Annotated in this window: 53 protein-coding genes, 1 pseudogene and 1 other annotated feature (2 of these 55 cut by a window edge); of the genes and pseudogenes, 45 read left to right on the forward strand and 9 right to left on the reverse strand. The window is 44.4% G+C overall.

Going from position 1 to position 57,671, the window contains the following annotated elements; all coding sequences use genetic code 11:
- From hisF to BM003_RS08140, 6 genes are all read left to right on the forward strand, one after another.
- Positions 1-245, forward strand: partial view of an imidazole glycerol phosphate synthase subunit HisF gene (gene hisF, locus BM003_RS08115; protein WP_093671943.1) — the 3' end only. It extends 514 nt beyond the left edge of the window; only the last 245 of its 759 coding nucleotides appear in the window; its start codon lies off the left edge, out of view; its stop codon occupies positions 243-245.
- A complete protein-coding gene (hisIE, locus tag BM003_RS08120) occupies positions 242-913 on the forward strand; it encodes a bifunctional phosphoribosyl-AMP cyclohydrolase/phosphoribosyl-ATP diphosphatase HisIE (RefSeq protein WP_093671945.1) in 672 nt (223 codons plus the stop codon). Before hisF ends, hisIE begins: the two co-directional genes overlap by 4 nt.
- 240 nt (positions 914-1,153) lie before the next feature.
- Positions 1,154-1,741 (forward strand): DUF2953 domain-containing protein, encoded by a 588-nt coding sequence (locus BM003_RS08125; protein WP_093671947.1) that lies wholly within the window; start codon positions 1,154-1,156, stop codon positions 1,739-1,741.
- A 4-nt stretch (positions 1,742-1,745) separates the two neighbouring features.
- On the forward strand, positions 1,746-2,210 hold the full coding sequence (gene ytfJ / locus BM003_RS08130; RefSeq protein ID WP_093671949.1) for a GerW family sporulation protein: 465 nt from the start codon (positions 1,746-1,748) through the stop codon (positions 2,208-2,210).
- A 574-nt stretch (positions 2,211-2,784) separates the two neighbouring features.
- On the forward strand, positions 2,785-3,759 hold the full coding sequence (locus BM003_RS08135) for a class I SAM-dependent methyltransferase (protein WP_093671951.1): 975 nt from the start codon (positions 2,785-2,787) through the stop codon (positions 3,757-3,759).
- A 22-nt stretch (positions 3,760-3,781) separates the two neighbouring features.
- Positions 3,782-4,987, forward strand: a complete 1,206-nt coding sequence (locus BM003_RS08140; protein WP_093671953.1) for an acetate kinase — start codon at positions 3,782-3,784, stop codon at positions 4,985-4,987.
- A gap of 88 nt (positions 4,988-5,075) precedes the next feature.
- On the opposite strand, the gene BM003_RS08145 is transcribed toward BM003_RS08140, so the two are convergent.
- Positions 5,076-6,173, reverse strand: a complete 1,098-nt coding sequence (locus BM003_RS08145) for a M24 family metallopeptidase (RefSeq protein WP_093671955.1) — start codon at positions 6,171-6,173, stop codon at positions 5,076-5,078.
- Positions 6,174-6,442: 269 nt separating this feature from the next.
- On the opposite strand from BM003_RS08145, the gene BM003_RS08150 reads away from it, so the two are divergent.
- From BM003_RS08150 to BM003_RS08195, 10 genes and pseudogenes are all read left to right on the forward strand, one after another.
- On the forward strand, positions 6,443-7,126 hold the full coding sequence (locus tag BM003_RS08150; RefSeq protein ID WP_093671957.1) for a metal-dependent hydrolase: 684 nt from the start codon (positions 6,443-6,445) through the stop codon (positions 7,124-7,126).
- A gap of 21 nt (positions 7,127-7,147) precedes the next feature.
- On the forward strand, positions 7,148-8,461 hold the full coding sequence (locus BM003_RS08155) for a DRTGG domain-containing protein (RefSeq protein ID WP_177184708.1): 1,314 nt from the start codon (positions 7,148-7,150) through the stop codon (positions 8,459-8,461).
- 66 nt (positions 8,462-8,527) lie between these two features.
- On the forward strand, positions 8,528-9,454 hold the full coding sequence (locus BM003_RS08160) for a DHH family phosphoesterase (RefSeq protein ID WP_093671961.1): 927 nt from the start codon (positions 8,528-8,530) through the stop codon (positions 9,452-9,454).
- Positions 9,455-9,517: 63 nt separating this feature from the next.
- Positions 9,518-12,904 carry a DNA polymerase III subunit alpha gene (dnaE, locus tag BM003_RS08165; RefSeq protein WP_093671963.1) on the forward strand — a complete coding sequence of 1,129 codons (3,387 nt, stop codon included), beginning with the start codon at positions 9,518-9,520 and terminating at the stop codon, positions 12,902-12,904.
- Positions 12,905-13,211: 307 nt separating this feature from the next.
- A complete protein-coding gene (accD, locus tag BM003_RS08170) occupies positions 13,212-14,084 on the forward strand; it encodes an acetyl-CoA carboxylase, carboxyltransferase subunit beta (protein WP_093671965.1) in 873 nt (290 codons plus the stop codon).
- Complete coding sequence (locus BM003_RS08175) at positions 14,069-15,076, forward strand: acetyl-CoA carboxylase carboxyltransferase subunit alpha (protein ID WP_093671967.1); 1,008 nt, start codon at positions 14,069-14,071, stop codon at positions 15,074-15,076. The genes accD and BM003_RS08175 overlap by 16 nt, the downstream gene beginning before the upstream one ends.
- A gap of 30 nt (positions 15,077-15,106) precedes the next feature.
- Positions 15,107-16,066, forward strand: a complete 960-nt coding sequence (gene pfkA / locus BM003_RS08180; protein WP_093671969.1) for a 6-phosphofructokinase — start codon at positions 15,107-15,109, stop codon at positions 16,064-16,066.
- Positions 16,067-16,088: 22 nt separating this feature from the next.
- Positions 16,089-17,525 (forward strand): annotated as a pseudogene (pyk, locus tag BM003_RS08185) (pyruvate kinase); the annotation flags it as partial.
- Positions 17,526-17,651: 126 nt separating this feature from the next.
- Complete coding sequence (locus BM003_RS08190; RefSeq protein WP_093671973.1) at positions 17,652-18,074, forward strand: acyl-CoA thioesterase; 423 nt, start codon at positions 17,652-17,654, stop codon at positions 18,072-18,074.
- 19 nt (positions 18,075-18,093) lie between these two features.
- Positions 18,094-18,495: an FxsA family protein gene (locus BM003_RS08195; RefSeq protein WP_177184709.1), complete on the forward strand. Its 402-nt coding sequence runs from the start codon at positions 18,094-18,096 to the stop codon at positions 18,493-18,495.
- Between the two features lie 6 nt (positions 18,496-18,501).
- Here BM003_RS08195 and ytvI read toward each other — a convergent pair whose 3' ends face one another.
- Positions 18,502-19,641, reverse strand: a complete 1,140-nt coding sequence (gene ytvI / locus BM003_RS08200; protein WP_093671977.1) for a sporulation integral membrane protein YtvI — start codon at positions 19,639-19,641, stop codon at positions 18,502-18,504.
- A 365-nt stretch (positions 19,642-20,006) separates the two neighbouring features.
- Here ytvI and citZ point away from each other — a divergent pair, with 365 nt between their 5' ends.
- The 20 genes from citZ (at position 20,007) to rplT (ending at position 40,097) form a co-directional block, all read left to right on the forward strand.
- Complete coding sequence (citZ, locus tag BM003_RS08205; protein ID WP_093671979.1) at positions 20,007-21,122, forward strand: citrate synthase; 1,116 nt, start codon at positions 20,007-20,009, stop codon at positions 21,120-21,122.
- Between the two features lie 70 nt (positions 21,123-21,192).
- Positions 21,193-22,479: an NADP-dependent isocitrate dehydrogenase gene (gene icd, locus BM003_RS08210; protein ID WP_177184710.1), complete on the forward strand. Its 1,287-nt coding sequence runs from the start codon at positions 21,193-21,195 to the stop codon at positions 22,477-22,479.
- A 273-nt stretch (positions 22,480-22,752) separates the two neighbouring features.
- On the forward strand, positions 22,753-23,682 hold the full coding sequence (locus BM003_RS08215; protein WP_093671983.1) for a phosphate ABC transporter substrate-binding protein: 930 nt from the start codon (positions 22,753-22,755) through the stop codon (positions 23,680-23,682).
- A 147-nt stretch (positions 23,683-23,829) separates the two neighbouring features.
- Entirely contained in the window at positions 23,830-24,780 is a 951-nt protein-coding gene (pstC, locus tag BM003_RS08220) for a phosphate ABC transporter permease subunit PstC (RefSeq protein WP_177184718.1), read from the forward strand.
- Positions 24,777-25,661: a phosphate ABC transporter permease PstA gene (gene pstA, locus BM003_RS08225; protein WP_093671987.1), complete on the forward strand. Its 885-nt coding sequence runs from the start codon at positions 24,777-24,779 to the stop codon at positions 25,659-25,661. Before pstC ends, pstA begins: the two co-directional genes overlap by 4 nt.
- Before the next feature lie 24 nt (positions 25,662-25,685).
- Complete coding sequence (gene pstB, locus BM003_RS08230; protein ID WP_245734167.1) at positions 25,686-26,489, forward strand: phosphate ABC transporter ATP-binding protein PstB; 804 nt, start codon at positions 25,686-25,688, stop codon at positions 26,487-26,489.
- Between the two features lie 70 nt (positions 26,490-26,559).
- Positions 26,560-27,255 (forward strand): response regulator transcription factor, encoded by a 696-nt coding sequence (locus BM003_RS08235; RefSeq protein WP_093671991.1) that lies wholly within the window; start codon positions 26,560-26,562, stop codon positions 27,253-27,255.
- Positions 27,239-28,939, forward strand: a complete 1,701-nt coding sequence (gene pnpS / locus BM003_RS08240) for a two-component system histidine kinase PnpS (protein WP_245734155.1) — start codon at positions 27,239-27,241, stop codon at positions 28,937-28,939. The genes BM003_RS08235 and pnpS overlap by 17 nt, the downstream gene beginning before the upstream one ends.
- Positions 28,940-29,016: 77 nt before the next feature.
- Positions 29,017-31,647: a DNA polymerase I gene (polA, locus tag BM003_RS08245; protein WP_093671995.1), complete on the forward strand. Its 2,631-nt coding sequence runs from the start codon at positions 29,017-29,019 to the stop codon at positions 31,645-31,647.
- 69 nt (positions 31,648-31,716) lie between these two features.
- Positions 31,717-32,592 carry a DNA-formamidopyrimidine glycosylase gene (gene mutM, locus BM003_RS08250; RefSeq protein WP_093671997.1) on the forward strand — a complete coding sequence of 292 codons (876 nt, stop codon included), beginning with the start codon at positions 31,717-31,719 and terminating at the stop codon, positions 32,590-32,592.
- The gene (gene coaE, locus BM003_RS08255; protein ID WP_093671999.1) at positions 32,552-33,151 is read left to right on the forward strand and encodes a dephospho-CoA kinase; all 600 of its coding nucleotides are present in this window, start codon (positions 32,552-32,554) and stop codon (positions 33,149-33,151) included. Before mutM ends, coaE begins: the two co-directional genes overlap by 41 nt.
- A gap of 85 nt (positions 33,152-33,236) precedes the next feature.
- Positions 33,237-33,716, forward strand: coding sequence for a transcriptional regulator NrdR (gene nrdR / locus BM003_RS08260; RefSeq protein ID WP_093672001.1), 480 nt, complete (start codon positions 33,237-33,239; stop codon positions 33,714-33,716).
- A 72-nt stretch (positions 33,717-33,788) separates the two neighbouring features.
- Positions 33,789-35,171: a replication initiation and membrane attachment family protein gene (locus BM003_RS08265; protein ID WP_093672119.1), complete on the forward strand. Its 1,383-nt coding sequence runs from the start codon at positions 33,789-33,791 to the stop codon at positions 35,169-35,171.
- A 26-nt stretch (positions 35,172-35,197) separates the two neighbouring features.
- The gene (dnaI, locus tag BM003_RS08270) at positions 35,198-36,130 is read left to right on the forward strand and encodes a primosomal protein DnaI (protein ID WP_093672003.1); all 933 of its coding nucleotides are present in this window, start codon (positions 35,198-35,200) and stop codon (positions 36,128-36,130) included.
- A gap of 94 nt (positions 36,131-36,224) precedes the next feature.
- Positions 36,225-37,052 (forward strand): putative sporulation protein YtxC, encoded by an 828-nt coding sequence (locus tag BM003_RS08275; RefSeq protein WP_093672004.1) that lies wholly within the window; start codon positions 36,225-36,227, stop codon positions 37,050-37,052.
- A gap of 597 nt (positions 37,053-37,649) precedes the next feature.
- On the forward strand, positions 37,650-37,892 hold the full coding sequence (locus tag BM003_RS08285; protein WP_093672008.1) for a YrzI family small protein: 243 nt from the start codon (positions 37,650-37,652) through the stop codon (positions 37,890-37,892).
- A gap of 166 nt (positions 37,893-38,058) precedes the next feature.
- Positions 38,059-38,643, forward strand: coding sequence for a DJ-1 family glyoxalase III (locus BM003_RS08290; RefSeq protein WP_245734157.1), 585 nt, complete (start codon positions 38,059-38,061; stop codon positions 38,641-38,643).
- 232 nt (positions 38,644-38,875) lie between these two features.
- Positions 38,876-39,382, forward strand: a complete 507-nt coding sequence (gene infC / locus BM003_RS08295; RefSeq protein ID WP_143128443.1) for a translation initiation factor IF-3 — start codon at positions 38,876-38,878, stop codon at positions 39,380-39,382.
- 74 nt (positions 39,383-39,456) lie between these two features.
- Positions 39,457-39,651, forward strand: a complete 195-nt coding sequence (gene rpmI, locus BM003_RS08300; protein WP_093672012.1) for a 50S ribosomal protein L35 — start codon at positions 39,457-39,459, stop codon at positions 39,649-39,651.
- A gap of 89 nt (positions 39,652-39,740) precedes the next feature.
- Complete coding sequence (gene rplT / locus BM003_RS08305) at positions 39,741-40,097, forward strand: 50S ribosomal protein L20 (RefSeq protein ID WP_093672014.1); 357 nt, start codon at positions 39,741-39,743, stop codon at positions 40,095-40,097.
- Between the two features lie 789 nt (positions 40,098-40,886).
- On the opposite strand, the gene BM003_RS08310 is transcribed toward rplT, so the two are convergent.
- From BM003_RS08310 to BM003_RS08330, 5 genes are all read right to left on the reverse strand, one after another.
- Complete coding sequence (locus BM003_RS08310; protein ID WP_177184711.1) at positions 40,887-41,603, reverse strand: ATP-binding cassette domain-containing protein; 717 nt, start codon at positions 41,601-41,603, stop codon at positions 40,887-40,889.
- Positions 41,604-41,828: 225 nt separating this feature from the next.
- Positions 41,829-42,770 carry an ABC transporter ATP-binding protein gene (locus BM003_RS08315; protein ID WP_093672018.1) on the reverse strand — a complete coding sequence of 314 codons (942 nt, stop codon included), beginning with the start codon at positions 42,768-42,770 and terminating at the stop codon, positions 41,829-41,831.
- Positions 42,767-44,611, reverse strand: coding sequence for an ABC transporter ATP-binding protein (locus tag BM003_RS08320; protein ID WP_093672020.1), 1,845 nt, complete (start codon positions 44,609-44,611; stop codon positions 42,767-42,769). The genes BM003_RS08315 and BM003_RS08320 overlap by 4 nt, the downstream gene beginning before the upstream one ends.
- A gap of 204 nt (positions 44,612-44,815) precedes the next feature.
- Positions 44,816-45,544, reverse strand: a complete 729-nt coding sequence (locus tag BM003_RS08325; protein ID WP_218143232.1) for a sensor histidine kinase — start codon at positions 45,542-45,544, stop codon at positions 44,816-44,818.
- Complete coding sequence (locus BM003_RS08330; RefSeq protein WP_177184712.1) at positions 45,541-46,257, reverse strand: LytR/AlgR family response regulator transcription factor; 717 nt, start codon at positions 46,255-46,257, stop codon at positions 45,541-45,543. Before BM003_RS08330 ends, BM003_RS08325 begins: the two co-directional genes overlap by 4 nt.
- A gap of 309 nt (positions 46,258-46,566) precedes the next feature.
- Between BM003_RS08330 and BM003_RS08335 the strand changes: the two genes are divergently transcribed.
- The 6 genes from BM003_RS08335 (at position 46,567) to BM003_RS08360 (ending at position 51,779) form a co-directional block, all read left to right on the forward strand.
- A complete protein-coding gene (locus BM003_RS08335) occupies positions 46,567-47,043 on the forward strand; it encodes a PTS sugar transporter subunit IIB (RefSeq protein ID WP_093672024.1) in 477 nt (158 codons plus the stop codon).
- A 59-nt stretch (positions 47,044-47,102) separates the two neighbouring features.
- Positions 47,103-47,900, forward strand: coding sequence for a PTS mannose/fructose/sorbose/N-acetylgalactosamine transporter subunit IIC (locus tag BM003_RS08340; RefSeq protein WP_093672026.1), 798 nt, complete (start codon positions 47,103-47,105; stop codon positions 47,898-47,900).
- Positions 47,893-48,711, forward strand: coding sequence for a PTS system mannose/fructose/sorbose family transporter subunit IID (locus BM003_RS08345; RefSeq protein ID WP_093672028.1), 819 nt, complete (start codon positions 47,893-47,895; stop codon positions 48,709-48,711). Before BM003_RS08340 ends, BM003_RS08345 begins: the two co-directional genes overlap by 8 nt.
- A gap of 55 nt (positions 48,712-48,766) precedes the next feature.
- A complete protein-coding gene (locus BM003_RS08350; RefSeq protein ID WP_093672030.1) occupies positions 48,767-49,180 on the forward strand; it encodes a PTS sugar transporter subunit IIA in 414 nt (137 codons plus the stop codon).
- Between the two features lie 10 nt (positions 49,181-49,190).
- Positions 49,191-50,870, forward strand: coding sequence for a glycoside hydrolase family 13 protein (locus BM003_RS08355; RefSeq protein ID WP_093672032.1), 1,680 nt, complete (start codon positions 49,191-49,193; stop codon positions 50,868-50,870).
- Positions 50,871-51,020: 150 nt separating this feature from the next.
- Entirely contained in the window at positions 51,021-51,779 is a 759-nt protein-coding gene (locus tag BM003_RS08360; protein WP_093672034.1) for a MurR/RpiR family transcriptional regulator, read from the forward strand.
- Between the two features lie 277 nt (positions 51,780-52,056).
- Here BM003_RS08360 and sspI read toward each other — a convergent pair whose 3' ends face one another.
- The gene (sspI, locus tag BM003_RS08365) at positions 52,057-52,260 is read right to left on the reverse strand and encodes a small acid-soluble spore protein SspI (RefSeq protein WP_093672036.1); all 204 of its coding nucleotides are present in this window, start codon (positions 52,258-52,260) and stop codon (positions 52,057-52,059) included.
- A gap of 112 nt (positions 52,261-52,372) precedes the next feature.
- Here sspI and BM003_RS08370 point away from each other — a divergent pair, with 112 nt between their 5' ends.
- From BM003_RS08370 to pheT, 3 genes are all read left to right on the forward strand, one after another.
- Complete coding sequence (locus BM003_RS08370; protein ID WP_093672125.1) at positions 52,373-53,131, forward strand: TrmH family RNA methyltransferase; 759 nt, start codon at positions 52,373-52,375, stop codon at positions 53,129-53,131.
- Positions 53,132-53,211: 80 nt separating this feature from the next.
- Positions 53,212-53,445 (forward strand) — a binding site (T-box leader).
- 73 nt (positions 53,446-53,518) lie between these two features.
- A complete protein-coding gene (gene pheS / locus BM003_RS08375; RefSeq protein WP_093672038.1) occupies positions 53,519-54,556 on the forward strand; it encodes a phenylalanine--tRNA ligase subunit alpha in 1,038 nt (345 codons plus the stop codon).
- Between the two features lie 15 nt (positions 54,557-54,571).
- Entirely contained in the window at positions 54,572-56,989 is a 2,418-nt protein-coding gene (pheT, locus tag BM003_RS08380) for a phenylalanine--tRNA ligase subunit beta (RefSeq protein WP_093672040.1), read from the forward strand.
- Between the two features lie 519 nt (positions 56,990-57,508).
- Here pheT and BM003_RS08385 read toward each other — a convergent pair.
- Positions 57,509-57,671: the final stretch of a M23 family metallopeptidase gene (locus BM003_RS08385; RefSeq protein WP_342742015.1), read on the reverse strand. The gene runs 245 nt beyond the window's last position; the window shows 163 of its 408 coding nt (coding positions 246-408); its start codon lies beyond the right edge, outside the window; it ends in the stop codon at positions 57,509-57,511.

The raw sequence follows: 57,671 nt of genomic DNA on the forward strand, positions 1-57,671 counted from the left end.
TCACAAGTATGGATCAAGATGGTGAGAAGAACGGATTTGAACTGAATGTAACGCGTAAGATCAGTGAGGCGGTTGATGTTCCGGTCATCGCTTCAGGAGGTGCCGGAAAAGCATCTGACTTTCTTGACGCCTTTGAAGAAGGCAGAGCGGATGCTGCGCTTGCTGCCTCAATTTTTCATTATAGAGAAACCTCTGTATCAGCTGTTAAATCTTTCCTAAAACAAAAGGGAGTGGCAATACGATGAACGTTGAAACGTTAAAATTTGATCAAAACGGACTTATACCTGCGATCGTTCAAGATGCGCAGAGCAAAGAAATCTTGATGATGGCTTACATGAACAAGGAATCAATTGAAAAGTCGTTGGAAAGCGGAGAGACCTGGTTCTTCAGCCGTTCACGTCAAGAATTGTGGCACAAAGGCGCTACCTCGGGCAACACGCAAAAAATTGTTGATTGGGCAGTTGACTGCGATTCCGATACATTGCTTGTAAAGGTTGACCCTGCAGGTCCTGCTTGCCACACAGGTGAATACAGCTGTTTCGTTTCGGAGAAGAGCGATAAGCAGGAAGCAGTGGCCGCAGGAGCGGATCGCTATGAAATTCTTGCTGAACTGGAGCATGTCATCGCGAAACGCGAAGCAGAGCGTCCGGAAGGCACGTACACCACATACTTATTCAATGAGGGCATCGACAAGATCCTCAAGAAGATTGGTGAAGAAACATCGGAAGTCATCATTGCTGCGAAGAATCATTCGGTTGCAGAACTTGAATGGGAAGTTTCTGACGTTATTTATCACACACTCGTCATGCTTCGCGAACAAAAGGTTGGATTTGACCGCGTACTTCGCGTGCTCGAACAGCGGCACCGTGATAAAAGTGAATTTCAGCGAGAAAAGGCGAAAGACATAGAGTGAGCGAACGCAAAAAGCCCGGGAGGATACATCCTCTCGGGCTTTTTGCATGTTTTTGGCGGATTTACCGGATACTAGTTATGAACTACATCGGAACATTGCACCTGCCCAAAAATGGGTAGAGAACATATGGTCACTTTTTCCGATGAGGTCGCCCGAGACATTGATGCAACTCGGTAGTCGGTTACTGAGTTGCATCCATTGGCGGTCTGTATAAAAAGGAACGAAAAAGGAGCGTTTACGGTGCGCCTGTTCATTATTTTGTCGGGAGTAAGTGTGGGTCTCATGGCGTTTATTATTTTTTTTATTTTGAGAAGCACGCTCACTTTATGCGTCAAATTTTTGATCGGACCGCACCGTTTTGAATGGTATGCAGACGTCTATTTGTGGCGAAGGAAAGTCTGGACATACCAATTGAGGCATGGCAAAGGAAAAACAAAGAACAAGTCGACTATGAAGAAGTTGGATAAACATCAGATTGAGGATGAGGTAGACGATGAAGCGTTGTATGGCAGATTAAAGCAGATAATCTGCATACTGCGAACCGTTCCGAGTGGTAAGAAGATTAAAATCAGCCATCTGGTTTGGATTACGACATGCGGTACGGGCGACGCTTCAGAAACAGCACTTCTTTGTGGCGCTATCTGGTCGATCAAAGCGTCAACGATGCCCTGGATTGCCCCGCTTAGTTCAGACCGTCCGAGAATCAATGTAGTGCCGATGTTTCAGAGAAAATGCTTGAACTCAGACATATCATGCATGTTTCAAGTGAGGATCGGAGACGCTATAGCTATGATCAAGAAAATCAGACGCCAATTGAAAGAAGGTTAAGCATATGGCAGATCATCCAATACAGGGATTGATGAAGACCGCGCTTGAAAGCCTCCAATCTATGGTGGATGTGCGCACGATTGTCGGAGATCCCATCGAAACAGAAGACGGGCACACAATTATCACTTTGTCAAAGGTTGGATTCGGTTTTGTTGCCGGCGGTAGTGAATTTAACACAAAAAATGAAAATCCAGATGAAGAACCAAGCGAAGAAACCGAGGCCTACCTGCCATTCGGCGGAGGAACCGGCGGAGGGGTGTCCATTACGCCAATCGCCTTTTTGATTATCGGAGATGAAGGCGTTAAGACCATTCATTTAGATAACAACACTCATTTATATGAGCGTCTGATTGATCTCGCACCGCAAACCATTGATAAAATAAAAGAAATTATTGAGAAAAACGGTGTGGGCGGCGGTGCTCAAAAGCGGAAGAAACGCCGCAACGAATGGCAGGATGAAGAATTTTAACAGATACAATTTGGTAAATCAGAATGAGCGCTATGCGTCATTCTGATTTTTTTTAGGGATAAAGAGGAGATTTAATAAGCCCTATGGTTTTAAAACTGGATGAATGAGCTTGAATGAACACATGATTTCATCGTAATGGGGACAGGCATATCGAATCAAATTTCTTTGACAAGTCGAAAACATAAAAAATAATTTATTTTCAAGGTAAAAATGAAACAAATCATTCCGTAATCACGTAGTTATAAAGACAGATTTTATCAGTTTGTCACGCGTTTGTGTGACAATTGCTCTGTTCGGAGATTTAGTCTATAGTTAACTATAGAAGCTATGGAAAGTATGAACGCTGGTGGAAAACGAATGAAAAATGGGCAGGCAGTCATAATCCGGGTATCCGAGTTGATGAGTTTGGGTATCCTGTTTCTGTTATGTATACATATTTTTAATCAGTTAATAAGTCAACATATTATCTTTTGGACAAATATGTGTAATAAATCCTTTAATGAGAAAGGAAATTTTTTCAGCTTAGCTGTATAATATACAATGTAAGCGCTTCATACGCTTGGGGGAAATCGTTTTGCAGACAACAACAGTTAGTGAACTCTTTTCAGTTTTTGATCAAACAACATTATTCATAAAAAAAATAAGGGAAACGGATTATCTGACCACCTTGTGTGAGGCAGTCGAAGGATTGGCTCAAGACGAGATCAAGGACGAAGAATTATTGGGCAAGTTAAAGCCGCTTTATGATCGTTATTATAGTCAGAAAGCGACAGCGGAGGATGTGAGACGGGCGCTGCAGCTTGCAATGTTGAAAGGCATGAAAGCTTCCCCGCAACCCAATCATGAAATGACACCGGACACCTTAGTGATTCTGATCGGTCATATGATTGCGATGCTTGCCGGAAAGAAACCATTCTCGATCCTTGATCCGGCGGTTGGATCGGCAAATCTGTTAACCGGCATCATGAATCAGTCTGAAACCGATGACATTTTAGCTTATGGAATCGATGCGGATCCTTTGTTAATCAGGCTTGCAGCTTCGAACGCCAATCTGCAGCAGAAAGAAATCCAGCTGTTTCATCAAGATGGTTTGAAACCAATACTGATCGATCCGGTTGATTTTGTTGTTTGCGATGTTCCTATTGGTATTTATCCTGATCAAGAATCTGCGAAGACATATGCACTGAAGGATGTGGCTGAAAAACCGCTGACACATTTCTTATTTGTGGAACAATGTTTGCGCAAGTTGAAAACCGACGGCTATTTTCTTTCGCTGGTGCCTAACCATCTATTCTCTGATGATCAGGGTCATGTCTTTCATGATTTTATTCAAGAAAATGCTACAATTCTTGCATTGATCCAGCTTCCGGTTTCTCTGTTCACTAAGGGGGAGCAAGCAAAGAGCATTCTGTTGATGCAGAAGAAATCTGGAACTCAAACACATGCCAAACAAGCGCTCCTCGCGGAAATGCCTGACTTCTCTAATGAAGTGAAGATGCGCAAATTCATGCAGCAACTAGATCATTGGTTTCTGCACCGTTCGGTTTAAGAAGACGAGAGGGTGATCGACTATGGCTTTAATTCTCGCGATCAACGCCGGCAGCTCATCGCTGAAGTTTCAGCTTCTGGATATGCCTGCCGAGCATCTGGTAACCAAGGGCTCGGTTGAGCGTATTGGTTTGTCGGATTCGATTTTTACAATTAGTGTTAATGGTGAAAAGCAGCAGGAAATCGCCTCAATCTCAGATCATGAAGTGGCGGTAAGGATACTGCTCGATAAACTCACTGATTTGAAAATTGTCCGTTCTTTGAAAGAAATTGAAGGGATTGGCCACCGTGTTGTCCATGGTGGAGAAGCATTCGACGATTCCGCACTGGTCACTGATGATGTTATTAAAAAAATTGACGATTTGTCCGAACTGGCGCCTCTTCATAACCCAGCGAACCTAGTTGGTATTCGCGCTTTTCGCGATGTACTGCCCAATGTGCCTGAAGTTGTTGTGTTTGATACCGCCTTTCATCAAAGTATGGAGAATGAGGCTTTTTTATACAGTCTTCCCTATGAATATTACGAAAAATACGGTATTCGAAAGTATGGGTTTCACGGCACGAGTCACAAGTATGTCGCTTACCGTGCAGCTGAACTTCTTAAACGACCAATTGAGGAATTACGCTTGATCACTTGCCATCTTGGAAACGGTGCCAGTATTACTGCAGTCAGAGGCGGCAAATCGATTGACACATCGATGGGATTTACGCCGCTTGCAGGATTGACGATGGGAACGCGTTCGGGGGATGTCGATCCAGCTCTCATTCCATTTATCATGGATAAAACAGGTATGAATGCGAACGAAGTTATTAATGTGCTGAACAAGAAGAGTGGTTTGCTTGGTCTTTCAGGTTTTTCGAGCGACTTGCGGGATATTGAAAAAGAAGCCAAACGAGGCAATAAACGCGCCAAGCTGGCAATTAATGTTTTTGTGGAACGGATACAGAAATATATTGGCTCGTTTGCGGCGAAAATGAACGGAGTCGACGCGATTATTTTTACGGCTGGAATCGGTGAACATAGTTCAGAGGTGCGCGGACAGGTACTTAACGGACTCGGGTTTATGGGTATTGATTGGGATGCGGATCAGAATAAAATTAACGGTCAGGAAACATTTATCAATACGGATAAATCCAAAGTCAAGATTATGGTGATACCAACCAATGAAGAAGTCATGATTGCCAGAGATACGGTTCGTCTGTCCAAGCAGCATCAAAAAATGAAGTAAAGATACAGCTTGAGCTGTTTAATAGGTACTGTATAGAAAAAAAGAAGGAGCCTCATGATTGAGGCTCCTTCTTTCACTATAAACAAAATTAGTCCACAATTAGAAGATCCTTAGGGTAGTGTGTCAGTGTTTCCGGACCATTTTCGCTGAGATAAACGTCGTCCTCGATACGGACGCCGCCGATTTCAGGTACATAGATACCTGGTTCTACCGTGAAGACCATACCGGTAGTCAATGTTTTGTCGTTTGCCGCGCTCATTGACGGCTGCTCGTGTTCACCGAGACCAAGACCGTGGCCGAGACGGTGCGTGAAGTAGTCCCCGTAGCCCGCATCAGCGATGACTTTACGTGCAACACCATCGAGATCGCCGATACGCAGACCTTTGCGAACCGCTTTGATCGCTGCCAAGTTCGCTTGCAAGGTCGTTTCATAGATTTTGTGCTGCTCATCAGAAGCGTGTTTGTAGCACACAGTTCGTGAAATATCAGAGCAATAACCGTCAATGACAACACCAAGATCAAATAGGACAAAATCGCCTTCGCGAATCTGGCGTGTTCCCGGATAGCCATGCGGTTTTGCCGTGTTTTCTCCGGCAAGCACCATGGTATCGAAAGCCATCTGGGTGTACCCCTGTTTTGCCAGCTCATGCTCAATTTCGGCAATGATCGCTGTTTCGGTCCGACCTTTTTTAATTGCATCGATACCGAGCTTAATTGCATAATCAGCGACTTCTCCGGCTTTTTTCATGGCTGCAAGTTCGTGCTCATCCTTAATGTTACGCATGTCAGCAAGATAATCCTCAATGGATTGGAACGAAAGGTGTTCATCAATCTGCTTGAGTGCCAGTGCTTTATTATAAGGCAATGTGCTGGGTTCAATAAATGCCGTGGTGAAATCAGTGCGGCGGGCAGCCAAGGCTTTCTTAACAAATGTCCACGGATCCTGATCATCTCGATAGCCGATCACTTCATGACCGAAGTCGGAATCACGTGCCTGACCAACCTCAAGCTCCGGGCAAATGAGGAACGGCTCATCTTCCGGAAAAAGAAATAAGCCGAGAAAGCGTTCATGTGGATCGCATTTAAAATGAGTAAGGTAGAAAACATTTGTCGGATCTGCGATGTACGCGAACCGTCCCTCTTGTTTTCTTAACCATGATTCAATTTGGTTCATTTTGTCTGACAATTAAGGTCACTCCACTTTCATCCATAGTAATACTTCTAATGTATCACAATCTTGACGTGTGTGGATGAATCTTATTGGATTTGATTGGAAAAATACATGAATGGCATCTGCGTGAATTATTGGCAGTCCTTTTATGCGAAGAGCATATCAGGTAGTGTATAATATAGGGAAGTTCAAATCGGGCGCATGAGCGTTTTGTCAATCAATCTAACTTTTTTTCTATTTGATAAAAAACGAACAAACATTCTATAATAAGGAGTGAAGAAACGGTGCGTATTACCTATATCGGACATGCGACAGTACTTATAGAAACAGCAAAAGCGAATTTGTTAATTGATCCTTTTATCAGCAGTAATCAACAAACCCCCTTGTCAATCAATGATTTGCCGAAAATCGACGCAATTCTGCTGACCCATGGACATGGCGACCATAGTGAAGATACGCAGCCGATTGCTGAACGGGATGGATCGCTTGTCATTGCTATTGCGGAGCTAGCAACCTATTTTAGTTGGAAAGGGTTGACTGTTCATGGCATGTCGATCGGCGGCGCCTATGAATTTCCATTTGGTACGGTCAAAATGACGCAAGCGTTTCATGGATCAAGCATTACGGACGCCGCAACGAAGCAAATTGTTTATGCAGGTATGCCGGCTGGCTTTTTGCTGAAACTTGATGGAAAGACCATTTATCATGCGGGAGACACCGCGCTTTTTTCCGATATGAAGTTAATTGGTGAACAAAATGATCTTGATCTTGCATTTCTGCCGATCGGCGATAATTTTACAATGGGACCGGAGGATGCGTTGCAGGCGGCGAAATGGCTCAAAGCAAAAACCGTGGTGCCGATTCACTACAATACCTTTCCCGTCATTACTCAAGATGCCGGCAAGTTCGTAGATCAGCTTGATGGACATGGACATGTCTTGTCGCCTGGTCAAACACTAGACCTGTAAAGGCTGTTTGGAGCGATTGAAATGGAAACAAAACATGATCAAATATTAAAGTACATTGCGGATCTTGAAATTGGCAGCAAAATTTCTGTCCGTCAGACGGCCAAGGTTCTTCAGGTCAGTGAAGGTACGGCCTATCGCGCGATCAAGGATGCGGAGAATCAGGGATTAGTCAGTACCGTTGAGCGTGTGGGTACGATTCGAATCGAACGGAAGACTCGGGAAAGTATTGAAAAGCTGACTTTTGATACAGTTGTCAACATCGTAGACGGGCAAGTTCTCGGCGGCAAGTCGGGTCTGTCGCGAACATTGAATCATTTTGTGATCGGCGCGATGGAGATCAATGCAATGAAGCGGTATATCGGTGCTAATGATTTAATGATTGTCGGAAATCGTGAATCAGTCCACGAGTATGCGCTTAAAGAAGGGGCCGCAGTGCTGATTACGGGCGGGTTCAATACAAGCGAGCGTGTGAAACTGCTCGCGGATCAGACGCATCTTCCGGTGATTACGACTTCTTATGATACATTCACCGTTGCAGCGAAGATCAATCGAGCGATTTACGATCAGTTAATAAAAAAAGAAATTGTTCATGTTTCAGATATTATGATCCCATTCTCAGAAACACAGTTTGTTTTTGGTTATGATTCGCCAAAACGGTGGCATGAACTGAACCACAGCACAGCGCATAGCCGTTTCCCAGTCGTTGATCAACAAATGAAAGTGATTGGTATTGTTGCGATGAAAGATATCATACGGGATCAGGACGTGCATACTATTGAGGAAGTTATGACCTCAATGCCCTTGGTTGTCAATCCGACAACCTCAGTAGCTGCCGCAGCTCACCGCATGATTTGGGAAGGTATTGATGGCCTGCCGGTTGTTGATGAACAACAGCATCTGCTTGGAATGATTACACGTCGCGATGTACTTAAAGCACTGCAGATGATTCAGCAGCAGCCGCAGATGGGAGAAACGATTGAAGACATTGTTTCGTCTCAGCTGAAGGATTATTCAGATGACAATAATTATGTGTTCCAATTCAATGTTACGCCGCAAATGAGCGACTATCTTGGTTCGGTTTCTCACGGGGTAATGACGTCGATGATTACAACCGTTTGTCGACGCGTGCTGAATCATTTACGCCGCAGTGATTTGGTCGTGGACAATCTTTCGTTTTACTTTTTCAAACCTGTTCAATTGGAACAAACAGTGACGGTCCAGCTGAAGATTCTTGAAATGACACGAAGAAATGGAAAGATGGACATTGAATTGTTTGTTGACGGACAACTTTGCGGAAAAGCGTTATTGAACGCTCAATTTATCGACCGTTATTAAAACTAAATATAACAAGGGTCAGCCGTCATTTGAACTCATGGCGAGCTGTTTGGAGGATGATTTTCAGTGATTGATGAACTAGTGAATTTGATCAAACAGTATGAAACGATAATCATACATAGACATGTCCGTCCGGATCCCGACGCACTTGGTTCTCAGGGAGGGCTTGCTTGTCTCATCCGGGACAACTTCCCAGGAAAGGCTATTTATCTGGTCGGTGAAGAATCGGAATCTTTGCGTTTTCTCATTCAAATGGACCAGATTGATGATGCGGTTTATAAAGATGCTTTGGTAATCGTTTGTGACACAGCGAATCGGGAACGGATCTCCGACGACCGATATGAATCCGGTGCGCATCTAATTAAGATTGACCACCATCCGATTGTTGACTCCTATGGAAAACCGGAATGGGTGAATACTCAATCGAGTTCAACAAGTGAGATGATCGCTTCAATCTATCGGAGTCATCCTGAACTCACAATGACGCAAGACGCTGCACGACTGCTTTTCGCGGGAATTGTCGGCGATACGGGCCGATTCCAGTTCAGCAACGTGACTTCCGAGACTTTTCTTGCGGCGTCCGAGCTTGTGAAACTGCCCTTTGATCGTCAATCCTTCTTTAATCAGTTGTATCAGCGCAGTCTGAAACAAGCGCGCTTAAACGGCTATGTTCTTGAACATTTTTCGCTGACCGATGAAGGTGTTGGTTTTGTGAAGCTTTCTCAAGATCTCATTCATTCTTATGAATTGAATGCCTCTGACGCGTCTGCACTTGTCAATTGTTTTTCTAATGTCGAGCACCTTAAAGCTTGGGTACTCTTTTCGGAAGAGGATCAAGTCATCCGCGCTCGAGTTCGTTCGAAGGGTCCGTCAATTAATGAGCTAGCCGCAAAATACAATGGCGGTGGTCATCCGATGGCTTCCGGCGCTACTGTTAAAAGCTGGGAAGAAGCAGATCAATTGATTGCCGATTTACGCAAACTGTGCAAGTAATAGAGATGATTGACAATTCGATAAGAACCTCCTGAATCTGCGTTGAAAAAGGAGTACGAACGCATGCCATTTGTACATCTTCATGTGCATAGTGAATATAGTCTACTGGACAGTACGTGCCGGATCAATGATCTCGTTGATCTGGCTAAGTCTGTTGGTCAAAAAGCGATCGCGTTGACCGATCGAAACGTGATGTACGGCGTCATCCCTTTCTATCGCGCGTGCATAAAAGCGGGCATACATCCGCTGATTGGAATGGAATTGTCCCTAGATAATGGGTTGAACAATGATAAGATGGCGCGATCGAAGCGTTCAGAAGATATGCCTGCGCTTATTTTGCTCGCACAAAATAATTTAGGGTATCAGCATCTTGTCAAACTTGCGTCTCTTGTTCAGATGAATAATAGTGAGTGCGTTCCTTTATCACAGGTGAAGCACTATGCGGAAGGACTTATCGCGCTTTCCGGCGGTTTTGACGGCCCCATTGACCGATTGATCGCCTCGGGAAATGATGATCGGGCAAATCAATTGGTGGCAGGGCTCCACACTATCTTCGGCAATCGCTTTTTTCTCGAATTGCAGCGAGACGGGAATGACCGTAAGAGTGAACAGGGCATACGTGAACTTGGCCGGCGGCATTCGATTCCTTTTGTTGCAACGAGCAGTGTGCATTACCTAAATAAAGAGGACGCCAAAGCACATACCTGCTTAACCTGTATACGAGACGGATTGAAATTAGCCGAAAAACCCCAGAACGGCCGCGATCTCTCATTTAAAAAAACGGATGAAATCGTACGCATATTTAGCGATATACCGGAAGCAGTGACGCTGACCGAGCAAATCGCTGCAAAGTGCCAGGTAACCTTTTCGTTTGATCGTGTCCGATTTCCCGCGTTTCCACTTCCAGAAGGAGTAAGCACCGAGCAGATGCTGCGCGCGGTCTGCACCAGAGGTGTGAAGGAAAGATACCCGGTGGTTACGGGTCAAATTCAAACCCGACTGCACTACGAATTGTCCGTTATTGGGAAAATGGGCTTTAATGATTATTTTCTTATCGTTGCTGATCTTGTCGCTCACGCTCGAAAATCGGGCTACATGCCTGGTCCCGGACGCGGTTCTGCCGCAGGTTCGCTCGTCGCTTATGTTTTAAAGATTACTGAAGTTGACCCCATTAAGTATCACCTGCTTTTTGAACGATTTTTGAATCCGGAACGTGTGACCATGCCGGATATTGATTTGGATTTTCCTGATGTTGATCGTGACAAAATGATTGAGTACGCTTTTGAAAAGTACGGTCGCACACATGTGGCTCAGATTATCACATTCGGAACCTTGGCGGCGAAAGCGGCGATCCGTGATGTCGGCCGAGTCTTAGGAAGTGATCCGAGAGTTATTGATCGGATGGCTCGATTGATTCCAGGTGTGCCGAAAATGACTCTGGATAAGGCGCTTCAGGAATCGGATAAATTAAAGACGCTCGTGCGCGCTTCAACGGAGGCAAGCGACCTGTTCGAACTTGCCCACCGCATTGAAGGGTTGCCCAGACACTCATCCATTCATGCAGCAGGTGTGATTTTGAGTGATCAACCGCTGACTGAGTCTGTTCCCATCCAGAAAGGTCATGATGGCATTCCGATCACACAGTATCCGATGGATATTCTGGAATCACTCGGTTTATTAAAAATAGATTTTCTTGGTTTGCGCAACTTAACCTTTATACGAGAGGTTCTTCAAAGGACATCGACAGTTCAAAGCCGTCAACTGACCATCGAATCAATACCGCTTGACGATTCGAAAACGTTCGAATTATTAAGTGATGGGGATACAATGGGCGTCTTTCAATTGGAATCAGACGGCATGAGACAGGTGCTCCGTAAATTAAAACCAACTGAATTTGAAGATATTGTGGCGGTTATTGCACTCTATCGACCAGGACCTGCTCAATTTATTGATCAATACGTGCGCAGAAAACATGGAGAAGAAAAGGTTGTCTTTCCGCATCCCAATTTGGAAGCGATTCTCAAGCCGACTTACGGTGTATTGGTTTATCAGGAACAAATCATGCAGATTGCCGTGCAAATGGCCGGTTATTCACTCGGTCAAGCGGATATCCTGCGCCGAGCGGTCGCCAAGAAGAAGCGTGAACTGCTTGAAGCGCAAAAAAAGACATTTGTTTCCGGATGTAAGCAAAATCACTATTCAGAAGCAACTGCCGTCCAGTTGTTTAGTCTAATCGTTAGATTTGCGAATTATGGTTTTAATCGCTCCCACGCTGTAGCTTATAGCTTTGTCTCCTACTGGCTTGCTTATTTAAAGACGCATTTTTCTCAAGCGTTTATGGCTGCCTATCTAACCGGAATCATCGGTAATTCGGATAAGACAGAGGCAACGATCCGCGAATTACGAAGTCGAAGAATCCAGCTGTTGCCTCCCTCTGTAAACGAAAGTTTGAGCAGCTTTGAACCTTTTGGAAAGATGATACGGTTTGGCTTATCGGGAATCAAAAATGTAGGAAACGGCGCGGTTGACGTATTGGTTGAGGAACGAGGAAAGAACGGACCGTATAAGAGTCTTTATGATTTTTGCCGCAGAGTCCCGGCACGAAAGGTCAACCGGAAAGCGATCGAATCGATGATTTTCGCCGGTGCTTTTGACGAGTTCGACGTTGATCGTGCTGTCCTGCTTGCGACACTTGATCGTGCATTAAGTTTAGGAGAAGAGGAGCAGAAGCTTAATGGCGGACAGACATCTTTGCTTATGCCTGAAACAAATGATGAAGATTACATGAATGTACCGCCGCTTAGCGCCGCAGAGAAATTGCATTATGAACGTGAAACGCTTGGATTTTACTTGACCGCGCATCCAATTAGCGAATACCGCTTCCGTTTGCCGGAAGCATTTGTGACGGTTAGTACCGCTGAAAGGCTTCCAGAAGGAACATTAAGCACATTAGCCGTCAGGTTGGAACAGGTAAAATGCATACGGACAAAGTCGGGACAGCCAATGGCGTTCTTCTCTTCGGGAGATGAAACAGGTACAATTGACACCGTTTGTTTTCCCACATCGTATGAAAAGGTTAAGGAACTCTTGCGGGATGGAGAAATGGTTGTTATTCAGGCAAAACGTTCAGTGGGAAAAGAGAGAAACACACCGCAACTGATCCTAATGCGGGCGATTAGTCTGAACAACTATTTATCCGAGCGTCAAGCGACTCTTTTTCTGAAAATTGACCGCGCACATTATCATTCTCAATTACTTGAGCATGTAAAGTCGGCAATTGAGAAAACACCTGGCCAACATCGCGTTATTCTTTATTATGAAGAGAGCCGCAAAACAATCGAGCTTGCTCCGAAATATGCGGTTCGTTTGACCAAGGATTTCATTGAATCGATGCGAACGCTTCTTGGAGAGAACAATGTGATGATTAAGCGTGATGAGCTTCAGAAATAATTGGTTAGTGACGAGCGGTCGGGCGAAAAACCTTTATATAACTGCTGTTTTTCTGCATTGTCTGCCTGTTGCTTATGTTTTTGCGGAACGTTTGTTATAATGGTGAAGTTTAGGAATTTTTTTTCGGATGGTCCAGACAAAGCAAACATGTCGATACGCAATGATTTATGAATTATTCTATTTTAATTATTTAAATTGACTGCCTGAGTGAATAATCGACGATTCCATGAATTATACGTGAAGAAATAGTGACATGTTGTGAAGCAAAGTGAAATTACAGCTTTGACAAAGTAAGAGGGTGATATACTTGATGAAGGACTTTTTTACTAAGAAAAAAAAGTACGCAACAGTCCCGTCCGCGAAAGCGAGGCAGGATGTTCCTGAGGGCATTGTCCGCAAATGCCCGAAATGCAAGAAAATAATGTATGTTAAAGAGCTGCAAAAGCACCTGTTTGTTTGCCAATCCTGCGGGTATCATTATCCAATAGGTGCCCATGATCGCGCAGTGATGCTCTTTGATCAAGATTCATACGTGGAATTCGACAAAGATATGGTTTCACTCAATCCTCTTCAGTTTCCTAATTATATGAACAAGCTGGAGTCGGACCGTAAGAAAACCAAACTGAATGAAGCTGTATGGACCGGAAAAGGCCGGATTGAAGGCTTTGAATGTGCTGTCGCCATCATGGATAAAGGGTTCCGAATGGGCAGTATGGGTTCGGTTGTCGGCGAGAAAATCACGCGAATGATCGAATATGCCGATAAAAACGCACTTCCGGTACTCATTTTCTCGGCATCCGGAGGCGCGCGTATGCAAGAAGGCGTGCTCAGCCTGATGCAGATGGCGAAAACAAGCGCGGCTCTGAAAGCGTTCAGTGAAAATGCCGGACTTTATATTTCCATAATGACCCACCCGACAACCGGTGGTGTTTCGGCGAGCTTTGCTTCTCTAGGCGATTACAATTTTGCTGAGCCCGGCGCATTGATTGGATTTGCCGGACGTCGCATTATTGAGCAGACGATCGGTGAGGAATTACCGGACGATTTTCAAACTGCTGAATTCCTTTTGAAACACGGCCAGCTTGACCAAGTGATTCCTCGATCCGAGTTGAGAAATGTGTTGCGGCAAGTCTTGTCGATTCATTCTGAAGGAGGTGCCGAGGAATGGGACCGGAATTAGATTTTGAAAAGCCGATTCTTGAGCTTCAAGGAAAGATTTCGGAATTAAAGCAGTTTATGGACGAGAAAGGCATCGATCTTTCTGATGAGCTGAACCACTTGCAGGAACGCCTTGCAGCGCTTGAGAAAGAGACCTATGGCAGCATGACTCCATGGGAGCGCGTTCGCATTGCGAGAAAGCTGGACCGCCCGACCACACTGGATTATATTCCGCTTTTGTTTACGGATTTCGTTGAGTGCCATGGTGATCGTCTTTATGGTGATGATCCGGCGATTGTGGCCGGAATCGCGAAATTTCACGGATACCCGGTGACAATCATTGGGGAACAGCGTGGGCGTGATACAAAAGAAAATATAATGCGAAATTTTGGCAGTCCTCATCCGGAGGGTTACCGCAAAGCACTTCGGCTGATGAAACAAGCGGACAAGTTTCATCGTCCAATTATTACTTTTATTGACACAAAAGGCGCTTTCCCGGGCAAGACTGCAGAGGAACGCGGGCAGAGTGAAGCAATCGCTCGAAATCTATTTGAAATGTCTTGGCTTTCCGTGCCGGTGATCTGCGTCGTTATTGGCGAAGGAGCGAGTGGCGGCGCACTCGCCATCGGTGTCGGCAATCAGATTTTAATGCTGGAGAATTCATGGTATTCCGTAATTTCTCCGGAAGGGGCGGCAGCTTTGTTGTGGAAGGATGCCGGTAAGGCAGAAGAAGCAGCAAAAACGATGAAAATTACCGGATTCGATTTGAAAAAACTTGGTATTATTGATAAACTGATTCCGGAGGTTTTGGGCGGTGCTCATCATGATCCGGAAAAGCAGGCACAACTCATTGATCATGCCATTATTGAATCGTTGAAGGAGTTAAGTCGGTTAAGCGCAGACCAAGTTCGTAATCAGCGATTAGCCAAGTATCGTGCGGTCGGTAATTATGACACAGTCCAGGAAAAGCAACCGAATCATTCAATTTTTTCTTATTCATCAGATGGGCAATAGAAGGAACACTAAAATGAGGTGATTGTTGTGATGAAAAAGATTGGCGTTCTGACAAGCGGCGGTGATGCGCCGGGAATGAATGCGGCAGTACGCGCTGTTGTAAGGTCGGCAATTTATCGCGGAGTGGAAGTTTACGGGATTTATCATGGCTACAAAGGTTTGATTACCGGCAACATCAAGAAGCTTGAAGTTTCAGACGTCGGCGATATCGTACAGCGTGGCGGTACCATTCTTTACACAGCCCGCTGTGAAGAATTCAAGACTGAAGAAGGTCGCGCTATTGCGATTGAGCAGTTGAAGAAATTTGGTATTGAAGGACTTGTCGTTATTGGTGGCGACGGTTCATTCATGGGCGGTGTCAAACTGACACAGCTCGGCTTCCCTACGATCGGCATCCCCGGAACCATTGATAATGATATTCCGGGCACTGATTTTACACTGGGATTTGATACTGCTTTAAACACGATCATCGACGCAATCGACAAGATCCGTGATACGGCCACTTCCCACGAACGCCGATTTATTATCGAAGTCATGGGTCGTAATTGCGGTGACCTTGCCATGTGGTCCGGACTTGCCGATGGTGCAGAATCAATACTGATTCCGGAAACAAAGGAAGAAATAAGCACAATTGTTGAACGGCTGAATCGTGGTATTGAACGTGGGAAAAAGCACAATATTATTGTTCTGGCCGAGGGTGTGGGTCACGCTAATGAAATTGCCGATGAAATTAAAGCCAAGGCTAACATGGATACGCGTGTGACCGTATTAGGACATGTTGTTCGTGGAGGATCACCATCCGCTTTTGACCGCGTATTGGCAGCCAGAATGGGCAATAAGGCTGTCGAATTGCTTTTGAACGGCGACAAGGGCAAAATGATCGCCATTCAAGATAATAAGATTGTAGCTCATGACATCCTTGATCTGCTCACGAAAAAGCATGTGTTTAACAAGGATCTTTATCAGTTAGCAAAAGAATTATCCATATAAAATGCTGGAGGGAATAAATTAAATGAAAAAGACAAAGATTGTTTGTACACTGGGACCTGCAAGTGATACGGTCGAAACGCTTGTAAAAATGATTAACGCAGGAATGAACGTTGCACGTTTCAATTTCTCACATGGTGATCATGAAGAACACCATCAAAAAGTACTTAACCTTCGTGAAGCAATGAAGATCACTGGCAAAACGATCGGCATCCTGCTTGACACAAAAGGACCGGAAATCCGTACACATGATATGGCTACTAAGGAAGTTCTTCTTGAAGAAGGCAAATCGGTTGATATCTCAACGACCGAAGTTGCCGGAACTGCCGACAAATTCTCTATTACTTATGCAGAATTGATTGACGACGTTCATGTTGGTTCGAAAATCTTGATTGATGACGGCCTGGTTGAGCTTGAAGTAACGGGTATCGACAAAGAAGCCGGACTCATTCATAACAAAATTTTGAACACAGGTGTTCTAAAGAGTAAAAAAGGTATCATCGTGCCTAACGTCAGCATCAACCTTCCAGGTATGACTGAAAAAGACGCAGACGACATTGTCTTTGGTATTGGCGAAGGCATTGACTTCATCGCTGCTTCATTTGTTCGCCATGCGTCAGATGTTAACGACATTCGCAACCTGTGCAAAGAACACGGCGCTAACGATGTTCATATTTTCCCTAAAATTGAAAGCCAAGAAGCTGTCGACAACATTGAGGAAATCCTTGAAGTGTCCGACGGTCTAATGATCGCTCGTGGCGACCTTGGTGTTGAAATTCCACCGGAAGATGTTCCGCTCGTTCAAAAACATTTGATCAAAATGTGCAACAAAGTAGGCAAAACAGTTATTACTGCTACACAGATGCTTGACTCGATGATCCGCAACCCACGTTGTACACGCGCCGAAGCAAGTGACGTTGCCAACGCTATTTTCGACGGAACAGACGCAATCATGCTTTCCGGTGAATCTGCATCCGGCAAATGGCCTGTAGAAGCTGTAACAACGATGAACAATATTGCTTTGAAGGCTGAATCAGCACTTGACTACAAGGGTATTCTTAAGCATTTGAGCGATTCAAGTGAACCTACTGTAACGGCAGCTATTGGTGAAGCAGTAGCACACACAGCTTTGAATCTTAACGTTGGCGCAATCATCACGGCAACGGTGAGCGGCTATACAGCAAGCGTTGTATCGCATTACCGTCCGAAAGCTCCGGTTATCGCGGTAACAAGCTCTGAACGTGTTGCGCACAAAATGTGCCTTGCTTGGGGCGTAACTCCAGTGTTGAGCGAACTTGCAAAATCAACCGATGAAATGTTTGAAATCGCTGTTGACAGCGGCAAGAAAACCGGACTTGTAAAAGACGGAGACCTTGTCGTGATCACTGCCGGACTTCCTGTTGCAGCTTCAGGCAAGACGAACATCATGCGTGTTCATCAAGTCGGCGAAGTAGTGACAGAAGCATAATTCGTGTGCGGGGACAGATATCCCTTAACGTTTCATTGTTATTCTTGAGTTTCATCATTTATGATAAGAGAAGGCGCGCTATGTGCCTTCTCTTAAATTTTATTTTGGGAGTGTTCAACTATGCATGTATCCACGACCAAGATCGTTGTTCGATATAATGAGACCGATAAAATGGGTATTGTTCATCACAGCCAATATGTAAATTATTTTGAAATTGCCCGAACTGATTTTGTTCGACAAGCAGGGATATCCTATCGGAGAATTGAAGAGGAAGGACTAATGATGCCGGTTCTCGGCATCAATGTGCAGTACCATACGCCCGCTTTGTATGATGATACGATCCTTGTTGAAACGTCCATTAGAACGTATGACAGTATTAAAATGATGTTTGATTACAAAATCTATAGACAGACGGATCGAAAACTGCTTGTAGAGGGTTCCAGCTCTCATTGTTGGACAGATTTGTCACTGCGCCCGGTTTCGATCAGAAGAAAGAATAAAGAGCTTCACACGCTGATCACGAGCGTAATGGATCAAGCATAAATTTGGAGGAGGGGTGACATTGCAAAAAAAGGTTTTGATTACATTATTACTCTATGCGTTCGCCGAGGTATGCGCTCTGATCTATGTTGGCAGCCTTATTGGCGGACTCAATTTAATCTTAATTCTTTTACTATCTGTTATTTTTGGTATTTGGATGGTAAGACGTCAAGGATTTATCATTTTGCAGAAAATTAATGATGATCTTAGTCAAAGAAGAGTGCCCGCCGAATCACTTTTAGACGGCGCCTGTCTCCTTATAGGGGGATTGCTGCTTTGCTCCCCGGGGCTAATCAGTGATAGCGCCGGGCTCCTGCTTCTGATCCCTAAGCTGAGAGTCCTGTTGATCTTACGTTTAAAAAGATGGATTCGCGAACGTATTGATAAAGGCGGCATTACGTTCATTTCATTTGGGAGACGTTAATGATGCTCAGACTTTTTTGCCAAGAATGTAGCGCCACACATCTTGCCATGTGCCCGCATGATACAGGGTTCGAATTACGACAAGAATCAGCGGTCCGATTATAATTCCGGCTAGACCGATCCAGCGAAAGCCGAAATAGATGGAGACGAGCGACGCAAGCGGATCAATACCGATAGTCACGGATAGTATTTTGGGTTCCATCAGTTGTCTTTGAATGATTGCGGCGATATACAGGCTTGTTAGACTAATGGTGAAAAAATAATGGTGCATGAAAAATTGGTAGAGAATCCATGGGATAAAAATCGCGCCGGTCCCTAAATAAGGAATCAAATCAACAATACCCGTAATCAGCGCGATGGTAAGCGGATGTGGGATTTTCAACACGATAAGACCTACATATACGAGAATCATGGTCATGAATACGAGCAAAAACTGGGCGCGTACAAACCCGATGCATGTTTTTTTCAGTTCTGTCAGTACTTTATAAATTGGCCGACCAATAGCTGAATGGAAACAGAACGCATGACATTGTGTCTTTATCCGTTCTGAGTCTTTAGACAGAAAAAAAGTCGCAAGAAAGATGAAAACGGCTGAAATCAGTGTATCCGGAATAGTAGTTACAAATTCAGTCAGATTCATTAATAAACGACCGGCAAGGTCATGAAGCATTTCCACAAGCGTTCCAGCCATACTTTCGACATTGAGCTGAATAGCTTTCTGCTGCCCGCTTGGAAGTCCGGAAAAGATATGCATCGCCTGTTCCCAAGAAGGCAGGAGATGTGAGAAAAAGAAAGTTTGCAGGTCGCCGATGAGCACTTGAACTTCATCCGGAACAGAGCGAGACAGCGAACTTACTCCTTTGATCAGGGCAATTGAAGTAAATAATAGTATGCTTATCGAAAGCGAAAAGAAGAAAAAAAGAACAACAAATGAGGCTGCCCCCCGGGGAAGTCCTATTTTTTTTTCAATAAAAACAACAATAGGATTGATCATGAATGCGAGTGCGCAGGCGATAAGAAATGGTAACGCGTAACGGATGGCAAACATCAATACCGTCACGATCACCGCGGTAATGGTCATAACAACAAGGGCACGCAAAACAATAAATAATCCGGCAATGAATGGCTGAGTTTCCTGAGAGTTCATGTCCTTATCCCCACCTTAAGTTTATGCGTATGCGGACAAGCGGGAAATATACATTTAAAACAATGTCTGAAAAAGAATATTTCGGGTTATTATTCACAAAGTCAGCGTAAGCGGATATAATCAAGATAACAATTTTGCATAAGACCCATAACATTCAAGTGATAGTTAATTTGAGAAATCCTATTTTTCATCAAGATAGTTGAATCTGTTCGTGAAGAGTTCAGAAAAATGTACTATTATTAAATAATGGAATTAAATGAAATACTGATCTTCTGACTTCAGATAGTTATCAAATAGGGGAAGCAACAATGAATGAATTGTTCGTATTCAGATAGCAAGGCGCTACATTCAAGGAGGGGATTAATTTGACAATGACAAGAGGTTTGGAAGGTGTTGTTGCAACAACTTCAACAATTAGTTCAATTAAAGATGATGTGCTCATGTATCGAGGATACAATATACAGGATTTAGCTGAATTGTCTACTTTTGAAGAAGTCGTTTTTTTGCTTTGGAATGGCGAACTCCCCACTGCTGACCAGCTCAGTCTATTCAAAGGTACGCTTGCTGAGAATGCAGCGGTGCCGGGTGAATTGTTTACAATCATGAAGATGTACCCGTTTGACCACGTACACCCCATGGCGGTTTTAAGAACCGCTGTTTCGAATCTGGCCATGTATGACCCCGATGCTGAGTTGATGGATAAGCAATCGAATAAAGATAAGGCGGTCCGTATTCAGGCGAAAATCGCGACACTTGTTGCCGGATTTTCTAGAATCAGGAAAGGACTGGAGCCAATAGCCCCAAATAAATCACTGGGGTTCGCAGCTAATTTTCTCTATATGCTGAAAGGTCACTATCCTTCAGAGACTGAAGCGCAGATGTTCGACAAAGCATTAATTCTTCATGCCGATCATGAGCTGAATGCTTCAACGTTCACGGCACGTGTATGTGTTGCGACACTATCAGATATGTATTCCGGAATTACATCGGCGATCGGTGCTTTAAAGGGACCGCTTCATGGCGGTGCGAATGAACAAGTCATGCATATGTTGGAGAAGATCGGTTCCATTGAGTGGGTAAATGATTATATTTCGAATGCACTTGAAAACAGGAAAAAAATAATGGGCTTCGGTCACCGTGTCTACAAAAACGGTGATCCTCGCGCCAAAATCTTAAAAACAATGGCGAAAAAAGTGAGCGATCTTAAGGGCGATTCGCGACTCTATGACATGTCGGTAAAAATTGAAGATCTGATCAAAGAGAAAAAAGGGCTGCTGCCGAATACCGACTTTTATTCGGCGACCCTCTACCATGACTTGGGTATTGATCATGACTTGTTTACGCCTGTCTTCGCGATTAGCAGAACATCTGGATGGGCGGCACACATTATGGAACAATACAACGACAACCGGCTCATCCGACCGCGCGCCGAATATAATGGCGAGCGTCTAAGAAGAGTTGTGCCGATTGACCAGCGCTGAACAAAAACTTGATGGTGAATTTAGGCAGATTAGAAAAGAATAAGGCTGTAACAGCTAATGACAAAAAGGCATGGAGGTACATACTGTGACACATGAACAACAAATTTCTGTACAAAATGGCATACTGAACGTACCAAAGAATCCGGTTATTCCTTATGTGGAAGGAGACGGTATTGGCCCGGAAATTTGGTCTGCGGCATCACGTGTTTTTAACGCTGCTGTAGAAAAGGCATATAATGGCGATCGGAAAATTGTCTGGAAGGAAGTGCTGGCCGGTCAAAAAGCGTTTGATCGAACAGGTGAATGGCTCCCTCAGGAGACGGTTGACGCAATGAAAACGTATGTCGTTGCGATTAAAGGACCACTCACAACACCGGTAGGCGGAGGCATTCGTTCACTAAATGTCGCCATGCGCCAGCAGCTTGATCTGTTCACCTGTCTGCGTCCGGTACGACACTTTGAAGGTGTTCCTTCACCGGTAAAGCAGCCGGAACTTGTTGACATGGTGATCTTCCGAGAAAATACGGAAGACATTTATGCCGGAATTGAATTTGAATCTGAATCTCCTAAGGCAAAAAAGATCATCCAGTTCCTCCAAAATGAAATGGATGTAACAAATATCCGCTTTCCGGAAACATCGGGAATCGGCATTAAGCCTGTATCTAAAGAGGGAACTGAGCGTCTGGTCCGCGCAGCCATTCGCTATGCGATCAATGAAGGCCGCAAAAGCGTGACGCTCGTTCATAAGGGAAATATTATGAAATTCACAGAAGGGGCGTTTAAGAATTGGGGCTATGCGCTTGCGGAACGTGAATTCCCAGAACAAACCTTTACGTGGAAGCACTATCAGAAAATCGAAGCAGAACAGGGCAAAGAAGCTGCAGATAAGGCTCAGAATGAAGCGTTGGACAGCGGTCGCATTTTAATTAAAGACGCGATTGCCGACAATTTCTTGCAGCAGATTCTATTGCGGCCGAATGAATATGACGTTGTTGCGACCATGAATTTGGATGGAGACTACATTTCGGATGCCCTTGCGGCTCAAGTGGGGGGCATCGGGATCGCTCCAGGTGCCAATATCAATTATGAGACGGGTGTCGCCTTATTTGAAGCGACGCATGGAACTGCTCCCACCTTTGCGGGCCAGGATAAGGTGAATCCATCCTCAGTCATTCTTTCCGGCGTGATGATGCTTGAGTATCTTGGATGGTATGAGCCGGCTAAATTAATTGTCGATGCAATTGAAAAGACGATTTCAGGCAGGATCGTGACTTTTGACTTTGCACAATTAATGGAAAATGCGACGGAAGTAAAGTGCTCACAATTTGCCGATGCTCTAATCAAAAATTTGAACTAAGCTGTTCACAACTTCATTTTAAAGCAAAAGAGAGGCTGTCTCAGAGTCAAAAAGACTTATGGGACAGCCTCTTTTACATATCTCCATACCATGACTATATTCCTTTTCCTACGCATTATTGACCAAACTGTGGTCATTCTATAATTAGGAACAGTGTTCGACACGAAACGCCTTTACAAAACCTTTACAATTCGTTTATATGTGTTTAAAAAACAAGGCTTACTATTAGAAATGCAATAAGGTGACTCAACAATTTGAGGGGGAAATAGTCTTATGAAAAAGAAAAACTTGCTCGCGATTGGAATGGTTTTCGTTCTTTCATTAACACTTATTCTTAGTGGGTGTGGAAACGGAAGCAGTTCGTCAGACAGCAGCAGTTCTTCTGAAAATTCAAGTTCTTCGTCTGCATCACTATCAGGTAAAATCACTATTGGCGGTTCGACAGCACTTCAACCGCTGGCAGCACAAGCAGCTAAGGAATTCATGGAAAAAAATCCTGATGTTCAGATCGAAGTACAGGGCGGAGGCAGCGGTACCGGTTTGAGCGAAGCTCAAGCGGGAAATTTTGATATCGGTATGTCTGACGTGTTCGCAGAAAGCAAGTCAAACATTGATGCGAAATCGCTTAAAGATTACCAAGTTGCTGTAGTCGGAATGACAGCGGCTGTTAACCCAAAAGCCGGTGTAAAGAATTTGTCAAAAGAAGATCTCCAAAAAGTATTTACCGGCAAAGTTAAAAACTGGAAAGAAGTTGGCGGTAAAGACCAGAAAATCACATTGGTAAATCGTCCTGACGGTTCCGGTACTCGCGCAACATTCGATCAATTTGCTCTTGACAACAAAACACCTGCTGAAGGTATTACGCAAGATTCGACGAACACTGTTAAGAAAATCATCTCTGAAACTCCGGGCGCTGTCGGCTATATGGCACTCTCATATTTCACAGCAAATGACACTTCAGTGACGAAACTTTCCATTGACGGAGTTGAAGCAACTGACGACAATGTAGCTTCCGGCGAATTTCCGGTATGGGCTTATGAACACATGTACACCAAAGGCGAACCATCGAAGCTGGTTAAAGCGTTCCTTGACTTCATGATGAGCGATGCTGTTCAGACAAAAGATGTACCGGCTCAAGGTTACCTGTCCGTTAAAAATATGAAAGTACAGCGTGATGCTGAAGGTAAACAAACAGATAAATAAGGATTGTCCTAAGCAATGCAGGGTAAATTAAATACAAAGTAAAGTCCAATGGCGGTTTAAGCGGGAAGGTCTGTGACATCCCGCTTGCCGTCATATGGGCGTCTCATGAATAACTGTAAATGAGGTGTGAGGATGAAAATCGGTAAAATGGTTACGGATGCGGCACCGGCATCAGGCGGCAAATCAAAGCTGATCAATGAAAAAGGACTTTTCTCGCAGTTGACGGATCGAACGAGCGAGAGCAGAGGAAAACTGCTCATATATGGCAGTGCACTGCTTATGATCGTTGCGGTAACAGCAATTACACTTTTTTTATCAATACAAGGTCTTCGTGCTTTTGTTGTTGATCACCTTAATTTTTGGACGTTTATTACAGGAACGGAATGGTTTCCGGATCGCGCAGAAAACCCCTCGTTCGGTGCGTTCCCTTTTATTTTCGGATCTATGGCTGTTACATTTTTAGCTGCACTCATTGCTACGCCGATTGCGATCGGTACTGCTATATTTATGGCTGAAATCGCCAAAAAATGGGGTGCAAAAGTGATGCAGCCCGTGATTGAAATACTTGTTGGCATACCTTCTGTTGTCTATGGTCTAATCGGACTGTCGATCGTAGTTCCATTTATGCGGCAGCATTTCGGCGGATCCGGATTTAACCTGATCACGGGAGCAATTGTTGTCGGTATCATGATTTTACCGACAGTTGCGAGTATTGCGGCAGACAGTATCCGCGCTGTGCCCGACTCCTTAAGGCAAGCTTCTTACGCTATTGGAGCAACAAAATGGCAGACGATTTGGCGTGTCGTGATTCCTGCTGCAGGCTCAAGCCTGCTTACTGCAATCATCTTGGGCATGTCGCGGGCATTTGGCGAAGCGCTGGCTGTGCAGATGGTTATTGGCAACGCGCGCAATATTCCCGCTTCAATTCTCGATCCATCGGCAACGCTTACGACAATAATCACCTTAAGTATGGGACATACAACTACGGGCAGCGTGCTTAACGACGCACTCTGGTCTCTAGGCTTAATCTTACTTCTGATTTCCTACGTGTTTATCGTCATTATTCGCTTCTTAGGAAGGAGAGGAGAGAAACGATGAACAGTAAAATCACGAATCGAATCGCTATTTCAGTAATCATCGCATGCGCCGTGGCCATGGCAGCTATTCTTATTTCAATGCTGGGCTATATCTTAGTTCAAGGCGTTTCAAGCATTTCTTGGAAATTTCTTACAACATCCGCCAGTCCTTTCTTGGCTGGAGGCGGTATTAAAGATCAATTGTGGAATTCATTTTACGTATTAATTATAACGATGCTTTTGACCGTTCCGATCGGTGTATTCGGAGGAATCTATTTAGCTGAATACGCAAAACCCGGCAAGCTGACTTCTTTTATCAGAACTTGCGTTGAAGTGCTCGCTTCTCTACCATCAATCGTTGTCGGCATGTTCGGTATGCTTGTGTTCGTCAACTATTTCGGATTCAAGTATTCGGTATTCTCCGGAGCGCTTGCATTGACGGTTTTTAATCTGCCGGTAATCGTACGTGTGACTGAAGACGGGTTCAGATCGCTTTCGCGCCATCAAAAAGAAGGCGGCCTCGCACTGGGACTTACACATTGGCATACAATCAAAACAATTTTACTTCCGGCGGCGTTTCCCAGCATTTTAACGGGTATTATTCTATCTGCGGGGCGTGTTTTCGGTGAATCGGCGGCACTTCTGTTTACCGCTGGACTTTCAACACCGGATCTGGATTTTGGCAATTGGAATCCTGCGGCACCAAACTCGCCACTTAATCTTTTTCGTTCGGCTGAAACGCTTTCGGTGCATATTTGGGCGGTAAATACGGGTGGCATTATGCCAGATGTGCAAACAATCGCAAACGGCTCTGCCGCGGTGCTTGTCATTTGTGTTCTGCTCTTTAATTTATTTGCACGTATGATCGGGAAAATCATCAATCAAAAATTTTCAGGAAAATAAGCGGGAGGAATGGATATGATTCAAATGGAGAAAAATATTGTCTCATTTACAAATAATACAGTGACTAAGGAACTTCCGATTCAAATCAATGTGGAGAATGTCAATATTTTTTATGGTGACAATCACGCAGTTAAAGATGTTAATCTCCCAATTCATGAGAAATCAATCACGGCATTGATTGGACCGTCCGGATGCGGGAAATCGACGTTCATCCGTACGATCAATCGGATGAATGATTTGATTCCGTCCGCTCGATGCGAAGGAATGATTGGGTATAAGGATGTTAATATTCTTAATCCGAAAGTGGACGTTGTTCAGTTGCGCAAGGAGATCGGTATGGTATTTCAGCAGCCGAACCCATTTCCAAAATCCATCAGTGAGAATATTCAATTACCGCTTCGATTCGCAGGAGTCCGCAACAAGAAAATGCTGAAGGAAACCACAGAAGATTGTCTGAAACAGGTTGGTCTATGGGACGAGGTAAAGGATCGCTTGGATCGTTCGGCGACCAGCCTTTCCGGCGGTCAGCAGCAGCGTCTGTGCATCGCCCGCGCGCTTGCGCTCAAACCGAATGTGATTTTGCTCGACGAACCGACATCCGCGCTTGATCCGGTTTCAAGTGCCAAAATTGAAGAACTGCTGCTTGAGCTTAAGAACAGCTACACGATTATCATCGTCACGCACAATATGCAGCAGGCAGCCAGAATTGCCGACTATACCGCGTTCTTCTATCAGGGAGAGCTGATTGAATTCGGCAAAACAAAAACGTTGTTCACGAATCCGGAAAAAAAGAGTACATCAGATTATATTTCCGGACGTTTCGGCTGACCAAGAGGATCATTGCTGAATCTTTTGCTTAAACTTGTTATGATAAAAAGAGAAGCAAGGGGTGATATGCTTGGCAAAGAAAATAATGGTTGTGGATGATGAGCCGTCTATTGTGACGCTGCTCTCCTTTAACTTAAAAAAAGCAGGCTACGACGTACTGACTGCCGCAAATGGGACAGACGCATTGAAACTGGCAAGAGATTCTCGACCGGATTTGATTGTTTTGGATCTGATGCTTCCTGGAATGGACGGAATGGATGTATGCAAACAACTTCGCCAGGAACGCTATTTTGTGCCGATTTTAATGCTTACAGCCAAGGATGATGAGCTTGACAAGATTCTTGGTCTTGAGCTGGGTGCGGATGATTATATGACAAAACCCTTTAGCCCGCGTGAAGTGGTTGCGCGTGTCAAAGCGATTTTGAGACGTACAGATCTTGGAAAACAGGAACAAAATGAAGTGCTCTCAATCGGCGATTTGAAAGTGTATCCGAACAACTTTGAAGCGACATTCAAAGATGATGAAATGGTTTTGACACCAAAGGAGTTCGAACTGCTGGTCTATATGATGGAGCACAAGGGAAGGGTCCTCACACGTGAGCAATTGCTGAACGCTGTCTGGAACTACGACTTTGCTGGTGATACACGGATTGTCGATGTTCATGTCAGTCATTTGCGAGAAAAAATTGAAGATGTGACACGCAAACCGCTTTATATAAAAACAGTACGAGGGTTGGGTTATAAATTTGATGAGCCGAAGGTTTGATGGCAGAATGTGGGCGCGCTGGGGATTTGTTATCGTCTGCATGCTCTTCGTCATTTTTGTTACAAACGAAGTCATTCAAGTTGCCCTCCTTTATGACGATAAGCAGACAATGGACGCGCGGGGAAACTGGATTGAATCCGTTGCAGTTAGACAGGGAAAGGTCCAAGTAGATGAATTTGAATCTTCTTTTTCTCAATTCGCAAAAAAGGAGCATATTCAGCTTACTCTCTATAATCGTGATCGGAAGCTGATCTATTCATCAACAGGGAAAGAAAAAAAGACGCTCGATCAGATTGCAGGCTTGCGTGAATCGGGCGATTTTTTGGTATACATAAAAGCATTAAAATCGGATGGAGCAAAGGTAGGCTATCTCAAAATAAACGGATACAGGACGTCCATTGTCGGCCTTGGACTTGTCTATTGCCTCCTTGCAGCGGCCGGTATCGCGCTGCTGTATTATCGAGATTATCTTGTTCTCTCCTACGCACGTCCGATACGTTTTGCTTCCCGCATGGTCGAAAATCTATTAGAGGGTTCTTACAACATGATCGCTCCGGACCATGTAAAGCGTGAGAGTATACTGCGACTGAATTTGGCACTGAACCGAATGTCTGATGCGATGCATGAGATTAATCGTTCCTACACACGTCAACAGGACAGTATGACGACACTAATTGAGAACATAGGGAACGGTCTACTATTTGTCGATGGCGTTGGGCGTATCAATTATGTTAATCATACGTTTAAAGAAGACTTTCAAACTCGTGCGACCCATTGGGAGTTGGCAGACTATCATGAGGTTATTCCTTATGATGAGGTTCGCAAAATGATTGACGAAGTCTTTGAGACAAAGGAAAAGCTTGCCCGTCAATTGCAATTTACAGTTCATATCGAACGTAAGCACTTCGACATTTCTTGCGCGCCGATCTTAAATAAGCACAAGAAAATCAGGGGTATTGTCGTCGTATTTCACGATATCACTGCGATTAAGAAATTGGAGAATACGCGAAAAGACTTCGTTGCCAATGTTTCTCATGAATTAAAGACACCGGTTACCTCGCTGATCGGTTTTACTGAAACGTTACTTGATGGAGCGCGAGAAGATAAAGAGCTTGAGGATCAGTTTTTGCACATCATGCTTCACGAAGGTCGTCGTTTGCAGAGTCTCATCACTGACCTGCTCGAACTGTCGAAAATCGAACGGGAGCATTTTGTACTCCAGTGGGCACCGGTTTCTCTTAGTGATGTATTGGAAAGTGTGCTGCTTATTCTTAGAGAAAAAGCGGAGGCGAAGAAGATAAAGTTAGAGTATCTTCAAGGTGATGAAGGAGTGGTTGCCGGGGATGCATTTCGGATTCGTCAAATCATGATCAATTTGATTTCTAACGCGATTTCCTATACTCCGGAAAATGGAACAGTCACAATAGCGATACATGAACGCAAATCAGAGGCGGATCTTGTCATATCCGATACAGGAATGGGAATTGAGCAAGACCAAATTCCGCGCATTTTCGAGCGGTTTTATCGTGTGGATAAGGCGAGAAGCAGAGACTCAGGCGGAACGGGATTAGGTCTTGCTATTGTCAAACATCTGGTTGAGGCGCATGATGGCAAAATACACGTAACTAGTGTACCTGGTAAAGGTTCAACCTTTACAATCACTTTTAATAAATCATCAACTTGATTGGATAAATAACCTGTGTTGCTTTAGAATATAAGAAAAAGCAACACAGGTTTTCTTTGTTTTTCAGGAGGAATATGATGAAAAAACTTGTCTTAATTGATGGAAATAATGTCGTTTATCGTGCCTTTTTCGCATTGCCGTTACTAAGCAATAATCAAGGCATGTATACAAACGCAGTCTACGGCTTCACGATGATGTTGATGAAGGTCATTGAAGAAGAGAAACCAACGCATCTGCTCGTCGCTTTCGATGCAGGGAAGACGACCTTCCGTCATGAAACCTATAAAGAATATAAAGGCGGTCGCCAGAAGACGCCGCCTGAATTGTCACAGCAATTTCCACTTGTCCACGAATTGCTTGATGCGATGACGATTCAGCGTTACGAGCTCGACAATTATGAGGCGGATGATATCGTTGGAACGCTTGCTCGAAAAGCAAGTAACGATGGATTTGATGTTCGGATTGTGACTGGAGACAAGGATTACCTTCAGCTCGTTGACGAAGGGGTTCGCGTCTCATTGATCCGTAAAGGAATCACTGACACTGTTGATTATGATGTAGATAAGGTCAAGGAACGTTACGCGATCAATCCGCATGAGGTGATTGACCTTAAAGGACTAATGGGTGACGCCTCCGACAATATTCCAGGTGTGCCTGGAGTGGGGGAAAAGACCGCGATCAAACTGCTTAAGCAATTTGGGACGATCGAAGGTGTGTATGCGCATGTTGACGAAGTGACCGGCAAGAAGTTAAAAGAAAAGCTGGAAACGAATAAAGATCAGGCTTTGCTAAGCAAGAAAATCGCGACGATTGACAAGGACGCGCCCGTAGAACTAACCATTGACTCATGCAGCTATTCTCATGAATTTACGGATCGATTGAAAGATTTATTTCGTGAGCTGGGTTTTCAATCGCTGCTTAATAAACTAGAAGTTCCAGATCCTGATGGACACGCATCGGAAACGGCGGCTATTTCTGTTCAAACAGTGACAGAATTCACTGCTGAACAGCTCGTATCTCCGAGCGCATTAGTTGTGCAGATGCTCGATGAAAACTATCATTATGCGGCGATTACCGGATTTGCCATTTCAAATGAGGCGGGTACGTTCTTTATGGAAACCGAGCAGGCGATCAAGGACGAATGCTTCCGCCGGTGGCTGGAAGATCCTGAAATGAAAAAAGTGCTGCTTGACAGCAAGAAAGCTGAAGTGGCTTTAAAATGGCGCGGAATTAAGCTCCAAGGAATCGCTTTTGACGTTCGCCTGGCAACTTATTTGATTGATACTTCGGAGGCGGGGCAGGATTTAGCGCTGCTTGCGACAAAACGCGGTATTTCCAACATTGAAACCGATGACGTTTTTTATGGAAAAGGCGCAAAACGTAAAATACCTGAAGGCGAAGCTCAAGCCCAGCACCTTGGCAGAAAGGCATCCGCATTGCTGCAGCTTGAGCCAAAATTGATTCAAGAATTAATCGAAAACAAACAAAAAGAATTGCTTTTTGAGCTTGAACTTCCCCTTGCCCGAGTGCTTGCGAGAATGGAATATACGGGGATTAAAGCCAGCAGCGAAACACTGAAGGCAATGGGTGAGGAGCTTGATCGGACGCTTGATGTTATTGAACATGATATTTATGCCATGGCAGGCGTAACGTTTAATATTAATTCGCCAAAGCAGCTTGGCGAAATTCTCTTTGAGAAGCTGCAGCTGCCACCGGTAAAGAAAACAAAAACCGGCTATTCTACAGCAGCGGATGTACTTGAGAAATTGCGTGGCCGCCATGAAGTAATCGGCAAGATTCTCGATTTCCGTCAGCTGGGAAAGCTCAAATCCACTTATGTGGAGGGGCTGCTCAAAGTGATTCATCCGGAGACAGGACGCGTGCATACGTGTTATAATCAAGCCCTCACACAGACCGGGAGACTCAGTTCAACCGATCCGAACTTGCAAAATATACCAATTAGGCTGGAAGAGGGGCGCAAGATACGGAAAGCTTTTCTTCCTTCAGAAGCGGGTTGGCAGATTTTCTCAGCGGATTATTCTCAGATCGAATTGCGCGTACTCGCGCATATTGCTGATGACGATAACTTGAAACAGGCGTTTATTGAAGATATGGATATTCACACGAAAACGGCAATGGATGTTTTCGGTGTAGAAAAAGATGAGGTTACGTCACTGATGCGGCGCCATGCGAAAGCAGTCAATTTCGGTATTATCTACGGGATCAGCGACTATGGCCTTTCGCAGAATCTGGGAATCACACGGAAAGATGCCGCACACTTTATAGAAAAATACTTGCAGAGTTATCCAGGTGTGCATCGTTATATGGAAAATATTGTTCGGCAGGCGAAAACGGACGGGTACGTAACGACATTATTGAATCGCCGCCGTTATCTGCCTGATATCAATAGTCGGAATTTTAATAGCCGCAGCTTCGCAGAACGTACAGCGATGAATACACCGATTCAAGGCAGCGCAGCCGATGTGATCAAGAAGGCAATGATCAATATGGATCAACGACTTAAAGATGAGAAGTTGGAAGCCAGAATGCTCTTGCAAGTGCACGATGAATTGATTTTTGAAGTTCCGGAGCAGGAATTAGAAGTCATGAATCAGATTGTACCGGATGTGATGGAGCACGCAATTAAACTGAGTGTCCCTTTGAAGGTGGAGAGCTCTTACGGACCGACCTGGTACGATGCAAAGTAATGTCCAACGGGAGGAGAAGCCTGAACAGAATACGCCGATCATAGAATAGAGAATTTAGGGGGAAACAGGTTGCCGGAATTACCAGAAGTGGAAACTGTCAAACGCACGTTGAATGAGCTGGTTATTGGGAAGACAATCAAAAGTGTAGAGGTGCGCTGGCCGAACATCATCCGCAGGCCAACTGATCTCAATCAATTTAAAACGAGGATGATTGGTGAAACGTTGCATGATGTACAGCGGCGCGGCAAATTTTTGCTGTTTTGTTATGACGACGTGGTGCTCGTCTCACATTTAAGAATGGAAGGACGTTATCGACTGGATCCTGAGCAAGATCCGATTGATCACTATACTCATGTCATTTTCCATTTTACCGATGACACAGCACTTCGTTATCGTGATGTCCGCAAATTCGGCACGATGCACCTTTTTAACAAAGGTGAACAATGGAAGCACTTGCCGCTGTCGAAACTTGGCCTCGAACCGTTGTCGCCCGAGTTGACGACAGGCTACTTGGCCCATGCTTTCCAACGTACGAAACGCTCAATTAAACTCGTTTTGCTTGATCAAACGATCATCGTCGGACTGGGGAATATTTATGTTGATGAGTCCTTGTTTAAGGCCGGAATTCATCCGTTGACTACGGCAAGTGAACTCTCTGAAGCACAATTGGAACGATTAAGAAAGGCGATCGTTGAGACATTAAGCGATGCTGTAAAACTTGGCGGCAGCACCATTCGTACATTCGTTAACAGTCAGGGGCATATGGGCCTCTTCCAGCAGCAATTAACGGTGTATGGCAGAGCCGGCGAGCCTTGTGTGCATTGTGGAACATCGATCGAAAAAATTAAAGTTGGCGGACGCGGCACACATTTTTGTCCACTCTGCCAGCCAAGAGGTTTGGAAAATGATGAAAATCGGATTGACAGGCGGGATCGCAAGCGGTAAGAGCACGATCTCACGCTGGCTGATACACCATGGATACTCGGTCATTGACGCAGATAAGATTTCCAGAGAGGTTGTCGCCGCAGGGCAGCCGGCACTGTGCAGAATTTCTGATAAGTTCGGAGATGCCATGATTCTGCCTACGGGTGAACTTGATCGTAAGCAACTCGCCAGCCTGATTTTTCAAGATGATAAAAAACGTGCCGCGTTGAATGCGCTGCTCCATCCGCTTATTCGCTCGCGGATGCTCAAAGAACTTGACCAATATGAAAAAGAAGGAGCAAGTGCTGCCTTTTTGGATATTCCTTTGCTCTATGAAAGCGGCTTGGCGTCTTGGGTAGACAAAACGATCGTCGTCTATGTGTCTGAAACCAATCAACTGAAACGACTGATGGCGAGAAACCATTTGGATGAGTCTCAGGCACGTGCACGCATGGGTTCACAAATTCCACTATCAGAAAAAGTGAAGCTGGCGGATGCGGTGATTGATAATAATGGCTCGATTGAGGAAACCGAAGAACAGCTTCAGCGGCTGCTTCAACGGTGGTCTCTTGAGAATTAATTGGACTTGTTACCGCTCGGCTTTTCATCAGCTGTTTAGTAGGATACAATAAGTTTATCGAAATACAGCGAATGGAGTGAAAAAGATGCGCTGTCCAAGCTGTAAACAAATGGCGACAAAAGTGTTGGATTCCCGCCCGGTCGACAATGGGCGCGTTATTCGCCGACGCAGAGAATGCGAATTGTGCCATCACCGTTTTACCACTTTCGAGAAAGTGGAGGAGACTCCTTTGGTCGTCGTGAAAAAAGGGGATAACCGAGAAGCGTTCAGTCATGAAAAGATGCTGCGCGGGCTTATAAAAGCCTGTGAAAAACGTCCGGTTCCGCTCGAGCGACTTGAACAGCTGGCAAATGATGTAGAAAAGGTGCTGCGCGACGAGGGTCGTTCGGAAGTGAATAGCCATGAAATTGGCGAGCGTGTGATGAATGAACTAGTGAAGGTGGACGAGGTTGCTTATGTCCGCTTCGCTTCAGTATATAGACAGTTTACGGACATCAATGTTTTTGCTAAGAAAATTCAAGAATTGAAAGATCAATTGGAGAAAGAAAAAAACAGCAAGAAGTGAGAGAATGAGGAATGCCGATCTGAGAAGGGTCCTTAATTCTAGCACGAAAGACGCAGAATGGGGGTTGACGATTTGCTGCAGTCTTGGAAAGAAGTGCTGCCCGGTGATCACTATCGTGTTCGAACCAATGGATTGCTTCATTCATTCGACCAAAGAGTCATTACATGCCTGTATCAGCCTCTGATCGGTTTAGAGGCGGCAAGCATGTATTTTACGCTTTGGCAGGAAACTGATGATTCAGAGGATTTTTTGACGCATCATCATCTCATGGGCATGATGAACCTGTCTCTAGACCGTATTCTCACAGCAAGAAAGAAGCTGGAAGCTATCGGTCTGTTGCAAACCTTGAAGAAAAAGGAAGCGAATCCCGGACAATTCGTATACTGTCTCGAGCCCCCACTGACGCCCGATTTGTTTTTTAAAGACGGTTTTTTAAATTTATTTTTGTATCGGCAGGTTGGACCCAGAGAATACAAAAGGCTCCTTCGTTTATTTGAAAACAAAATTATGAACATGGCTGGCTATGATGATGTCTCCGCACATTTTGACGAGGTATTTCAATCGATGCCGTCCGCAGAATCCACCGATGAAATGAAAAACACTTCATTGTCTGGTTCGTGGAGCGCCCGTGCTGAAGCACCCAAGCTTGAATTTAACAGACATTTTGATTTTAAAGCGATGATGCCCTATCTTTCCGACGCTATTCTGACGGAAGATGCGCTGACCGATGACGTTCGATTTGCTATTGATAAGCTGGCTTTTGTCTACCAGACTGAGCCTTATGATATGAGTCGGGCATTACAGTCGGCGGCATTGCATACCGGTACTGTGGATATTGATACGCTGCGAAAAGAAGTACGTGATTTTTATCTTCTTGAGCATGGACAGGACGAAATGCCTGCACTCTACGAACGTACTCAGCCGCGCGCGGAACGAGAAATCGTTGAAAAAGAGCCGCAAACTGAAGAAGAACGCTTGATCGCTTGGTATGAAGGAAATTCACCTTATCAGCTGCTCCAAGCACTTGGGCAGGGCAGCAAACCGGCAGCGCCTGATTTACGCTTGGTCGAGAATCTGATGTTCGATACAAAATTGAATCCGGGTGTGATCAATGTCTTGATTGACTACATATCGCAAGTCAATGATCACAATTTGAACAAGTCCTTTGTTGAAAAAGTCGCGGCCCAGTGGGCAAGAGCAAATGTCCGGACCGTGCGGCAGGCGATGACTTACGCCCGAGAAGAACAAAAGAAACGTGATCAGACGAAAAGAGCCGTTGGTTCAGGATCTGCAAATAAAACGCGACGACCGAGAAAGCCGGGGCAGGATGAGCACCGTGAAGTCATTCCTGAATGGATGAAGAACCCGAAACAGCCGAAAGAACAATCAGGTGCAGACGATGAAGCGGTGAAACAGAGAGCAAAATGGCTTGAGGATTACCTGAATAATATATGAGAGCCGTGGTTAGGGAGGGTGCATGAATGGAACCGATTAACTCATTATTTAAGGACTTGACCGGTCAGCGAACTATACAGGGAAAATGGGATCAGCTTGCCGGTGCGCTCGGGAAAAATCCGGCTATTCGTGAATTTGCTGAGAAAAATCCGGATATCGATTCAGCGGCTTGGACGAGAAGTCTTTCCCGTCTTTATCAATTTGCCGCCGAACAGAAGCATTGTGCGCAGTGTCCCGGGTTGGATCAATGTCCAAATATGATGAAAGGCTATAGGCCGCAATTGGTAAATGATAAGGGAACGCCTTCCCTCACCTTTTCTCCCTGTCCTCTGCTTGAAGAACGCGATTCGAAGCATCGTCAAAGCGAATTGATTCGCAGCTACTATGTGCCCAAGGATATTTTAAATGCGACATTTGGGATGATTGACAAGGGAGAAGGCGGACGCCAAGAAGCCATTCTTGCGGCGGGTGAATTCGTGAGAGATTACCTGACGGATCCTGGTGAGACAAAGGGACTGTATCTTTGCGGTCAGTTTGGTGTCGGGAAAACCTATTTAATGGGAGCGATCATGAATCGTTTAGCTGAACGGCGGCATGTTGCCTCGCTTATTGTCTATGTTCCCGATTTTTTTAGAGAAATTAAAGGTGCGATCCAAGATAACTCCGTTGACACGAAACTTGATGTGCTGAAAAAGACACCCGTTTTAATCCTAGACGATATCGGTGCTGAGACAATTACGCCCTGGGTGCGCGATGAAGTGCTCGGAAGTATTCTTCAATACCGAATGATGGATCATCTGCCAACGCTTTATACATCTAACTTTAACTACGATGAATTGGAAGATCATTTTTCCTATTCGCAGAAAAGCGGTATCGAAAATGTCAAAGCGAAGCGACTGATGGAGCGTATCCGCCATTTCACAAAACTTGTTAAAATGGACGGCTCTAACCGCCGTTAGCAAATAAAAGCAAAAATATAATTTTTTCGAAAGCATGAATGAGGACTTCCTCCCATATAGTCTTTATATAAGATGGGACGGGGAGGATGAACCATTGGAGATTGTTTTTGATACCCAGCAGGAGGCGGCAGATTTTTATCGAAGACTGCCCTCTTCCTTCAGGCAAGTGACCGGTGTGCTGCTCATTAACAGCCGTCTCGCCGTTTTTCCGGACAAAACGGCGGACTATAAAGAATTTGCACAATTAATTACCCGCTATATAATCGAACATCATGAAAAAGACTGGATCATGACGATCATTGAAAAGTATTACTATTTTACGGAACCGGAAGAACAAGTGGCAATCTTAAATATAGTATTCGCTATTTTTGCGGGTGAAAAAAATGATTTGCCGCAAACAGAAACACTTAAAGACCGACGTGAAACCATCATGGAATCGCTTGAAGGAATTTTAAAAGAACACAATACGTTTTCTTTCGAATCCATCATCCGCTTCCGCTTGATCGCGTATAAAGAAGCACTCCGTCAATACGTGGAGATCGCGATTGACGAATATAAGCTGGAGCAGGAGTATCAAGTTTTTATAGACAAGCTAAGACGCATCATCCGGGCCTATAAGCCTCTTTGTGAAAAGATTGAAGTATACGATGAGCATCCGTTTCGATTATATGACGATCACCACCGTCTGATCCGCAATGTGCAATCGGTGCGTTCCTTTTACCCGCTGCTCAAGCAATGGGGCATTGAGGCTGAACCTTCGATTGTTCTGACTTTGATCGCCCTGGCGCCGAAGCAAGTCATTGTGTATACAGACCGGCCGGAACACGGAATGATGAAGACCTTGCACCACGTGTTTGAGGATCGCGTATGTTTTGTCGCCTCAACCTTGCATTTAAGCAGTGGAAGCGGCGCAACGCAATAAATTTGGTCGGAAAGGGGCAGCTACCCCCATTAGAAAACTTGGCTTCACCAAGCCTCTGGCGAAGGCTTAGTTGCGACGGCCATGGATGGCCTAGTGTCGTCCGGCCTGCCACAGGACGTGGCGTTATGTCGGACCACTTACACTCATTTCCTTGAATCTTTTTTATACGTTCTTATCAGTGTAAAAAACGCCTGTTTTTTTCAATAAGGGTTTACTTTGAAACATTTACCATATATAATAAAAAAGCAAATTAACGAAAGGAGGTCATCAAAACATGATGACAGTTGAGAAGAAAGTTACCGTATCATCAATTGTATATTCTGTTCGGATGACCTCGACGAATTTCTTAGTGCACTAATTGGCTCTTTTTAAGCAATGAATAAGAATAAATCCGCAGGTCTCCACTGACTGCGGTCTTTTTATGCTCTTTTGACCGTATCGGCGTGCTGCCTTTGCGGTCTTTTTTTGCTTTTTGGTATGAAGCTGAGCGCTTTGCGCTTCGCTTTTATATAAATAAATGTTGTCTCTCGGAATGTTGATCAACACTCCGTCCGGCGATCTTAACCCACAAAAATGCTAAATGAAAGGATGAAGAATATGCAAGCATCAACTGCAAATCTACGTATGCCGATTGAACAAAAAGGATTTTTCAACAAAACACAATTAAAAATGGAGGGAGGTCGTGCGATGATGAAATTCAACTTATTTGCGTTGACGTTCACGGTTTCAGTCAGGAAGCCGGCATCAGTACAACAACGCTATGAGGACCGCAAGCGCATCGAGGCTTTGAGAAACAAAATGCTTGATAAACGGTTTGAGTACGAACGTCACATTAGATAATTCTATTTTGAAAAAAATAAGAGGAGGAGATTCAAATGATTAATAAAATTGTTTTTGTGATTCGCGTACGTTTCGGAAAGGGTACACAATTTTTGTAACTGCGCTCTACTTTGATTGGCTGTTCTGATGTGATACGATAATGTCAGAAGAAAACAGGGAGTGAGTGATGGTGAAGAAGTTTCTTGTTTTACTTGCGGAAGGATTTGAAGAAACTGAAGCTGTGACTGCGATTGATGTGCTTCGTCGCGGCGGCGTTGAAGTTGTTCTCTGCTCGCTTGCTAAATCTTTGCTCGTTGAGGGTTCACGAAATATTGTTGTGAAAGCGGATCGGAGCATAAATAGTGATGGTTTGCTTGATTTTGACGGTATCTATCTGCCGGGAGGCGTCAAAGGAGCGACGACGCTTCGTGATGATGAGCGTGCGCAGAAGCTGATTCGTGCCTACAAAGAAAACGGCAAGCTAGTGGCGGCGATTTGTGCGGCACCGATTGCTTTGGAACGCGCCGGTGTTCTCAAAGGAGAAACGGCAACAAGCAATCCGGACTTTAGGGATCATATTAAAGACGCGGCTTACAGCGAAGATCCAGTCGTCGTCTCCGGCAAGATTATTACATCCAGAGCCGCCGGAACCACGCTGCCGATTGGCCTGGAGATCCTGCGCCAACTTGGTTTGGAGCAAGAAGCAAAAAAAGTCAGTCATGATATGTTGTTTGATTTTCTCATGGAAAACCGTGATAAGCTCCATTCATAATACAAATGGGCTTGCAATATAAAAAACGGCATGTTATAGTATTAAAGGAATTTACAACGAGTAAAGCAGAGCCGCCCGGCTTCTCACCTGATCGACGCAGTCATGCTGTTGCCAGGTATGAATTAAGGAAGAAATAGTCAATACGGGCGTTTTTGCGCCCGTATTTTTGTTTGTACACTTAGCCAGCGATTTGCTCAAATTTATTTGGAGGTGGCTCAATATTAGCAAAGATATGATTGTTAACGAAGGGATTCGTGCGCAGCAGGTTCGTCTGATCGGTCAGAACGGGGAACAAGTCGGTATTAAGTCGAAGGCAGAAGCACTGACCATGGCTCACAATGTTAATTTGGATTTGGTCATGGTTGCTCCAGGCGCGAAACCGCCGGTATGCCGGATTATGGACTACGGCAAGTTCCGGTTCGAACAACAGAAGAAAGATCGCGAAGCGCGTAAGAATCAGAAAGTCATCAATCTGAAAGAAATTCGGCTCAGTCCGAGTATTGAAGAACACGACTTCAATACGAAAATGCGCAATGCCAAGAAATTTCTTGAAAAAGGCGATAAAGTCAAGGCTTCCGTTCGATTCAGAGGGCGCGCGATTACGCACTCCAATCTCGGAAGGCAAGTACTTGAAAAGCTCGCCGAAGAATGTGCAGATGTCAGTGTTATCGAGGCAAGGCCGAAAATGGAAGGACGCAGCATGTTTCTTGTGCTTGCTCCTAAAGCCGACAAGCAATAAAGCAATTAACGGAGCAGATCTAAAAGTGATTTCGGCTGCTTTTAGCCACTGATCTTACTAGGAGGATTCTTTTTATGCCAAAAATGAAAACACACAAAGGTGCAGCAAAACGTTTCAAAAAGACGGGTACCGGCAAGTTCAAACGGGAACACGGCTTCACGAGCCACATGTTCAGCCATAAGTCAAACAAGCAAAAACGTAATCTTGACAAGAGTACGATTGCGACATCAACGCTTGCTAACAAGCTCAAGAAACTGATCAACAACTAATTCTAACAAACGTAACAGGCTATTTTTCAATGTCGGTTCGAAAGCCACAGGTGGCAATTTCGGACGACTCATTCTAGGAGGTTTTTACAATGGCAAGAGTTAAAGGCGGATATGTGACTCGTCGCAGACGCAAAAGAGTTCTTAAGTTAGCAAAGGGTTATTTTGGCGCAAAGCACAAGCTGTTTAAAGTCGCACAGCAACAGGTCTTCAAATCCCTGTCTTATGCATACCGCGACCGTCGTCAAACAAAGCGTAACTTCCGCAGACTGTGGATCGCGCGTATTAACGCAGCAGCTCGTATCAACGGCTTGTCTTACAGCAAGCTGATCAACGGTCTCAAGGTTGCAGGTATCGAAGTAAACCGCAAGATGCTTGCTGACCTCGCCGTTAACGACGCAGCAGCATTCGCAACACTCGCTGAAAAAGCAAAAGCAGTCGCTAAATAAGAGCGATTGAACGAATAAACACCCCCACATGCTACTAAGCATGCGGGGGTGTTGTTTTTTTACAAGTGAAGAAAGTATAGCGTTTTGCCTTGCCGGTACGACGATAGGGTCATAAGATTCGGTTGGGACGATCAGGTAAGCGCCAATCTGAGAAATAAACGGAAAAATTCCGCTTAATTAGAAAATGAATGACAAAATCGCTTAAATAGACGGAGAAATTCCGCTTATCGAATCGAAAAACGTGAAAATGGAGGGTTTTTCTGTGTATAAGCGGAAAAATTACCCTTATTTACCTGTGAAACAAGCGCCAGGATGCAAATAAGCGGAAAATCTCCGCTTATTTTATTCCGGCCGCGTTACTTAATTAAGGATCAAAATGATTTATTAGAAAAACCGGGCACAGCCCGGTCCTTAATCTCCAGCCATGTGTGATGGTTTTGTGTCTTTTCGGTGCTGAATCGTCGCTTCGGTTACTCGCTTGCCGCGGGCGCACCGCGAGCCTCCTCAAACAGGCAGAAATCTGCGGGGTCCCGCCGGCACGCTAATCCCGCAGGCGCTCTTTGCCCGGTTTTTCTTACACTGATAAAAGTATAAAAGGTAAAAAATTCAAGGAAATAGGCGTAAGTGAACTAAGGCTGGCAAACAAGTACGAATAATCCGTTGAGCAATGAAAAAATCAGGAAACGCTCGATAAATTTGCGAAAGCGCTCGATAAAAATCCGGAAACGCTCGATAAATTTGCGAAAGCGCTCGATAAAAACTCTAAAACGCTAGATAATTTGAAAAAGCTTATCCATGCAATCTCGATTTACGTGGATCTTCTCGGTAATACTGTGCCTGCGCATTCCACAGTTTGTAATATTGGCCATCTTCATCTTGAATCAGCTCATCATGGCTGCCGCTTTGGATCAGCTCGCCTTGATTGAAGACAAGAATATTGTCACAGAAGCGGCATGACGATAGTCGGTGCGAAATATAGATCGCGGTTTTGTCACTGGCGATGTCCTGAAATTTGGAGTATACCTCAAACTCGGCAACCGGATCTAATGCCGCGGTTGGTTCATCAAGAACAACGAACGGAGCGTCTTTATAGAGTGCACGAGCAATGGCAATTTTCTGAGCTTCTCCGCCCGAGATCTCGACACCGTCCGCGTCTATTTTATAGAGTGGTGTGTCCAGACCTTTGCTCATTTTGCGAATTCGATTACCAACACCTGCCTTGTCGAGGCATTCCATCACGCGTTCCTTGTCGTAATGCACATCTGCTGCAACGTTTTGTCCGGCGGAAAAAGCAAACAGCTTAAAATCTTGGAAGACTACGGAGAAAAGCCGCAAATAGTCAACGTAATCATATTTTTGAATGTTAATGCCGTTGAGCAGAATTTCGCCTTCCTGCGGATCATAGAGCCGGGTGAGCAGCTTGATAAACGTTGTTTTGCCCGATCCATTGCGGCCAACCACAGCGAAGTGTTCGCCGATTTTCAGTTTAAGTGAAAGATTTATCAAAGCATAAGTGTCCGATCCAGGATATTTAAAGGATACATTGCGGAATTCAATCTCATATTCATTATCATTGCGTTTCTCAACAGGCAAGCTGCCTTGGTACTTTGGGTTCGGCGTGTCGAGAAAATTGAAATAGAGCTCAACATAATCAATATCCTGCCAAATGTCGGTTGCCGAAGTGATCAGTTCAGAGAAACCAGTGGTGAACTGGCTGATCGCGCCAACATACTATACAACCGAACCAATGCTGATCAGCCCAACCAGTGCCTTCATACCGACGAAAAGATAGACAAAGCCGCTGATCAGTGAAGAGATGGTGGCGCTGATTCCCCAAAAACGGCTTTGCCGTTTGGATACATCAGAAGCAAAAGCTTTCATCCCTCGTCGGTTAAAATCATCATAGGCTTTTCCAATCAATTTTTGTTCTTGATAAATTCGAATATCTTTCCCCAATTGATGATCTTGCATCAGATTACCGTAAAAGCTAAAAGCGCGATTGATTACCATCATGCCATCCAATTTATGAAAGATCCATTTACTGAATCGGGAATTCGATAGAACAGAGTATATGGATGAGGTAAGAATAAGGCCCAACAAGATAATAGAAAGCCATGGCGAATCGATAAAGGAGCTTGATCGTACCGAATAGGTTAGAAACAGTGGAAAGGCAAGTGTAATTGAAAAAACAACGGTACACAGATTAGAGATGAACTGTCCGGTTATTTCTGGAAGCCGCCAAATTCCTCTCATACTCATGTTGGCACCTTCATCAATTTTCTGCTTCTTCAGGTGAAAATCAGGTTCTTCCACATTTTCATAATCGGTATTCAGAATTAGTTGATCCATTTCAAATGATCCGAAATAATTCAATCGAAATTGGCCCATATCTTCTATTCGTTCCATCGCTTTTTGCATGAGGTAAACAATCAGGTTCAATACAATTGCTGCTCCGGTCAGCCATGCAAGATGAATCACGGAACGTGCGCCAAACAATTCATCAAGGATCCGGGCGGTCAAATAAATGGTGATAAAGGGGCTGAACGCTTTCAGCAGTGCGCCAAAAGCAACGGCTGGGAGCAGTGAGGGAACCTTGGCTTGAATAAATCCCATGCCGCGCCATAAATAATGCCATTTCGTTTTGAATTTTGATTGCTGAATGCTGCTTTTCAAAACTGCTCGCCTCCTACAGTATCTCTGTGAAGCTGATCTTGGTAATAGTGACTTTGGATCTCAAAAAGTTCCGCGTATTTTCCATCTTGTTTCATCAGTTCTTCGTGCGTCCCAGATTCAGCAATTTTTCCTTCAGATAGAAAAATAATTCGATCACAGAAACGCGTGCTTGAGAGACGATGGGAGATAAACAGTGATGTTCTGCCTGTAGTTAGCGTTCCATAACGCTCATAAAGTTCATTTTCTGAGATTGGATCAAGTGCCGCGGTCGGTTCATCGAGAATCAGGATTGGCGATTCTTTGTACAGAGCGCGTGTCAGCAGCATTTTTTGCAACTCGCCGCCGGAGAATTGTACCGCATGTTCGTGCACCTCTTTAACCATCATTGATTCTAATCCTTGTTCGAGGCTGTCGATTTTCTCCTTGAAACCCGCTAGTCGCAGACATCGCTCCATTTTCTTCTCATCAATTGGTTCATCGAGTTTCGGTACAATATTGCGCGCAATCGAAACCGGCAGAATATGAATGTCCTGAAAAACTGCTGTAAACAGCTTATAGTAATCGTCACGATTAAAGGAAGTCGCAAGTTTGCCGTTAATCAAAATGTGACCGGATGTCGGCTGGTAGAATCCGCACAGTAATTTAATGCAGGTTGTTTTTCCGGCACCGTTCAAACCAACAAGTGCAATTTTTTCCCCTGCATCGATATGAAGACTGACATCATCGAGAATTTTCCGATCATTTCCGGGATAGGAAAAGGATACATGGTCGAAGGCGATCGAGCAGGGCCAGCTGTTTTTAGGCGGCAGCGGTAGCCCTTCATTACGGTTGGATGTATCTTTCATATCCAGATAATTGCGGACATCACAGATTTCCAGACTCATATGCTGTACTTTTGCCAGTTGTTCAGTCAAACTGGTCAGCCACGTGGAAAAACCGGCGATCGTTCCAAAATAAAGAGTGAAATTAGCAACGGTCAAATGTCCATTCAGCACGAGATAAATGAGATAAGCGTAAGCAACGCCATCTCGGCAAAGTGCCATGACGCCGACGGCACCATCGGAATAATAGTGGCGCAGTGCAATTCGCTTGAGCCAAATTGTTCGATCATGCATCAGCGTATTAAATCGTTCATCGAACCAAGAGGTCATATGATAAAGTCGCAAATCTTTTCCGGTAGAATAGTCGTCGCATTCACGAATCAGATAGTCTAGTTTATTTTCAATCGGTGTCCAATCATCTTTATGTACATGTTCATAGACTTGTGCGTGGCGAGAAAATAGGAATCCAACGGCCGCGGTGATAAGAAGAAAAGCAATAACCAGCGGATTCAGCGCGGCAAGTACGCCGCCATAAAGGATCATTCCGAAAATAGTGGCGGCAAAGCTAACCAATGCCATAATGATCGCTTCTGTTCCATTACGATTGCCTCTAGTTGCTTGGTGAGCTTTTTCACACTTGTTCTGTCCATCGGGACTTTCGAGATTTCCATAATCGGTATCCATCATCTTTTGAAAAATTAAGATAATATAATTCGTTCGATTTGAGGTGACATTCCATTGCAGCCAGGCATCAAGGGAACGTCCGACAACATTGCAGATCATGATGGCAAGTGTCATGAGACCAATCACCAATGAGAAATGCAAGGGGCTTACTTTTTCGGTCAAACTGTCAATCACGAGCTTCGGCATCAAAATCCCGAGAAATGGGAGTAAAACAAGAAAAGGAACGCGTGCAGCTGCAGCGAGAAATAACATCTTGTTCCAGCGCCACATATTTTTCAGTACGTAGCCAATATTTTGTCGTGTCGAATAACTTGGCCTTTGAACTGTTTTCTTCACAAAGCACCAACTCCTTATGACTAAAATTAGCACAGGAACCGTCTCAAAAATAAAAACGTGCACGAATGGCACGATATGAAACACGAACGGTCATACCCGTTTCGTACTGTTTCTCTACAGTAGGGGCACAATTAAGCTCCATCTGTGCCCCCTACATAGTTAAAGGGGGAGCACATTTCAGCCCTATCTGTGACCCCTCCTCAGCTAAAGGGGGAGCATGATTTCGGTGGCGAACACTCCGGGCTCGTTTTGACGGTTGAGATACCCGTCATATTTTTTGACTAAAGCGTCGATGCGCTTCAGGCCGAAGCCGTGGCCGCCGCCTTTTGTTGTCAGGTAGCGGCCAATGCCTATTTTCTTCAGCTTTTCCGGTGCCGAGTTCATCACGGAAAGATAGAGCTGTTTTTTGAAGATACCAATATAGATGCGAATAAACGGTTGATCTTCGCTGTGCAGGCTTCGGCAGCTTTCAAGCGCGTTATCGAGTAGGTTGCCGATGATGATGCATAGATCAACCTCATTCACAGAAAGCTTGGCCGGAACCTGTGCTTTAGCGTTTACTCTGATATTGCTGCTTGTGATCAGTGAAAGCTTGCTGTTCAGAATCGCGTCCAGCTTAATGTTTCCGGTTTTAATCACCGTATCAACGGTTTCGAGGTCATTGTCCAGCATGTCTAAATAAGATTTGAGTTCGTCCATTTGATTAAGCGCAAGATGGGCCTTCATGGTTTGGATATGGTTGTGGTAGTCATGGCGCCACCCGCGCATTTTGTGGTAGATATTCTGAACTTCATCATAGTGTTTGGCGAGCAGGTCTTTTTGGTAGGTATCAATCCGACGTTCGCCTGCGCGCAGGGTTTGGCGATGCGTCATGATCACAGTTAGAACGATCAAAACAAGAATAATCAGTCCGAAAATGAGATAAAAGGTCACCGTGAAGCGCCTCCTTTGTAAAAGCGGATGAACGCTTGGTTAACCGTGTGATAACGGCGTCTGCTGACCGGAATTGTCCTGCCGGAGTCCAAGGTGAGTTCTGTTTTGCCAAGCTGGCTGATGTACTTCAATCCGACGAGGTAAGAGCGATGAGGGCGCACAAACAGATCTTGATCAAGCTGTTGCTCGAGCTGATCGATGCTTGCCTTAATGTGGTAGTGATGCTCTGTAGTCGTCACATCAATGGTATGGGCAAAAGCCTCAAGACTGATGATATCCTCTTGATTCACTCGGATCATTTCGCTTTCTTGCTCGATCAGCAGCGTTTTCGCTTGCTTCGTAACTTTTTTTGAAGCGCGATCGAGAACTGCGAAGATTTTTTCCACTTTGACTGGCTTTATCAGATAATGCAGTGCGGAGACCTCATATCCTTCATCCATATAATCAGAGAAACCGGTAATAAAGATGATTGCCAGCTGCTCATCGCGCTCGCGAACCTTCCTGGCGAGGTTCATCCCATTTAAACCGGGCATTTGAATGTCCAGAAGCAGCGCGTCATAGCTCTGATCGGCACTCCACGAGAATAGAAATGCTTGCGCGTTTTCAAAGTGTTCAAGAGTAAGCGTCTTGTTGCTTTTTTTCGCCCATTCTCTTACGATGGCTGCCAAGTATTCTCTTTGCGTTTTGTCATCTTCACAGATTGCGATTCTCATCTTTTTTGACCTCGGTTGCATCAATTAAGTCGATTATACATGACTGTGAATTATTCAGCCAATGGACGCGAGGTTGACCCATCATCCTACTTCAGTAGGAGATTTTATGAAGGAGCTGCGGTATATCAGGCTTGATCATAAATATGAGTAACTGTAACAAAATCAGGGAAAATTCCCGAACAATTGACGCTTTTCTCGTTATGACTGTTCATTTCCCGATACCCTTACAATCCATTGTTTGCGCTTTCAAATAGTGATAATCTCTATTTATCAAAAAAGAAAACGCATCCAATTAAGGAGGATTTAATAATGGGATTAGTCTTAGCACGAATTGATCAGCGCTTGATTCACGGAATTGTCGTGACACAATGGGCAGCACATACAAAAGCAAAGCGGCTGATGGTCGTTGATGATGAGGTAAGTAAAGATGAAGTTCAAAAAGCGGCTATGCGTATGAGTAAACCCGCAGGAACTGGGATGTCGATCATTGATACGAAGACAGCAATTGCCAATTTCAATGCTGGAAAATATGACAGCCATAATGTTTTTTTAGTTGTCCGTGAGCCTGAAACTTTGTTAGCGCTTGCCGCAGGAGGCGTTCATATTCCGAAGATTAACGTCGGCATCATTTTTGACGGTGAAGGTAAAAAAACGCTGAAAAAGATGGTTTCCGTCAGTGAAAAAGAAGTTTCGGACTTAAAAGCTTTAAAAGAAAAAGGCATTCCGGTTACCTTCCACTTTGTCCCTGGAGAACCGGAAGAACCGCTGGAAACCTATATTAAATGATTCAGTCGTTGTCAAAATACTTTTTAGAAATGAAATAAGACTGGGAAGAGGAAAAAGAGATGGAAATTATTCAAGGAATACTCATCATAGCACTTGCCTTCTGGATGGTCCTTGACCAACAAGGATTTGTCATTACAACATGGTTCCCAGCCATTATCGGGATGATTGCAGGTATTATTATGGGCGATGTGCCCACAGCGATGATTATAGCGGGAACCTTTCAGCTAATGGCTCTCGGGGTAGCCAACATTGGCGGTTCGTCCGTGCCAAACTACGGACTCGCGACACTTGTAGGCATTTATGTTGCGATTCGTACAACCCATGATGTTTCACATGCAAAAGCAATTGCACTGGCAGTGGGTGTACCTGTTGGTATGTTAGGCATTCAACTCGATGTTTTAGGAAAATTGTTGAATTCATATGTCTCACATGCAGCTCAAAAAGCGTTAAATCAAGGGAAGTTCAAGAAAATGGAACGTATTTTTTGGCTGGGGCCGCTAATCTTTGGTTTAACGACGGCGCTGCCAACCGCACTTTGTGTGTTGTTTGGCGATAAGCTTGTTCGGCTGATTCTCGATTTTGTACCCAAATGGTTTACCGATGGATTATCCATTGCCGGATCGATGCTGCCGGTTGTCGGTATTGCACTATTACTGCAATTCATGCCTGTTAAAAAATACTTAACCATGCTCTTAATCGGCTTTGTCGTTTCTGCATATTTTAAATTACCCATCTTGGGCATTGCAATCTTAGGCTTTGCTTTTGCTTATTACTACTTCACGCAAAATATTAAAAAAGCACCGGCAACGGCTGGAGCTACAGAGGCAATAAGTGAAGGAGATGACTTTGATGAGTAACGAAGAAAAGACAAACGAGTCCGTAACGAAAAAGGATATTCGAAAAGCAGCCATTCGCTATATGTTCATGGCATGCAATACATTTAACTATGAAAATCAGCAAGGTCCTGCAGTTGTCTATGGATTGAGTAAAGTTCTGCGCAAAGTCTATAAAAAAGATGAAGATTATAAGGCGTCATTAAATAACCATTTTAACTATTTCAATACCACAACATGGATGGCCAATTTACTTTTGGGTGCCTCTGTCGCGATGGAAGAAAAGGATGGTATTAAATCAAAAGATGCCGTTCAAGCATTCAAAACGGGGATGATGGGTCCATTGGCTGGGGTTGGTGATACGCTGGTTTGGGTTCTTTATCCGACGATTATGGGATCAATTGCCGGGTACATGGGTCTGCAAGGCAACCCGACCGGCGCGATCATCTGGTTGCTCTTGAATGTGTTTTTCTTCTTCTTTCGTGTGAAATTATTCGATATAGGCCATACTTCCGGATTGAAGCTCATCACGGCTCTTGGGGACAAGCTGAATGTATTTACTGAGGCAGCGTCAATCATGGGCTTAACGGTCATTGGTGCCCTGATTCCATCTGTCGTGAAAATGACGATTCCAATTGAGTTTAAAACCGGAAAAGTGTCCTTACCGATTCAGACCGATATCCTAGATAAAATTATGCCGGCGTTGCTTCCAGCAATACTAACGTTTGTTGTCTATAAATTGATTGCTTCGAAGAAGTTTAGCGTGACACAAATTATCTTTATGGTTATTGGTTTAGCGTTAGTTTGCTCATTCTTTGGTATTTTAGGTGTTTAAAGATTGTGGGTGAGGCAACTTGTCTCACCCTATTTTAAAGAAAGGAACGACTCATATGCGAAAATTTATTATTGCCAGTCATCATAAGATGGCCGAAGGGGTCAAGGATACCCTTAACTATATAACCGGTGGTCAGGGCAACATTTACGCGCTTTCTGCCTATCTGAAAAACACACCGATCCAGGAAGAAATTGAAGAACTAGTTAAAGAAATAAAAGAAGAAGACGAAGTCGTGATTTTTACTGATTTACTTGGCGGATCGGTCAACCAGGCTTTCTCCCGATATATTAATCGCCCGCATGTTCATGTAATTACGGGGATGAATTTACCGGTGATTATGTCTTTGGTCTTGAATCCTGAACCAGGCTATCTGACTGCAGATCAAATCCACACGGCTCTAAATGAAGCGAAGGAACAGCTTGTTTATGTGAATGATCTTGTGACCAATATGTCTGAAGATGATGAGTAAGGAGGACCCCATGGAAAAAAATTGGTGGAAGAAAAGCGTCGTGTATCAGGTATATCCGCAAAGCTTCAAAGATACAACGGGAAGCGGAATGGGGGACTTGAATGGAATTATCGAAAAACTTCCTTATTTAGCCGATTTAGGCATTGATGTCATCTGGCTGAATCCCATTTATCAATCACCGTTGGTGGATAATGGATACGACATTTCGGATTACTTTAAAATCAATCCTGAATATGGAACGATTGACGATTTTAAGCAACTTTTGAAGGAAGCACATCGTCTAGGGATCAGGATCATCATGGACTTGGTGGTCAATCACACGAGCGATCAGCATGAATGGTTTAAAAAATCATGCGCGTCGCGTGAGAACGCATACGCTGATTTTTATATTTGGAAAGATCCGAAAGCAGATGGAAGTCCGCCAACGAACTGGGGATCTACCTTTGGCGGTCCTGCTTGGACGTATGTGGAAAGTCGCGGTCAATATTATCTCCATTTGTTTGCGAAAGAACAACCTGATTTAAACTGGGAGAATCCCAAGGTTCGTGAAACGATTTATGACATGATGAAATTCTGGTTTGAACTGGGCATTGATGGCTTCCGAATGGATGTCATCAGTTTAATTAGTAAACGTCAGGATTGGCCGGATGCACCGAACGATGCGGTCTACACTAAGTCCTATTATATTGGCGCATCAAATGGACCGCGTGTCCACGAATTTCTCCATGAAATGAATCAAAAAGTATTGAGCCAGTACAACGTGATGACCGTGGGTGAAACAGCCAACACGAACAGTGACCAAGCGATTTTATATACGGACCCGAAACGCGAAGAACTAAATATGGTCTTTCATTTTGACCATATGCATCTGGACTATGGACCTTATGGAAAGTTTTCAGATGTTCGATTCAAAATGAGCGATTTACGAGACGTGATGACGGAATGGCAAAGCAAGCTGGAGGGCCGGGGATGGAACTCGCTTTATTGGAGCAATCATGACCAGCCGCGTGCCGTCACGCGTTTTGGTAACGACACCAAATACCGCGTGGAATCAGCGAAAATGCTGGGGACACTTCTTCATATGATGAAAGGGACACCGTATATTTATCAAGGGGAGGAGCTTGGCATGCGTAATGTTCGCTTCGATTCCCTTGATCGCTATAAGGACATTGAAACCATTGGTGTAAAGAATGATTTTGAAGCCAAAGGGCTTCCAGAGTCCTACATACAAAAATCGATCTTTTTGAAGTCCAGAGATAACGCCCGTACACCGATGCCCTGGAACGGAAGGGAAAAATCCGGATTTACGACCGGGACACCGTGGATCAATTTCAGCCCAGATAATGAGACCATTAACGTAGAAAACTGTCTTGAAGATAAGGACTCTGTTTACTATCACTATAAGGCACTTATTCGTCTTCGCAAGGAGTTGCCGATTGTGGTGGATGGAACGTATGAACTCATTAATCCTACCGATTCTGATGTCTATGGGTATATGCGCAGACTGGAAAGGCAGAAGCTGGTGGTGATTTGTTCCTTTTCAGAGCATAAGGTGAACTATTTGTTACCTGAAGAGTTAAAAAGAGATGCAGGAAAATTACTGCTCTCGAATTATCAGGATACAAAAAAAGAACTCGGCAACTTAGAACTTCGTCCGTATGAAGCGGTTATCTATCTTATTGAAGCATAAGCGATAAACAGGGCCAGTAAGAACATTTTTTCTTGCTGGTCTTTTTTTGCGGTATACTGAGGAGGAATGATATGGAAGTCCCAAGCAGCTGGATTAATAGAGACGTAATTAAATTCAATAAGGATAAATCAAAAATTAAGGCGGAGTCATATGGATTTTGAGTTAAGTGTAAAGATGAATTATGATCAATTGACTGATTCTGAAAAAGAAATGGTCAGATTTATGATGAATCGACCACAAGATGTGATCAATATGACAATTGTTGAATTGGGCAAAGCCATGCTTAGTTCCAAAAGCTCCGTGCTTCGCTTGGCACAAAAGCTGGGCTACCATGGATTTTCAGAGTTAAAATATGTTATTCGCGAATCGATGACGGTCTCTACCCTGGAGCCCTCAGATTTAACTCAATTATTAAAACAGGATTTGGATCGAACGTTTCGCTATGCGGATCAAACAAATTTCCAGCCGTTTTTACAAAAAATAAAAGGTGCGCGCATGGTCTTTTTGTATGCGACCGGATTTTCCCAGAATAACTTTACGAAGGAATTCTCAAAGGATTTGATGCTTGCAAATCGGGCAAACATGGTGATTTCCGGAGAGTCCAATTTGTCGATGAGCAGTTCTGTCTTGACAGAAGAGGACTTGATTGTATTCACTTCATTTAGCGGCGAAACACCAGGTATAAAGGATGTCGTTCGCATACTTAAAATGAAGAACATACCCATTGCAACGGTCACAAGATTCGGCAGCAACTTTTTGAGTGAACATACTGACTATTCATTTTTCTTTGAAGCCACACCACTGCCCAGTCGTCGTTATAAGCAATCTGTTCATTCACTTATTGGTCTGGAAGTGATCCTCGACGTGATTGCCAGAAAATATCGCGAGTTTATACTTTTTGATGAATAACTAAGAGATGAGCAAGCTTTTAATCATGGCAGCAATGCTGATCCAAAATTGCTACAAGTCGAGCCAAATAACTCGAATTCCATGATTGCAGGCAAAATTCCTTATGCTAATGTAAACGTTTGAAAAAAAATTGAAGGTAGTTCGGTGCTGGTAAGATGATATTGCTTTATACGCTCATTTGCTTTTTACTGCCCGTTTTGAATAAAGCATGTAGAAATCGTTGTAAATATAAATGAAATCGGAAGCTGCGTGCTCCCGATTTTCACGTGATATGTCGTTAAATTCCTTGCTCCAGACGGGTCAGCATCTGATCACGGAACGTGTTGTCCGATTTGTTCCAAAGTACTTCGAAAATGACGCCGAGTCCCGGCAGCATTTTTTCCTGACCATCCTGAATTGCGTCAACGACGGTGTCTTGAAGCTGCTGTTTGTTATTGCCGGATAAATTATGCAGAACGGCACGCCGAATATCCAAATCCATAAATTCGCAAATCCCCTTTCTTTGAAGCATTTAGTGTCGGTGATATGGTATAGTATGGGTAATAAACAGACAAATATGTACCGATCTTAAAGGGGCTATTATAGTGCGGCGAATGGTGTCATTACAAAATGAAAAAGTTAAACTATGGAAGAAATTAAAAATAAGAAAATGGCGGGACCGAGAACAAAAATATTTACTTGAAGGTCCGCATCTCGTCCAAGAAGCGATTTTTTCTGCAAAAGAACAGATCAACACGATTCTAATTGATGAAGCGTTCCATCTCCCTGCGGATTGGCCGCTTGAATCTATTGAAGTTTTCCAGGTGACGCACAAAATTTTTACTGAACTGTCTCAAACAGAAACGCCGCAAGGAATTATCGCGGTCTGTGATATGAGTCAATCCGCGGTCACATTACGGCCGGGACGCTATTTACTCGTTGACGGTGTTCAGGATCCGGGCAATCTGGGGACGTTGATCCGGACTGCAGATGCGTTTGGTCTTGACGCCATCTATCTTGGCGATGGCTGTGTTGACGGCTACAACGCGAAGACACTTCGTTCCGCTCAGGGATCGCATTTCCATCTACCGGTTATTCACAAAAATCTATTCAGTCTCGCTGATGAGATGAAAGAACAAGACATTCCCCTATATGGTTCCTCACTGCAAGGCGATGAACTGCATAAAGTTAAAGTAAATGGTTCTTATTACGGACTGGTTGTTGGAAATGAAGGTAACGGAGCTTCACCCGAGTTACTTGCGCAGATGGATCAGCAAGTAAAGATTCCGATGGCCGGACATGCGGAATCGCTGAATGTCGCGGTCGCATCAGGTATTTTGCTGTATTGGCTGGAGTCTGGGGGACTTGCATAACAGTATGAAATTGCCTATACTAGGTAAAGACTTGAATGACTGATTGGATTCATTGGTGTATTCGATGAACCAAAATGAATGAAAAAACTGTGATGGAGAGTAGTAATTCGGCATCATCAATCAGGGAGAGCATGTCGTCGACTGAAAGCATGCTTATGATCGAACCGAACGAATTCACTTCTGAGTTGCCATTTGAATGCCGGCGCGAATGCCGGTTCTAGAATGAGCCGGCATTCGCCGTTAAACGATTTTTGAGTGGGCAGTCTGCGAGCAGGCTGTCAAACAGGGTGGTACCGCGACGCTTCGTCCCTTTTTAGGGGCGGAGCCTTTTTGTTTTCAGCGGATGTTCAAAAAGTCTGGGAAAAAATAATGAAGGGATGAAGACAGATGTTAAAGGAGAAATTGCTTGAACTGCGCGCTCAGGCGCTTGAAAATATCGGCTCTGCCGAAGGATTAAAAGCACTTCAAGATGCGCATATTCGTTTCCTTGGCAAGAAAGGTCCGATTACGGAAGTATTGAAGGGTATGGGCAAGCTCTCAAGCGAGGAGCGTCCGGTAGTGGGACAACTGGCAAATGAAGTACGTAAACTCATTGCCGCAAGGATTGAAGAGAAGAGAGCGGAACTTGAAGCGAAACTGATTGAAAAGAAGCTTGAATCGGAAAAGATTGATGTGACACTCCCGGGCAGAAAGATAGCAACGGGCAGCAGTCATCTGCTTGGCTCAATTATTCGAGAAGTTGAGGATCTGTTCATTGGGCTCGGATTTTCTATTGAAGAAGGGCCTGAGGTTGAGCAGGATTATTATAACTTTGAAGCGCTGAACTTGCCGAAAGATCATCCGGCACGTGACATGCAGGATTCATTCTATATTACCGATGAACTCTTAATGCGTACCCACACATCACCCGTTCAGGCACATACTTTGGAAAAACACAAAGGTGTCGGTCCGGTTAAAGTTATCTGCCCAGGAAAAGTTTATCGACGTGATAATGACGACGCCACACACTCACATCAATTTATGCAAATAGAAGGATTGTATGTTGATCACAATGTGCGGTTAAGTGATTTGAAAGGCGTCCTGACGGTATTTGCAAAGCATATGTTTGGTGCGGATCGTGAAATCCGTCTCCGCCCAAGCTTCTTCCCATTTACCGAACCGTCGGTAGAAATGGATATTTCCTGCTTCAGGTGCGGCGGTCATGGCTGCAATGTCTGCAAAGGTACCGGCTGGATCGAGATTCTTGGTGCCGGCATGGTGCATCCGAACGTATTGCGCATGTCCGGTTTTGATCCGAACGAGTATACCGGCTTCGCGTTTGGCATGGGACCGGAACGAATCGCGATGCTGAAATATGGTATTGAAGACATTCGCCATTTCTACACAGATGATATTCGTTTCTTGAAACAATTTAATCGGGCGTAAGGAGGAGAATTGACCATGTTGGTTTCCTATAAATGGTTGCAAGAGTATGTAGATTTAAGCGGCGTTACGCCGGAAAAGTTAGCAGATAAAATTACAAATGCCGGGATTGAAGTGGAGCATATTGATTATCCCGGAGCAGGATTAAAAGGGATTGTTGTCGGCGAGGTAGAATCCTGTGAGCAACATCCCGAAGCGGAAAAATTGCATCTTTGTCAGGTGAACCTAGGTACGGAATCTGTTCAAATCGTATGTGGCGCGCCCAATGTCGCCGCCGGTCAGAAAGTGCCGGTTGCAACGGTCGGCGCAAGAATCGCCGATAATGTAAAAATCAAGCGCGCAAAGCTGCGCGGCGAGATTTCAAACGGCATGATCTGCTCACTCGACGAACTCGGTTTCGATCATAATTATGTACCTAAGGAATACGCAGACGGTATTTATGTTTTTGATAATGATGTGCCGGTCGGCGCGGACGCGCTTCCCTACTTGAACCTTGATGACGCGATTCTTGATTTGGATATCCTTGTGAGCAGTGCGCATTGTATGAACATGATCGGTGTTGCTTATGAAGTGGCCGCGATTCTGGATCAAAAGGTTCAATTGAAAAAGCCTGTAGTTGATGAAACGGATCAGATTGCAAGCGACAAAATCAGTATTTCTGTTGAAGCGACGGATAAAGTGCCTTATTATGGTGCGCGCATGTTGACGGGGATTAAGGTTGCCCCATCTCCACGTTGGATGCAGCTGCGCTTGATCGCGGCAGGTGTACGTCCAATCAGTAATGTGGTCGACATTTCGAATTATGTCATGCTTGAATATGGTCAGCCGCTGCATACTTTTGATTATGATCAATTCGGTTCGGATCACGTGTTGGTTCGTCATGCCGGCGAGAATGAAGAAGTGACGACGCTTGACGGCCAGCTGCGGAAACTAACTTCTGAGGATCTTCTGATTACCAATGGTAAAAAAGGTGTAGCCGTAGCGGGTGTCATGGGTGGAGAAAATACGGAAGTCTCAAGTACAACAGAAAATGTCTTGCTTGAGGCGGCTGTCTTCGATCCAATCTCGATCCGCAAGACGGCAGCCAGACTCCAACTGCGTTCGGATGCGAGCAGTCGTTATGAGAAAGGGCTTGACCGCAATCGTGTCGGACTTGCTGCCGACCGTGCCGCAGAACTGCTCACTCAATTTGCTCATGCAACCGTGCTAAAAGGCATTGTCGAAGCTGGTGAACGAACAGTTCCTGAACACAAGATTACGATGCCATGGCAAAAAATTAATCAGGTTCTAGGTTCTGAACTGACACGCGAGCAGATCGTCGGTACATTAAGACGGTTGAACTTCACGGTAGAAGTGGCAGATGAACTCATGCATGTATCTGTTCCTGCACGGCGATTTGATGTGACCATTCCTGAAGATCTCGTTGAAGAGGTTGGGCGGATTTATGGATACAATCACATTCCGGCGACGCTGCCTGAGGGCTCTTCAACGCACGCAGGGCTTACGCCTTATCAGAAAATTCGACGCAAAGTGGAACGCTTGATGGAAAGCACCGGTTTAAGCCAAGTGTATACGTATTCCTTAACGTCAAAAGAGAGCGCCTCGTCCTATGTGATTCATGATCAAGAAATTGAGCCGACGCAAGTGGTTTGGCCAATGAGTGAAGAGCACGCGGCGCTCCGCCAAAGCATTGTTCCTCAACTCGTAAATGTTGTCAACTATCATTCAAATCGTCAGATGCCGGATGTTAAATTCTATGAAATCGGTAAAGTATTTCTCCCGGTAAAAGGTGAACCAAGACCGGCTGAGGAAGAACATTTAGCAGGCATCATTACAGGAAAACGAACCGAACGTAATTGGGAAGGCGAATCGGCAGGGGTAGACTTTTTCTCAATTAAAGGAATTGTTGAAACGCTGTTTGATTCCTTAGCCGTTGCTGATCAAATAGAGTATCGTCCGTCAAAGCGTGACGGATTACATCCGGGGCAAACAGCGGATATTTTACGCGATGGTAAGGTGATTGGCTATCTTGGCGCTCTTCACCCGAAGGTTCAGAACGACAACGGATTAAATGCAACATTTGTATTTGAAGTTGCGGTTGAATCGCTCCTCCGTCATGGTAAAACGGCCATTGACTATCACTTCTTGCCGCGTTTCCCTTCAACGACCCGAGACATTGCCCTTGTTGTTAAACGCACAGTGTCGGCGTCGGATCTGGATCGCGTGATTCGCGAGAACGGGACGTCATTGTTGAAATCAGTGAGACTTTTCGATGTCTACGAAGGTAGTCATGTTGCCGAAGACGAGAAGTCCATGGCCTTTTCGCTCGTCTATTTTGATCCCGAGCGGACGTTGACCGATGACGAAGTGAACGCGGTTCACGAAAAAATCGTTCACGCATGTGCCGAACAATTAGGCGCGGAGCTAAGAGGATAATTCAGAAAAAATACATCTGAGGCCAATGTGATTCGTCACATTGGCCTTTTTTTTTACAAGTTCGACGATAAGGTCGTAGGATTCGGTTGGGTGACCAGGTAGGTAAGTGCCTAATCTGAAAAATAAGCGGAAAAATTCCGCTTATTTAGATAATGAAGGAAAAAATCGCTTGAATAGACGGAAAAATTCCGCTTATTGAATCGAAAAACGTGAAAATGGAGGTTTTTTCTGTGTATAAGCGGATAAATTACCCTTATTTACCTGTGAAACAAGCGCCCTGATGCAAATAACCGGAAAATCTCCGCTTATTTTACTCCGCGATTCTGTATTAAGGACCAAGTGGATTTATGAAACAGAAATGTCGCTCATTAATTGAAATTGACCCGCATTATTTAACGAATGAAAACAGGTGACAACACGCAAATATACTTTATGGACATTATGTCATTATTCAATGTGTTTGTTGATAGGTTCTTATTGCCTGCGATCTGTCGAAAAGCACCAGATGTATACCCGATATCACTTCAAAAATCGTATACGATCTTTTGCAGCAGGAATTTTATTCGTTATTTTTTCCCAGTTAGACCCGTTATATTTTTCGTATTGTTCGAAAACAAAAGGAATTCCGTTAGCTTTTTCAATATCAGCAGAATCCATCAAATGAAAATGCAAATGTGGTTCT

The organism is Sporolactobacillus nakayamae, assembly GCF_900113325.1.
Taxonomy (GTDB): Bacteria; Bacillota; Bacilli; order Bacillales; family Sporolactobacillaceae; genus Sporolactobacillus; species Sporolactobacillus nakayamae.

Coding starts and splice junctions, on each gene's coding strand:
- hisIE (WP_093671945.1), top strand. CDS start 242: ATGAACGTTGAAACGTTAAAATTTGATCAAAACGGACTTATACCTGCG.
- ytfJ (WP_093671949.1), top strand. CDS start 1,746: ATGGCAGATCATCCAATACAGGGATTGATGAAGACCGCGCTTGAAAGC.
- BM003_RS08140 (WP_093671953.1), top strand. CDS start 3,782: ATGGCTTTAATTCTCGCGATCAACGCCGGCAGCTCATCGCTGAAGTTT.
- BM003_RS08155 (WP_177184708.1), top strand. CDS start 7,148: ATGGAAACAAAACATGATCAAATATTAAAGTACATTGCGGATCTTGAA.
- dnaE (WP_093671963.1), top strand. CDS start 9,518: ATGCCATTTGTACATCTTCATGTGCATAGTGAATATAGTCTACTGGAC.
- BM003_RS08175 (WP_093671967.1), top strand. CDS start 14,069: ATGGGACCGGAATTAGATTTTGAAAAGCCGATTCTTGAGCTTCAAGGA.
- pfkA (WP_093671969.1), top strand. CDS start 15,107: ATGAAAAAGATTGGCGTTCTGACAAGCGGCGGTGATGCGCCGGGAATG.
- BM003_RS08190 (WP_093671973.1), top strand. CDS start 17,652: ATGCATGTATCCACGACCAAGATCGTTGTTCGATATAATGAGACCGAT.
- ytvI (WP_093671977.1), bottom strand. CDS start 19,641: ATGAACTCTCAGGAAACTCAGCCATTCATTGCCGGATTATTTATTGTT.
- icd (WP_177184710.1), top strand. CDS start 21,193: ATGGAGGTACATACTGTGACACATGAACAACAAATTTCTGTACAAAAT.
- BM003_RS08215 (WP_093671983.1), top strand. CDS start 22,753: ATGAAAAAGAAAAACTTGCTCGCGATTGGAATGGTTTTCGTTCTTTCA.
- pstC (WP_177184718.1), top strand. CDS start 23,830: ATGGTTACGGATGCGGCACCGGCATCAGGCGGCAAATCAAAGCTGATC.
- pstA (WP_093671987.1), top strand. CDS start 24,777: ATGAACAGTAAAATCACGAATCGAATCGCTATTTCAGTAATCATCGCA.
- pstB (WP_245734167.1), top strand. CDS start 25,686: ATGGAGAAAAATATTGTCTCATTTACAAATAATACAGTGACTAAGGAA.
- pnpS (WP_245734155.1), top strand. CDS start 27,239: ATGAGCCGAAGGTTTGATGGCAGAATGTGGGCGCGCTGGGGATTTGTT.
- polA (WP_093671995.1), top strand. CDS start 29,017: ATGAAAAAACTTGTCTTAATTGATGGAAATAATGTCGTTTATCGTGCC.
- coaE (WP_093671999.1), top strand. CDS start 32,552: ATGATGAAAATCGGATTGACAGGCGGGATCGCAAGCGGTAAGAGCACG.
- nrdR (WP_093672001.1), top strand. CDS start 33,237: ATGCGCTGTCCAAGCTGTAAACAAATGGCGACAAAAGTGTTGGATTCC.
- dnaI (WP_093672003.1), top strand. CDS start 35,198: ATGGAACCGATTAACTCATTATTTAAGGACTTGACCGGTCAGCGAACT.
- BM003_RS08285 (WP_093672008.1), top strand. CDS start 37,650: ATGCAAGCATCAACTGCAAATCTACGTATGCCGATTGAACAAAAAGGA.
- BM003_RS08290 (WP_245734157.1), top strand. CDS start 38,059: ATGGTGAAGAAGTTTCTTGTTTTACTTGCGGAAGGATTTGAAGAAACT.
- infC (WP_143128443.1), top strand. CDS start 38,876: ATGATTGTTAACGAAGGGATTCGTGCGCAGCAGGTTCGTCTGATCGGT.
- rpmI (WP_093672012.1), top strand. CDS start 39,457: ATGCCAAAAATGAAAACACACAAAGGTGCAGCAAAACGTTTCAAAAAG.
- rplT (WP_093672014.1), top strand. CDS start 39,741: ATGGCAAGAGTTAAAGGCGGATATGTGACTCGTCGCAGACGCAAAAGA.
- BM003_RS08330 (WP_177184712.1), bottom strand. CDS start 46,257: ATGAGAATCGCAATCTGTGAAGATGACAAAACGCAAAGAGAATACTTG.
- BM003_RS08335 (WP_093672024.1), top strand. CDS start 46,567: ATGGGATTAGTCTTAGCACGAATTGATCAGCGCTTGATTCACGGAATT.
- BM003_RS08340 (WP_093672026.1), top strand. CDS start 47,103: ATGGAAATTATTCAAGGAATACTCATCATAGCACTTGCCTTCTGGATG.
- BM003_RS08345 (WP_093672028.1), top strand. CDS start 47,893: ATGAGTAACGAAGAAAAGACAAACGAGTCCGTAACGAAAAAGGATATT.
- BM003_RS08350 (WP_093672030.1), top strand. CDS start 48,767: ATGCGAAAATTTATTATTGCCAGTCATCATAAGATGGCCGAAGGGGTC.
- BM003_RS08355 (WP_093672032.1), top strand. CDS start 49,191: ATGGAAAAAAATTGGTGGAAGAAAAGCGTCGTGTATCAGGTATATCCG.
- BM003_RS08360 (WP_093672034.1), top strand. CDS start 51,021: ATGGATTTTGAGTTAAGTGTAAAGATGAATTATGATCAATTGACTGAT.
- sspI (WP_093672036.1), bottom strand. CDS start 52,260: ATGGATTTGGATATTCGGCGTGCCGTTCTGCATAATTTATCCGGCAAT.
- BM003_RS08370 (WP_093672125.1), top strand. CDS start 52,373: ATGGTGTCATTACAAAATGAAAAAGTTAAACTATGGAAGAAATTAAAA.
- pheS (WP_093672038.1), top strand. CDS start 53,519: ATGTTAAAGGAGAAATTGCTTGAACTGCGCGCTCAGGCGCTTGAAAAT.
- pheT (WP_093672040.1), top strand. CDS start 54,572: ATGTTGGTTTCCTATAAATGGTTGCAAGAGTATGTAGATTTAAGCGGC.